This window comes from Aminobacter sp. BE322 (assembly GCF_050433525.1).
Classification (GTDB): Bacteria; Pseudomonadota; Alphaproteobacteria; order Rhizobiales; family Rhizobiaceae; genus Aminobacter.
Genome location: NZ_JBNPXB010000007.1, coordinates 55,034 through 111,430, shown reverse-complemented (window position 1 = coordinate 111,430; position 56,397 = coordinate 55,034). Strand labels below are relative to the sequence as shown.

The window sequence follows — 56,397 nt, the reverse complement described above, 5'->3', positions numbered from 1 at the left end:
CGACGAATAAGTGCCGACCAGGATGCCGAAGATCATCGACAGCGTGAACGACTGGATGACTTCGCCACCGAACAGGTAGAGCGAGATCAGCGCCAGCAGCGTCGTCACGCCGGTCAGCACCGTACGCGACAGCGTCTGGTTCATCGACAAGTCGAGCAGTTGCTCGATCGGCATCTTCTTGTATTTGCGAAGGTTCTCGCGGACGCGGTCGTAGACCACCACCGTGTCGTTGATCGAGTAGCCGACGATGGTCAGGATCGCCGCGATACTGGTCAGGTTGAACTCGATGCCGGTGATGACATAGAGGCCCACCATCATGGTCACGTCGTGCACCGTGGCGATGATCGCGCCGAGGCCGAACTGCCACTCGAACCGGAACCAGATGTAGATCAGCATCGCGAACATGGATGCCAGCACGCCGAGCGTGCCGTACCAGGCGAGTTCGCTCGACACGGTCGGACCGACCGATTCCACGCGGCGGAAATCGTACTCGTTGGCAAGCTCTCCGCGTACCTTCTCGACCACGCTCTGCTCGGCATTGTCGCCGGCCTTCTGGCCCTCGACGCGGATCAGCAGGTTCTGGTCGGAACCGAATTGCTGCACCTGGACGTCGCCGAGGTTGAGCTCGCTGAGCCGTGCGCGGACGTCGCCTGAATCGGCGGTTCCCTGCTTGGCCTGCACCTCGATGCTCGTCCCGCCGCGGAAGTCGATGCCGTAGTTCATCTCGACCGAGAAGAACAGCGTCATGGCGGCAAGCGAAGCCAGCGCCGACAGCGTGAAGGCATAACGCCGCCATGCCATGAACGGGATTTTGGTGTTGTCGGGAACCAGGCGCACCAGCCCCTTCGGCAGTTCCTTGGGCTTCATGCGGCGGAGCCAGATCGCGACCAGCCAGCGGGTGAGCGTGAAGGCGGTGAACACCGTCGTCACGATACCGATCGCGAGCGTCACGGCGAAGCCGCGCACGGGACCGGAGCCCAGATAGAACAGGATGACGGCGGCGATGAAGGTCGTGAAGTTGGCGTCGACGATCGTCGCCAGCGCTCGGGCAAAGCCCGAATCCAGCGATTGCACGAGGGACCGGCCCAATTGTCGCTCTTCGCGCACACGCTCGTAGATGATGACGTTGGAGTCCACCGCCATGCCGACCGTCAGAACGATACCGGCGATGCCTGGCATGGTCAGCGTCGCGCCGAGTATCGACAGGGTCGCGATGATCAGCGCCACGTTCGCGACCAGCGCGATGTTGGCGATGATGCCGAGCGTGCCGTAGGCGACGAGCATGAACGACACCACCAGGATGCCGGCGATGATCGAGGCGAACTTGCCGGCGGCGATCGAGTCGGCACCGAGGCTCGGGCCGACGGTGCGTTCTTCGACGATGGTCAGGTCGGCCGGCAGAGCGCCGGCGCGCAGCAGCACGGCAAGGTCGTTGGCGCTCTGGGCGGTGAAGCTTCCCGAGATCTGGCCGGTGCCGCCGAGGATGGGTTCGCGGATCTGCGGCGCCGAAATCACCTGGTTGTCAAGGATGATGGCAAACAGGCGGCCGACGCCCTGCTGGGTGGCCTGGCCGAAGCGCGCGGCACCCTTGGCGTCGAAGCGGAAGGAGACGACGGCCTCGCTCGTGCGCTGGTCGAAGGTGGCCTGGGCATCGACGAGGTTTTCGCCCGAAACGATCACCCGGTTCTCGATGAGATAGGGAACGGGCGGATCGTCCTGCGAATACATGACGGTCGAACCGGCCGGCGGGCGGCCCTGCAGGGCCTGCTCCACCGACATCGTCTGGTCGACCATCTGGAAGGTCAGCTTGGCGGTCTTGCCGAGGATGTCCTTGAGGCGCTGCGGATCCTGCAGGCCGGGCACCTGGACGAGGATGCGGTCGGCGCCGGCGCGCTGGATGATCGGCTCGTTGGTGCCGAGCTCGTTGACGCGGCGGCCGACGACCTCGATCGACTGGGTGACGGCGTTGCTGACGCGATAGTCGATGCCTTCCTCGGTGAGCGTGAAGCGCAGCACGCCGGGCTCCGGCTCCTCGAGCGACAGTTCCGCAAGCGTGCCGCCGCCGAAGATGCCGGCCGAAACGGGCTGCGTCAGCGCCGCGAGCGCCTTCTTTGCAGCCTCGAGCTCGTTCGCGTCGCTGATGCGGACCTGGACCGTCTTGCCGGTGCCCGTGAGCCCGGTATAGCCGATCTTGGCGTCGCGCAGCAGCGTGCGGATGTCGTCACGCGTCGCCTGCAGGCGTTCGTCGATCAGGTCCTGCCGGTCGATCGCAAGCAGGATGTGGGAGCCGCCCTGAAGGTCGAGGCCAAGCGTCATGGGGCGCTTGGGAAGCCAGCCGGGAAGTGAATCGAGCTGCGACTGGCTCAGCATGTTCGGGATGGAGAAGAGCACCCCGAGGAGCACGACGGCCCAGATCGCGATTGTCTTCCAGCGCGAGAAATAAAGCATTTGGCCTCGTCCGTTAAGGCGTGAAAGCGGTGCGTTCCGCCTTGAATACGGTTATTTCTTGGCGTTCTGGTTGGCGATCGGCTCGCCCTTGACCCGAACGTCGGAAATGGTGGCCCGCAGCGCGGTCACCTTGACGCCGTTGCCCAGATCGACCTCGAGTTCGTTGTCGTCGATCACCTTCGTCACCTTGCCGACGAAGCCGCCGCCGGTCACGACGGTGTCGCCGCGACGGATGGCCGAGAGCATCTCGCCGCGCTTCTTCAACTGGGTACGCTGCGGGCGGATGATGAGAAAATACATGATCACGAAGATCAGCACAAACGGCAGAATGCTGACGAATACGTCGGGCGTGACCCCCGTGGCCTGTGCGTATGCCGGCGTGACGAACATGAATGTCTCCTGAGAAGTGACGGGAAACCGCAGATCCGGCCCCCGGGAAATGTGCGCGGAATATAGTCGCTAAAGCCACCAATGCAACTGCACATGGTCCAGGCAACGCCGCTTTTCCCTGCAATCCGAGCATGGTAAAGCGGCACCGCAATCGAATGCCGCAAGGGAAGTGTGCAATGGACAAGACGATCGAAGCGCTCAACGACAAACTCGACCGTCTCGTCGCCGCGGTGGCGCGACTTGCCCCGCCGGCAGCGCCCGAAACGGACCTGGACTCTGCCGATTGCTTCGTTTGGGCTGCCGATCCCGGCTATCTCGAGCCCGTGCACCGGGTAAACCGCGTCGACATCGGCCTGATCAGGGGCGTCGACCGCGTCCGCGACATCCTCGTCGACAACACCGAACGCTTCGCCGCCGGCCTGCCGGCCAACAACGTCCTGTTGTGGGGCGCGCGCGGCATGGGCAAATCGTCGCTGGTCAAGGCGGCGCATGCCACCATCAACGCCGGAGGCAAAACCGCCTCGCCGCTCAAGCTCGTCGAGATCCATCGCGAGGACATCGACACGCTTCCCAAGCTGATGAACCTGCTCAAGGCGGCACGACATCGCTTCATCCTGTTTTGCGACGATCTTTCGTTCGACCATGACGACACCTCCTACAAGTCGCTCAAGGCGGCGCTCGAAGGCGGCGTCGAGGGCCGGCCGGCCAACGTCATCTTCTATGCCACCTCCAACCGGCGCCACCTCCTGCCCCGCGACATGATCGAGAACGAGCGGTCGACCGCCATCAATCCCTCCGAGGCCGTGGAGGAAAAGGTGTCGCTGTCCGACCGCTTCGGCCTGTGGCTCGGCTTCCACAAATGCTCGCAGGACGAGTATCTCGAAATGATCGGCGGCTACGCGCAATATCACGGCCTGGACATCGACGCCGACGCCCTGCGTACCGACGCGCTCGAATGGGCAACGACGCGCGGCAGCCGTTCGGGCCGCGTCGCCTGGCAGTTCATCCAGGATCTGGCCGGCCGCCTGGGCAAGCCGCTGAAGGATTGAATGCGAACGCCCGCCCCTTGCGGGACGGGCGTCAAAGGCGGGAATTTCCGGGAGCCGCCTGAGCCGGACTTCGATACCCGGCCTCGGCTGCGGCGGCGCCTATTCGAGATAGGTCGTCGGATCGACCGGAGCGGAGTTCTTGCGCACCTCGAAGTGCAGCTTCGGGGCGCTCGCGTTGCCGGTCATGCCCGACAGCGCGATCTCTTCGCCGCGCTTGACCTTCTGGCCGCGCTGCACCTTGAGCTCGCTGGCGTTGCCGTAGACGGTGACGAGCCCGTTCTCATGGCGCACCAGCACGGTGTTGCCGAATTCCTTGAGGCCGTCGCCGGCATAGATGACGACGCCGTTCTCGGCCGCCTTGACCGGCGTGCCTTCCGGAACGGAGATGTCGATGCCGTCACCTTCCTTGCCACCGCCCTTGCCGTAGTTGGACACGACGCGGCCGCGAACCGGCCAGCGCATGCGCGAGATGCCGGTGGCGCTGGGCGCCGCATCGGTGGATTCCTCCGCCTGCTGGGCCAGCTTGTCGCTCTTCGGCGGCGTGTAGGCCGCAACCGTCGGCTGCTCGGCGACCGCAGGCTTGGCCGCGGCGACAGCCGGCTTGGCCTGCGCCGGGGTGCTGGTCACCACCGGGTCGACCGCCGCAGGCGCAGCCTTGGCGACCTGGGCCGTGCCGTTCGCGGCGGGCACCTTCAGCGTCTGGCCGATGCGGATGCGCCCGTCGGTCAGGCCGTTGGCCTCCTTGAGAGCAGCCGTGGTCACGCCCAGCTTCATGGCGATCCGGTTGAGCGAATCGCCTTCGACCACCGTGTAGCCGCCGCCACCCGCTGAACCGGAGCTCTTGCCGGTCGAGGCGTCGAGCTTGGCAACGGTGTTGCCTTCCTTGGTCTTGGGCTGCTGCGGCAGCACCGCCACCTTGTCGGTCGACAGCGGCTGCTGGTTGTTCGGCAGCGGCTTCTTGGTCGCCTGCCCCGGGACCTTGAGAACGTTCTGTTCGGCCTGGGCGAGCTTGGGCTGAGCCGGCTGGCTGAGGGAGGCCGTCGCAGTGCGGTCCACGGCGGGAGCGAGCGCCGGGGCCTGGGCCGTTCTCGTCGCGGGGGCCAGTGCCGGGGCCGGAGCTGCGGCCACCGGTGCCGGCAGCGGCTGCGAGGACACCGGCTGCAGGCTGCTACGGCCGACCGACCCGCTGTTGCTGGCTACGAGCGGAGCCGCCTGGGTGTCGCCAGGATAGGGCTGCGGCTGCTGCTGGTTGATGATCTCGCGCTGGTTCGAGGTCGAGGCGGTGAACAAGTCATCGACGCCACTGCCACCAAATCGCGCCACACTGGAACTGCAACCGGCTGCGACGCCAGCCAAAAGCAGAACGGCGCCATTGCGCGCCAGAGAGCGTCCATTCGCCTTCAAGATATTGAAACGCATCGCTACGACCCGCGCTTTACCCGATACCAACTAGGCATGATTAAAGCGCGTTAATGTTACCGGTCGGTTAAGCGAAACAAATAAACGCCCTGCATTTTTTACGCTTCGGCTGGGCCGGCGCTGGCGCGTCGGGCCAAAGGTCGGAGCCGCATTTCTTGGAAGACGCGAGGCGCGGATTCAGCAGTTTGGAACGGCCTATGCGCGTCCGCTGGGATGCACGGCGCCATACGCCCGAAGGCCGGCGCCGCAGACTGCTCCCGCATGCGATCAGATGACGGCGGCCACGCCCTTTGCCAGCGGCTGCAGGCGCACGACGCCGAGATCCTCGCGCTCGAAGCGGCTGCCGATCTTGGTGAGCTTGCAGACCACCTGCTCGCCCTCCTCGGGACCGATCGGCGCGATCATGATGCCGCCGCTGGAGAGCTGGTCGACGAACATGCGCGGATAGCTGTCGAAGGCTGCCCACACGACGATGCGGTCGAACGGCCCCTCGCCCGGCAAGCCGGCGGACCCGTCAGCCTGCCGCACCATGGCATTGGTAACGCCGAGCGCCTCGAAACGCTGGCGCGCCTGCTCGGCCAGGGTCTTGAAGCGGTCGACTGTGATGACGCGCGCAGCCAGGCGCGCCATCACCGCGGCGGTGTAGCCGGAGCCCGTACCCACCTCCAGCACCCGGTCGCCGGCCTCGATGTTCAGGGCAGAAATGATCGCGGCCTGGATGTCGGCGCCTTCGATGGCCTCGCCGCACTCGATCGGCAGCATGCGGTCCGACCACGCGAGGTGGTGGAACTGGCCGCCGACGAATTCGCGCCGCGGCGTCGCCTCGAAGGCGGCGATCAGGTTCTTCGGAACGACGCCGCGCCCGCGCAGGCGGAGGAGAAAGGCGGCAAAGCCTTCACGGTCGTCCGACATGATGTTCATGCGATTGCCTTGGCCAGTTGGTCGCGCAGTTCGTGGGCGGTCATGTCGAGCTTCAGCGGCGTGACCGAAATCTGCTTGTTGCGGACGGCATGCAGGTCCGTTCCCGGCTTCACTTCCGGCTCGTCGCGGCCGAAGCGCAGCCAGTAGTATGGCAGGCTGCGGCCGTCGCGGCGCTCCTCGACCCAGATGCCGTAGGCGAGCTTGCCCTGGCTGGCGACGACGGGACCCGTCACCTCGTCCGGCGGGCAGTTGGGGAAGTTGACGTTGAGCAGGACGCCTATCGGCAACTCGGTCGCGATCAGCTTCCTGAGGAGCGCCGGCGCCAGCGCCTCGGCCGTCTCGTAGGGCACGATCCGCTCCTCGTTCTCGTAGACATAGGCCTGGCTCAGCGCGATCGAGCGGATGCCGATCAGCGCGCCTTCCATGGCGCCCGCCACGGTGCCCGAATAGGTGACGTCGTCGGCGACGTTGAGGCCCGAATTGATCCCCGACAGGATCAGGTCCGGGGGCTCGGGAAGGATCCTGCGCGCGCCCATGATGACGCAGTCGGTCGGCGTGCCGTTCACCGCGTAGTGCTTGTCGCTGATCTTGCGCAGCCTGAGCGGCTCCGAGATCGACAGTGAATGCGCGTAGCCGGACTGGTCGGTCTCGGGTGCCACCACCCACACGTCGTCCGACAATTGCCGGGCGATGCGCTCGAGGACGGCGAGGCCCTCGGCGTGAATGCCGTCGTCGTTGGTCAGCAGAATGCGCATGTCAGTTCTTTTCGATCTTGGCCAGGCCACCCATGTAGGGCCGCAGCACTTCAGGAATCGTTACGCTGCCGTCCTCGTTCTGGTAGTTCTCCAGCACGGCGATCAGCGCGCGGCCGACAGCCACGCCCGAGCCGTTGAGGGTGTGGACGAAGCGCGTGCCTTTTTCTTCCTTGGGCCGGTAGCGTGCATCCATGCGGCGGGCCTGGAAGTCGCCGCAGACCGAGCAGGACGAAATCTCGCGATAGGTGTTCTGCCCCGGCAGCCAGACCTCGATGTCGTGCGTCTTGCGCGCGCCGAAGCCCATGTCGCCGGTGCACAGCACCACGGTGCGGAACGGCAGGCCGAGACGCTTCAGCACCTCTTCGGCGCAGGCCGTCATGCGCTCGTGCTCGGCCAGCGAGCTCTCCGCATCGGTGATCGACACCAGCTCGACCTTGTAGAACTGGTGCTGGCGCAGCATGCCGCGCGTGTCGCGGCCGGCCGAGCCTGCCTCCGAACGGAAGCAGGGCGTCAGCGCGGTCAGCCGCAGCGGCAGCCTGTCGTTGTCCAGGATCTCCTCGCGCACCAGGTTGGTCAGCGGCACCTCCGCGGTGGGGATAAGCCCCAGGCGGGCGTCGCCATGCGGGGTGAAGAACAGATCCTCCTCGAACTTCGGCAGCTGGTTGGTGCCGAACAGCACCTCGTCGCGCACCAAAAGCGGCGGCTGCACCTCGGTGTAGCCGTGCTCGGAGGTGTGCAGGTCGAGCATGAATTGGCCGAGTGCGCGTTCGAGGCGCGCGAGTTGGCCCTTCAGCACGGTGAAGCGCGAGCCGGAGAGCTTGGCGGCGCGCTCGAAATCCATCAGGCCAAGCGCCTCGCCGATCTCGAAATGCTCCTTCACCCAGTTCGGACGCGGCAGAACCTTGCCGACCTTGCGCAACTCGACATTGTCGTTCTCGTCCCTGCCGACGGGAACCTCCGCGAGCGGCATGTTGGGAATGACCGCCAGCGCAGCGTCGAGTGCCTTGTCGAGGTCGCGCTCGCGGCCTTCGCCGTCCTGGATGAAGCCCTTGATCTCGGCCACTTCGGCCTTGAGCGTCTCGGCCAGCGCGGAATCACCATTGCGCATCGCATTGCCGATTTCCTTCGACGCGGCGTTGCGGCGCTCCTGCGCCTCCTGCAGGCTGGACACGTGGGCGCGGCGCGCCTCGTCCTTCGCGATCAGGTCGTCGACCGTCGACCGTGCCGCCCCCGCCGATTGCCCGCGCTTGGCCAGCGCCTCGACAAGAGCTTCAGGGTTCTCGCGAATCCATTTGATATCAAGCATTTAATAGGTTTCCGGTCGCGGTGGTAATCGAAACGACCGCGACGGCGGATCGGGCTGTCAGCCGGCCTTGTCGGCGCTGCCTGTGCCTTCGAGGGAAGTCGATGCTGCATGCGTCTGCTCGGCGGGGGTGTCGTCCTCGCTCTGCGTTTCGCCTGCCAGGCGCTCCTGCTCGCGCTTCCTTTCGATCATCCGGGCGGTCCAGATGGAAATCTCGTAAAGAAGGATCGTGGGAAGGGCAAGGCCGATCTGGCTGACGGGATCGGGCGGGGTGAGCACGGCCGCCACCACGAAGGCGATCACGATCGCCCATTTGCGCTTCTCTGCCAGCCCCCGCGAGCTCACCAGGCCGACACGCGCCATCAGCGTGGTCACCACCGGCAGCTGGAACACCAGGCCGAAGGAAAAGATCAGCGTCATGATGAGGCTGAGGTACTCCGACACCTTGGGCAGCAGCGAGATCTGGACCTCGCCGTCTCCTCCCGCCTGCTGCATGGCGAGGAAGAACCACATCACCATGGGCGTGAAGAAGAAATAGACCAGCGCCCCGCCCATCAGGAACAGGATCGGCGATGCGACGAGGAACGGCAGGAAGGCGGAGCGCTCGTTCTTGTACAGCCCCGGCGCCACGAACTTGTAGACCTGCGAGGCGATCAGCGGGAAAGCGATCACCAGACCGCCGAACATGGCGAGCTTGATCTGGGTGAAGAAGAATTCCTGCGGCGCCGTGTAGATCAGCTCGACCTTCTGCGGATCGAGCCCGGCCCACTGCGTCGCCCACTTGAAGGGGATGACGAGCAGGTTGAACAACTGCTTGGCGAAGAAAAAGCAGACGAGGAAGGCCACGAAGAAGCCGCCGATGGACCAGATCAGCCGCGTCCTGAGCTCGATCAGGTGCTCGATCAGCGGCGCCGATGACTTGTCGATCTCGTCGTCTTCGGCGCTCACGTGGATTTTCCTGCCTTGGTCGTCTTTTTGGGCGCGGACTTGGCCGGCTTGGCCTTCGGCTCGCCAGCGGCCTTTGCCGCACTGGCCTTCGGCGCGGCCGTCTTGGCGGCGGCAGCGCCTGTCGTCTTGGCCTTGGAAGCGGGCCTTGCCTCGGCCTTCGCCTTGGCAGCCGCCTTCGGCTTGGCCGTTTCGGCCGCAGCCGGCGTAGCTGTCGCTGGCGCCGGGGTCGACCGGGCCTCCGCTGCCGGGAACACCGGCGGCGACGTCGGCATCGCCTCCGGACCGGCGACGCCCGGCATCGCGGTTGCACCCGCCTTGAGCGGCTCGGCCGGCTGGGCAGCCGCATCCGCCGCCGCAGCTTCAGCGATCTCCGCCGGTGTCGGCTTCATCGCCGAATCGAAGCCGCTGCGGATGTCGGCCGCGGCCTTTTCGAACGGATTGAGCTGCTTGCGGATTTCGTTCGCCGGATTGAGGCCCCGGATCGCGTCGACCGACTTCTTGACGTCGTCGAGTTCCGCCTCTTTCAGGGCCTCGTTGAACTGCCGCTGGAAGTCGCCCGCCATGGAGCGCGCCTTGGCCGTCATGCGCCCGAAGGTTCGGAGCATGCGCGGCAAATCCTTCGGCCCGACGACCACGATCATGACGATCGCGATCACCAGCATTTCGGTCCAGCCGATTTCAAACATGGCGATGCGGTCCGGCTAACGGCGGAATGGGCTCAGCTCTTGCTGGCCTTTTCCTTGCCCGGGTTCACGGTCTCGTCGGCGCGGTGTTCGACCGTCTTGGTGTCGTCGGAATCGTCTTCCGACATGCCCTTCTTGAAGCTCTTGATGCCCTTCGCCATGTCGCCCATCAGTTCGGGAATCTTGCCGCGGCCGAACAGCAGCAGCACGACGACCAGCACGATCAGCCAGTGCCAGATTGAAAAGGAACCCATTGAACTCTCTCTCGAACTGTTTCCTGGGATTGATCTAGGCTTTTTCGCCGCCGGTTTCAAACACTAGAACGTCGGCTTTCCGCAACGAAAGCCAAATATCTCGCGCCTTGGCGGACAAAGCGCCGCAGCGGATGCGGGCACGCACCGGAGTCTCGGCCCCCGACACCGCCAGTTCCAGCAATTCCACCACGCCGAGATAGCGCCGGGTGATGATCCGGGCCTGGGTCTCGCCGGTCGTTTCGCTGACATCGATGCCGTTTAGCCGCACGGCAACCTGTACGTCTGTACCGTCGGCGATGCTGGTCTCGACCTCGCCGATGGGCGTCTCCGCATAACCGTCGACCACGCGCGCCGGAAATACGTTGAGTTCCGAGAAGAAACCGGCGACGAACAGGTTCTCCGGGCGAAGATAGAGGTCTTCCGCCCTGCCCGTCTGCACCAGGCGTCCGTCCTTGAGCAGCGCGATGCGGTCGCCCATGCGCATCGCCTCTTCGGCGTCGTGGGTGACGACGATGGCCGTGGCGCGGCTTTCGCGCAGGATGGCGAGCGTTTCGGCCCGCACCGAATCCTTGAGACGTGAATCGAGGCCGGAGAACGGTTCGTCCATGAGCAGGACTGCCGGTCTCGGGGCGAGCGCACGTGCGAGCGCCACGCGCTGCTGCTCTCCACCCGACAGCGCATGTGGATAGTTGTCGGCGTAGTGCTCCAGCCCGACGCGCGACAGCGCAATCAGCGCCTCGCGCCTGCCCTCCTCGCGCGACAGCGCCGTCAGCCCGAAGCGGACATTGTCGACGATGGTCAGATGCGGGAACAGCGCGAAATCCTGGAACACCAGGCCGATCGAACGTTGTTCCGGCGGCAGGAACACGGACGGACCGGCGATCTCCTTGCCATTGAGCAGCACCCTGCCCGAGCTCTGCGCCTCTATGCCGGCGGCGATCCTGAGCAGTGTCGTCTTGCCCGAGCCGGAGGGGCCGAGCAGGCAAAGCACCTCGCCGGGTTCGGCGGCAAGGCTCAGGTCGCGCAGCGTCTCGGCCCCGTTGGCGAAGGAATGGCGGATGTTCTCGAACGCCAGACGCGCTGCAAAGGTCACACCCGCCGTCACGCGGGCCGCTGTCGTCTGGGCTTTGTTGGTCGTCACAGGATGAACCTCCGAGGCCGGTTCCTCACCGGCGCCGGTCAATCATCTGTGGCACGAGGTGTCAACAGGCCAAGCTCCTCGAGATCGATGTCCGTCAGCGGATCCTCGTCCTCGGCAAGCTGGTCCGGGTCGGCCGGCGGCAGCGGCACGGAGAAGCCCGGCGGCATGCGCGTCGACAGCAGTCCCGCCCCCTTCAGTTCCTCGATGCCCGGCAGGTCGCGTATCTCCTCGAGGCCGAAATGGTCGAGGAATTTTTCCGTCGTGCCGTAGGTCACGGGCCTGCCCGGCGTCTTGCGGCGGCCACGCATGCGCACCCATTCCGTCTCCATCAGCGTGTCGAGCGTACCCTTGGAGGTCTCGACGCCGCGAATGTCCTCGATCTCGGCGCGCGTCACCGGCTGGTGGTAGGCGATCACCGACAGCACCTCGAGTGCTGCACGCGACAGCTTCTTCTGCTGCACGGTGTCGCGGCTCATCAGGAAGGCGAGATCGCCGGCGGTGCGGAACGCCCAGGCGTCGGCGACGCGGATCAGGTTGACGCCGCGCCGCTCGTAGATGCGCTGCAGTTCCGCCATGGCGGCGGGCACGTCCACCCCTTCGGGCAGGCGCTGCACGAGCTGGCGCTCGCTCACCGGCTCGGCGCTGGCAAAGACGATGGCTTCGGCCATGCGGACGGCTTCCGCCAGATGCAGCCGGGCCGCGGGGTTGATCTCGACGGTCTTGCCGTCCTCGTCCTCGACAGAGAACGGAACGACATTCGATCCTTCGGTCATGACGCACCTTCGGTCTTGCGGGCGTGCTGGCGGTCGCGCAGGTAGATCGGCGAGAAAGGTTCGTGCTGCCTGATCTCGATATGTCCCTCGCGCACCATTTCGAGGCTCGCGGCAAAGGAACTGGCGATCGCCGTCGGCCGCTGCTCGGGGTTGGTCGTGTAGCGGATCAGGAAATGATCGAGCGAGGTCCAGTCGCTGAACTGACCGATCAGCCGGGTCAGTATCTCGCGCGCCTGCTTGAGCGACCACACCCCGCGCCTGGCGATCTGCACGTTGGTGATCGCCTGGCGCTGCCGTTGTCCGGCATAGGCGCTCAGGAGGTCATAGAGCGAGGCCGAATACTCGTTGCGCTTGTCGATGATGACCATCTCGGGTGCGCCGCGCGCAAAGACGTCGCGGCCGAGCCGATTGCGGTTGACGAGCCGGGCGGCCGCATCGCGCATCGCCTCGAGACGCTTCAGCCGGAACTGCAGCACCGCCGCGAGTTCCTCGCCGCTTTCGCCCTCTTCGCCCGGCTGCTTGGGGATCAGGAGCTTCGACTTGAGGAAGGCGAGCCAGGCGGCCATGACCAGGTAGTCGGCGGCGAGTTCGAGCCGCAGCGCCCGCGCCTGGGAGACGAAGTTGAGATACTGCTCCACGAGAGCCAGGATCGAGATGCGCGAGAGGTCGACCCTCTGGCTGCGGGCGAGATGCAGGAGCAGGTCGAGCGGCCCTTCGAAGCCGGCGACGTCGACGACCAGCGAAGGGTCGTCCGTCGTCCGGTCCTCGTCGGCGTTTTCCGCCCACAGGCGGTCCATCGGTGCTGGCTTTGCAGCCTTGCTTTCCAATGCTTCCGCCAAGATCCGCGCCTTCTGGTTGAGAGGCTATGCAACTGCCTCGAAATAGTGACCGAATTCTGCCCTGATCGACGCTTCGTCGTGGCCGTCGCCCGCCGTGATCGCCTTGAGCGCCGCTTCGGCGCGTTGCAGCGACTTGCCAACCAGCGGAAGGGCGCGCGAAGCGATGCCTTCCATCTCTTCCATCACCCCGTTGCAGTGAAGGACGAGATCGACGCCTGCCGCAAGGATCGCCGCCGACTTTGACGGGAAATCCCCAGAAAGTGCCTTCATCGAGGTATCGTCGCTGACCAGAAGCCCGTCGAAGGCGATCTCGCCGCGCACGATCTCCTCGATCACCTTGCGCGAAGTCGTGGCCGGCGCGTCGGGATCGACGGCACTATAGATGACGTGCGCGGTCATGGCGATCGGCAGGTGGTTGAGCGCCTTGAACGGCGCGAAGTCGTGGGCGCGCAGTTCGTCGAGCGGCGTAAGCACCGTGGGCAGCTCGAAATGCGTGTCCGCAGTCGCCCGGCCATGGCCTGGGATGTGCTTCATGACTGGCAGCACTCCGCCGGCAAGCAGGCCCTCGGCGGCGGCAAGGCCGAGAGCCGCCACGACGGCCGGGTCGCGGTCATAGGCGCGCGCGCCGATGACGTCGCTCGCCCCTTCCACGGGGACGTCGAGCACCGGAAGGCAATCTGCGGTGATGCCGTAGCGGCTCAGATCGAAGGCGTGCAGCCGCGCGTGCAGCCAGGCCGCCCTCAGTCCCGCCTCGCGGTCGCTCCGGTAGAGCGCGCCGAGCGCCCCGCCAGCCGGATAGTTGGGCGCCAGCGGCGGGCGCAGGCGCTGCACCCGGCCGCCCTCCTGGTCGATGAACACCGGGGCTTCCGGGCATCCCACGCTGTCGCGCATCGACGCGACCAGGTCGCGGATCTGCTCCGGCTCCTTGACGTTGCGGGCAAACAGGATGAACCCCCAGGGCCGTTCGCGCCGGTAGAACGCGACTTCTTCGGGAGTAAGCGAAAGGCCTGCACAGCCCAGGATCATCGATTTTGATTCGGTCATGTCGGGAAGCTTAGCGCCTTTTGCCAAGGGATAGAATCGCGCCGGATCGCGGCACGCAAATGAAAACGGCGCAGCAGAGCCGCGCCGTTCCCCATCGATGCCTCAGTCTGCCGGGCGTCACTTCGAGACGAAGCAGTTGCCACCGGCCGACTTGTAGCTTTCGCACAGCGCCACCGCATCGTTGCGGGTGCCGGCCGGCACGCGAACGCGCCAGAAGGTGCCCTTGCCGGCGATCTCGGCCTTGACGATGCTGACCTCGCGGCCGTTGAGCACGCCGTTGTAGCGGCGCAGCAGGTCCTGGTAGGTCGACTTGGCCGCCTCTTCGCTCGGCTGCGAGGCGATCTGCATGGCCCAGGCGCCAGCCGCGGCAGTCGTGGACGCCGCAGGCGTAAGCGCCGCCACCTGGTCAGGCTTGACCTCGCCAACCACGTTGACCGGCTGCTCGGACGGGCGCTGCGGCGCGATCGGGGCGCTGGCAGGCGTTTCGGCGGACTGCGCAGGCCTTGCCGGGGCCACCGGCGCGAGAGCCGGCTTGGCGGCGGCGGGAACGGTACCGGTCGCCCCGGCGCCAGGCTCGGCAACGCGCTGCGGTGCCGGATCGGCCGGTTCGGTCGCCGCCACCTGCGGTGCCGGAGCCGGGTCTTCGCGGGGGACCAGTGAGCCGTCGGGCCTCACCACCATGGTGCGCACCTTGCGCGGTGCAACAGCCGCGGTCTCGTCATCGGACACAGGCTGATCGGCCTCGATCGCCTGCTGAACGCGGTCCTCGGATTTCGGAGCGGCTGCCTGCTCTTGGCCTGCCGCGGCATTGTCGTTGGCACGCGCCTCGGCTTCCTGGGCCACGACGTCGATCGGCTCTTCAGTGTTGGTCACGAGCTTCTCTTGCGTCGGCGTGGCGGTCGCGCTCCCGCCCGCGACGCGGTCATAAACCTTGTTGTCCTGGTTGGGGACAATCGCACCGCCCGGGTTTTCGGGCCTGACCTTCATCGGGCCGTCATCGGCCTTGAGCACGACCGGGGTGTCGGCACCGTCGCTGCCGCCGAACGACAGGGCAAGCGCGCCGATACCGCCAACGACGGCGACCGCGCCGACGATGGCCGCGATCATCAGGCCGCGACGGGCAGGACGGGCCGGAACCGGCGAACCGGGCAGGTCGGAGGCTGCCATGGCCTCGTCGAAATCCGGATCGAAGGCGAACTCGTCATGCGATTCCCCGGGCTGCGGCGCTTCGCGTCCCTGCGGTGCGGTGCGCGCGCCGTGGCCGGCAAAGTGGTCGCCGCCCCTTGCGAAGGACCGGTCGCTGCCGGCATAGGCTGCGGCGGCCGAGGCAATGGCGCCGGTCGCTGCCGCGGCAGGAAATTCGGCCGGCCGCACAGGTGTCGCCTCGCGCAGCGCCTGGCGATCGAAGCCGGCTGCGTAAGGGTTCGACGCATAGCTTGACGATGCCGGGGCCGGCGCCGGCTCGGCTGCCTGCATCTCGTTCATCAGGCTGGAGAACTCGCCCTCAAGATCGTCGTAGGCGGAAGCCGGCGGCGTCTCGTCCTCGAACGTCAGCTCGGGAATGTCGAGGTCGTCGGCGAGCGCGATCGCCTTCTCGGGAACGTCGACCGTCTCGATGTCGGGCGCTTCGTCGACCGCCGAAACGGCCGCGAAGAGTTCCGCTTCGAGGTCGTCCTGCATGTCGTCGGTCGCCTCGATCTCCGGCTCGTAGGCGGGAACCTCGGTACGCGGCGCCTGGTAGCTGGCCACGACCGGAGCGGCGACCGCCGCGGCGACGGGCTGCGGCACTGCCAGCTGGGGCCTGTAGCCAGAGTAGTCCGGCATCGGCGACGAACGCGGCGCCACCGGCGTGCCGAGCCCCCAGCTGCGGGCATGCTCGTAACGCGAAGCCGCGAGCGGACGGTCCGGCGCGGGCTGGACCGGCGCCGCCACCGGCTCGACCGGTGCGGTTGCCTCGGCTTCGCTGCTGCGTTCGAACGCCAGGTCGAAGGCCTCGTCGTCGAAGCTTACTTCATCATCGGCCTGCCGATCGTAGGTCGGCTCGGCGTACGCCGGTTCCGCGTATGTCGGCTCGGCGTAGACGGGCTCGTCTGCCGCCGAAGCCACGGCATAGTCGGTCTCGACCGGCCGCGGCTCGATTTCGGCCGGCTGTGCCGGTGCCCAGAGCGACTTGGAATGGGCTGGCGCGTCCGCCGGCATGGCCGGTTCGGCCACCGGGCGAAGCGGCACGACGACCGGATTGGACAGAGCCCTGGCCTGGCTGCTCATGGTGCCCAGCAAGGCGTTGAGTTCGTCCTCGAGGCTGTCTTCCGAGCGCGCCGGCTGTGCTGCCGGTTCGGCCTGCTGCATAGCGACCGGTTCGTAGGCCGAAGCGGCGACAACCGGTGCCTCGTAGGCCGGCTCGTCGGTCAGGGCATCCTGCAGCCGGCGCTCGAACTCGTCATAGTCCTGCGCCTGTGCGACCGGAGCCGCCGCAGGCGTTTCCACGGCCATGTCTTCGTCCGAATAGGCAGTCGTCTCGACCGGCTCGTAACCGCCGAGGGTCATTTCCGTTTCATCCGCGGGCGCATGGCCGGCATCATCGGTGGAGGCGTAGACTGCCTCATCCTTCTCCGCCGATGCATAGGCGACGTCGCCGTGGACCGCAAAATCCATGTCGACATCGGCCAGGGCGGCGTCGAAAGCGACGTCGAGATCGGGCTCGGCCGGGGCCTCGTACACGGGCTGCGCCTCGACCACCGGCGCGGCAGCCTCCTCGGCCGGCAGCAACTCGTCCTCGAGCGTGAAATGCTGTTCGAATGATTCATCCAGTGCGTCGTCGAACGCCTGGCCGGCTTCCACTGTCGACGCGACATGCTGTTCACGGTCGACCTGCGGCGCAGTCTGGTATTCGAGCGCCCCGACCAGCCCGTCCTCGAGCGCGAGGCCCTCGTCGAACGAGGCGGCGACCGCGTCGTCGAACGCGCCATCGGCCTCGAATTCGGGCTCCGGGGCTCGCCCGTAGGCCGGCTCCTGGGCAGCATAGGCCTGGGCGGTATAGGGCTCGTATTCGGACTCTGAGGCAAACTGCGGCGCCGCCGGCTCCTCGTAGGCCGCGGCCGCCTCGCGTTCGGGCGCAGCCGCCAGGTCCTCGCCGGCCAATTCGCCAAGCAGTTCCTTTTCCAGGTCGATGCCGAAATCGTCGTCCATCGCCGGCTCCGCACGTCCCGTGGGCGCGCCGGAATCCTGGCGCACCACCGGCTGGCGTGGGTCGAAGCCCATGATCCGCGTCAGTTCAGCGAACGGATCCTCGTCGGCGAAATCATTCTTGTTGTCGGCGATCTTCAGCTGGGTTCTGTCTGCCATTAGTTTTCCCGAACTCGCACTTTTCGGACATCCGAAGACATCGCGTAAGGTTGGCCCTTACCAGCGCAATGTGGGCAAAAGGTGACAGGAAATCCCAGGAAACCTAGCGCATTTCGGTGGGGGCTTCCGCTCCGATCAACGCCAGGCCCGACGTCAAGACGTCCGAAACAGCCTGCACCAGCCCGAGTCTGGCATAGGTCAATTCTGGATCGTTAACCTTAACAAAGCGTAAGTCGGGATTGTCCGTTCCACGGTTCCAGTGTCCGTGGAAGGTGCTGGCGAGGTCGTAGAGGTAGAATGCCAGCCTGTGCGGCTCCATCGACTGTGCCGCGGCCTCGATCAGCCGCGGATATTCCGCGAGCTTCTTCACCAGCGCGATCTCGCCTTCGTCGGTCAGCCGGTCGACATGGGCCATGAGATTGACGCGGCCGAGATCGACGTCGCCGAGTTGCTCCCTGGCTTGCCGGAACACCGAATGGGTGCGCGCGGACGCGTACTGGACGTAGAAGACCGGATTGTCCTTGGACTGCTCGGTCACCTTGGCGAAGTCGAAGTCCAGCGGCGCGTCGCTCTTGCGGTAGAGCATCATGAAGCGGATCGCATCGCGACCAACCTCCTCGACCACCTCGCGCAGGGTAATGAACTCCCCCGCCCGCTTGGACATGCGCACCGGCTCGCCGTCGCGGAACAGCTTGACCAGCTGGCACAGCAGCACGTCGAGCTTCACCGTCCCGCCAGTCACCGCTCGCGCCAGCGCCTCCATGCGCTTGACGTAGCCGCCATGGTCGGCGCCGAGCACGAACACCAGCTCCTCGAAGCCGCGATCGACCTTGTCCTTGAGGTAGGCCACGTCGGCGGCGAAATAGGTGAACGAGCCATCCGACTTGATCAGCGGCCGGTCCATGTCGTCGCCGACCTCGGTCGAGCGGAACAGCGTCTGCTCGCGGTCTTCCCACTCGTCCGGCTTCTCGCCCTTGGGAGGCGGCAGCTTGCCCTTGTAGATGTGGCCCTTGAGCGTCAGGTCGCTGATCGCCGAGCGGATCGCCTTGGCGTTGTCGGCATGCAGCGTGCGCTCGGAGAAGAACACCTCGTGGCGCACGTTGAGGAGCGCCAGATCCTCGCGGATCATCTCCATCATGGCGTCGATGGTGCGCTCCTTGACGATGGCCAGCGCCTCGTCCTCGGGCATCTCCAGCAGTTTCGGACCGAATTCCTTGGCCAGCGCCTGGCCGACCGGCACGAGATAGTCGCCCGGATAGAGCCCGGCAGGGATGTCGCCGATCGCCTCGCCCAGCGCCTCGCGATAGCGCAGCATCACCGAACGGCCGAGCACGTCGATCTGCACGCCGGCGTCGTTGATGTAATATTCCTTGGTCACGTCGTAACCGGCGAAGTCGAGGATGTTGGCGAGCGCATCGCCCACCACCGCGCCGCGGCAATGGCCGACATGCATCGGGCCGGTCGGGTTGGCCGAGACATATTCGACGTTGACGCGCTTCTTGTTGCCGATGGTCGAGCGGCCGTAGTCGGCGCCGCTCACGAGCAGGCCGGCGAGGTGCTTCTGCCAGAAACCGTCCTTGAGCCTGAGGTTGACGAAGCCGGGTCCGGCGACCTCGGCCGTGGCGACGTCGGCATCCTTGGCGAGTTCCGCAACCAGCCGTTCGGCCAGCGCCCGCGGGTTCTGCCCGGTCGGCTTTGCCAGCACCATGGCCGCGTTGGTCGCAAGATCGCCGTGGCTGGCGTCGCGCGGCGGCTCCACGGCAATGCGCGTCAGGTCGAGCGCACCGCCATCTTTCGGAGTCAATTCAAGCGCTTCGACGGCTTTGGTGATCCGCTCGTTGAAATCGGCGAAAATGTTCATCTGCTCGGCTCTGCATGGCATTGCGTGTCGACCGGCAAGAATGCCGGAAAAAGTGCGCCCGGCCTAAACCAAATCGGGCGTATGGTCAAACAAACGTCGGTGCTCCTTGACCGCATAGGTGTCGGTCATGCCGGCCAGGAAATCGGCCACCGCCCTCGCCTTGACCCGTTCCTCGCAGCGGTCGAGCCCTTCGCGCCAGCCCTCGGGCATGGCGCGCGGATCGGTGAAATAGGCATCGAACAGCTCGCGCACGATGGTGTCGGCGTTGGCGCGCACGCGCATCACCTCGGGGTGGCGATACATGTTGCGGTAGAGGAAGGCCTTGAGCTCCTTCTCCAGCACCGTCATCTCGTCGGAGAACGTCACCAGCGCCTCGCCGGCCGCCCTCACCTCGTCGGCGCTTTGCGGCTTCAGGCGCTCGATCCTGGCCGCCGCCGTCGAAATCACGTCCTCGACGAAGATGGTGATCTGCCGGCGCATCAACTCGTGGCCGGTGCGCACGGCATCCAGCGCCGGATAGCGCTCGCGCACCCCGCGCAGGATCTTCGCCGGCAGCGCCACTTCGCCCAGCATGTCCAGCGTCAGCAGCCCGGCCCTCAGCCCATCGTCGATGTCATGGGTGTTGTAGGCGATGTCGTCGGCGATCGCCGCGCACTGGGCCTCGAGGCTGGCAAAGCGATCGAGTTCGAGGTCGTGAAGCTCGCAATAGTCGAGGATCGCCTGCGGCACAGGGCCCTTCAGCCCCTTGCCCGTGGCGTCGGTCAGCGGGCCATTGTGCTTGACCAGCCCTTCCAGCGTCTCCCAGGTGAGGTTGAGGCCGTCGAACTCGGCATAACGCCGCTCGAGCTTGGTCACCACGCGCAGCGACTGGGCGTTGTGGTCGAAGCCACCCCAGGCGGCCATCCTGGCGTTCAGCGCGTCCTCGCCGGTGTGGCCGAAGGGCGTGTGGCCGAAGTCATGCACCAGTGCGATCGCCTCGGCCAGGTCCTCGTCGCAGCGCAGCGCGCGGGCCAGCGCGCGCGCGATCTGCGCCACCTCGATGGTGTGGGTCAGCCGGGTGCGGAAATGGTCGCCCTCATGCGCGACGAACACCTGGGTCTTGTGCTTGAGGCGGCGGAAGGCCGTCGAATGGATGATGCGGTCGCGGTCGCGCTGGAAGGGCGTGCGCGTCGGGCTCTCGACCTCGTCGACGAAGCGCCCGCGCGAGCGCGCCGGATCGCAGGCATAGGCCGCCCGCGGGCGATAGCCGAAGCCGATGTCGCCAAGTTGCCGCTCGCCGTCCATGCTCCCCACCAGTTGACTTGCCCCAGGTCGCTTCATACCTATCATGGGAAACCGAACGCAAGGTGACGCCAATGGGCGCAGATGCCAAGACCGCAATGAAAGTCGAGATGACCGACGCCGCAGCCAGGCGCATCGCCAAGATCGTCGCCGGCGAGCCGGGCAAGACGGCGCTGCGCATCTCGGTCGAGGGCGGCGGCTGCTCCGGCTTCTCCTACAAGTTCGATCTCGTCGAAAGCGCGAACGCCGACGACATCGCCATCGAGAAGGATGGCGCGACGCTGCTGATCGACGACCTGTCGCTCGTCTACATGGGCGGTTCGGTGGTCGATTTCGTCGACGACCTGATGGGCCAGTCGTTCCAGATCAAGAACCCCAACGCGGTCGCTGGCTGCGGCTGCGGCACCAGCTTCTCAGTCTAGCATGAGCCCGCCTCGAGCGCTCCGCCAGGTTGCGCTCTCGGCCGGCCGGGACATCGACGCCACGCTCGGCTTCTGGCTCGACGTGCTCGGCCTGCCCGTGCACGCCCGCTACGATCCGCCCGGCATCGCCTTCATCGTCGTCGGCTACGTGCGCCTGTTCTTCACCGGCGGCGTGCCGCAAGGCACCGTCTATCTCGACATCGACGATCTCGCGGCCTTCCACCGGAAGGCAGCCGACGATGGAATCGCCTTCACCGCAGCACCCGCGCTGATGCACCGCGATACAGCGGGCGTCTTCGGCCCGGCCGGCGAAAGCGAATGGATGGCCTTCCTCAAGGATCCCGCCGGCAACACGATCGGCCTTGTGGAGCGCAAGCCGGACTGACGCCGGCAGCGCCCGAAATGAAAAAGGCCGCCCTGTGGCGGCCTTTTCCGGTTTCATTTGTGCACGATCACGCTTCCGAAGCCATCGCCGCTTCGCGGATCTCGGCTTCGTCGAGCTTGGTGCCGTTGAAGAAGGCGTTGAGCACGACGGCCGATACCGACGCCAGGAGGATGCCCGACTCGATCAGCGGGTGGATGCCGCGCGGCAGCCACATCTTGAAGTCGGGCGCGATGAGCGGGATCATGCCGAAGCCGACCGACACCGCCACGACGAACAGGTTGTTGCGGTTGGTCTTGAAGTCGACATTCGCCAAGATGCGGATGCCGGTCGCCGCGACCATGCCGAACATCACCAGTCCCGCACCGCCGAGCACGAAGGTCGGCAGGGCCTCGACGAGCGCGCCCATCTTCGGCACGAGGCCGAGGAAGATCAGGATCACGCCGCCGGCGACGCAGACGAAGCGGCTCTTCACGCCGGTGACGCCCACCAGGCCGACATTCTGCGAGAAGCTCGTATACGGGAAGGTGTTGAACAGGCCGCCGATGAGCGTGCCGAGGCCGTCGGTGCGCAGGCCCGCGGAGAGCATGGGCTGCGTCACCTTCTTGCCCGTCATGTCGCCGAGTGCCAGGAACATGCCGGTGGATTCGATCATGACGACGATCATCACCAGCACCATGGTGACGATGAGGATCGGGTCGAAGATCGGCATGCCGAAGCGCAGCGGCGTGACGAGTTCGAACCAACCGGCCGATGCAACCTTGTCGAAGCTCATCATGCCCAGCGCCGCGGTGATGACGCCGCCGATGACGATGCCGAGCAGGACCGCGATGTTGGCGACGAAGCCCTTGCCGAACTTGGCGATGGCCAGGATCGACACCAGCACGATGGCCGAGATCAGGATGTTGGTGGGCGGCGCATAGGCGACGTTCGACACGGTCGCTGCGAGCGCCAGCTTGTCGGGTATCGGCGGGATCGTCGAGCCGGTCGCGGCGGCCATCTCGGTCACCGACTTCAGCCAGGCGGCATGTTCGGGCGCCACGATGCGTGGCGCGGTCGGACCGACCGGATTGCCGAAGATCCAGTTGATGCCGATGCGCATCAGCGATGCGCCGATCACGACGATGATCGTTCCCGTGACCACCGGCGGGAAGAAGCGCAGCATGCGGCTGACCAGCGGCGCGATCAGCAGCGAGACGATGCCGGCGCCGATGATGGCGCCGAAGATCATGCGGGCGCCGTCCGGTCCCTGGTTGGCGTTGGCCATGGCCACCATCGGGCCAACGGCGGCGAAGGTCACGCCCATCATGACCGGCAGCTTGATGCCAAACCACTGGGTCGCGCCGAGCGACTGGATGATGGTGACGACGCCGCAGACGAACAGGTCGGCGGAGATCAGGAAGGCGACCTGTTCAGGGTCGAGCTTGAGTGCGCGCCCGATGATGAGCGGCACGGCGATTGCGCCGGCATACATGACCAGCACATGCTGGATTCCGAGCGCAGCAAGACGAGGCGCGGGCAGCACCTCGTCCACAGGATGTGGACTGATTGACATGGCATTGTTCCCCTTTTGCCAACCGGTCCCAATATGCCAAAGGAAACCGGTTCCCTTCCTCCGAAGGATGATGCAGGATCGTCTGGAACGGCCTCAGCGGCTATCAAGAATTATTTGAAATAATCGCGTGATTTTCATGAAGATCGTGACCTGGAATATCAACGGCGTAAGAGCCCGCATCGACAACTTGCTGCATTGGCTCAAGGAGAGCGATCCGGACATCGTCTGCCTGCAAGAAATCAAGTCGGTGGACGAACAGTTCCCGCGACTGGAAGCTGAAGCGCTCGGCTACAATGTCGAAACACACGGCCAAAAAGGCTTCAATGGCGTGGCAATACTGTCGAAGCTCCGCTTCGACGAAGTCAATCGCGGCCTGCCCGGAGATGATTCGGACGAACAGTCGCGCTTTATCGAAGGCGTCTTCTCGACCGACAAGGGCGCGCTGCGCGTCGTCTCACTGTACCTGCCCAACGGCAATCCGGTCGGCTCGGATAAGTTCCCCTACAAGCTGTCGTGGATGGCGCGACTGGAAAAGTGGGCGGCCGAGCGGCTGGCGCTGGAGGAAGCACTCGTGCTCGCCGGCGACTACAACGTCATCCCGGAAGCCGTCGACGCCCGTTTTCCGGAGCAATGGCTGGGCGACGCCCTGTTCCAGCCGGAAACGCGCCAGGCCTTCCGCCGGCTGCAGAACCTCGGCTTCACCGAAGCGATCCGTGCCGTGACCGACAGGCCGGACGTCTACACCTTCTGGGACTATCAGGCCGGCGCCTGGCAGAAGAACAACGGCATCCGCATCGATCATCTGCTGCTGTCGCCCGAGGCTGCGAACCGGTTCGGCTCGGCATCGGTCGAAAAGCACGTGCGCGCATGGGAAAAGCCCTCCGACCACGTGCCCGTGGCCGTCCACCTCGACCTGGCGGCGGCTTAGCGATTTTCCGTCAGGAACCGCATCAAGACAAAGAGATAGAGCGTTTTTCGCGATTCGAAGAAAAACGGAAACGCCCTGAGATGACGCTGCAGGAATGGCTCGCCTGCGGGCAAGCCATGTTGAGCCGGACCGATTGTCTGGAAGTCGGGCCGGCACGCAGGGCCTTATGCCCAGGCCGCCCAGAGCCGCGCCTCGACGAGCCTACTGGTTGCCCTTCTTGAGGATGTCCTCTGCGAGCGAGATCGCCGTGCGGCGGTCGGACTCGTCGGCGAGCGCGAAGGCCTCCTCCTGCATGCCCCTGATCCAGGGCTGGTCGACAGGGGTCGCTCGCTCCAGCGCGGCCGTCATCATGGCGAGGCCGCGCACTACCTTGCCGCTCTGGAACAGCAGGTTGCCAAGCGTCGCCTGGGCGCCGGCATGGCCCTTTTCGGCGGCCAGCTGCAGCCACCGCCCGGCCTGCCGGACGGATGCCTTGACGCCGCCATCCCCGTTCAGGAACATCTTGCCCATCTCGAACTGGGCGTTCGGATTGCGGTAGTTGGCAGCGGCGCGCATGTAATATTCCTGCGCCGCGACCGGGTCTGCCGCCACCGGGCTACCGGGAATGCCCTGCTTCATGTAGCCGCCGAGCGCCACCAGCGCGTCCGAGACATAGCTCTCCTCGGGCGAGCCGGGTTCGACATCCTGCTCGGCGATCTCGTTGAAGAACTTGAAGGCCTCGTAGTCGTCCTGGGCGACGCCGTCGCCCTCGGCATACATGCGCGCGAGCTTCCAGGTGGCGCCGATCTGGCCGTTTTCGGCCGCGTAGCGATATGCCTCGACGGCCTGGTCCTTGTGGCCGTTCTTGTAGGCGGAGTAGCCGAACTGGAAGACGGCCCACGGGTTGGACTGCGGCTTCACCCCGGTCTTGTCGTCGAAGACCTTGTCGTCGAAGGCCAGCGCATTGCCGGCCGCGCCGAGAAGGGCGGCGGCGACGAGCGCAGAATACGCAGATATCCTAACCAACTCAGAGACCCGCATGGCCATGCATTTCTTTCACCCCACCGAGGTGGGCCACCGCACCGTCGCGGTTCGCCGCGACGGATTGGGCATAATTCCATGTCGTTCCCTCCGGCCCGCGGCCGGCAGAAAACGGCTTCCAGTCACTCGCCCTCTCCGCTGGCTCGGCCCCGGATCGCATTGCTGCGCCGAGGCGCGCACGGTCCGAGACGTCACCCGAACGAAGATGCCCTGAATTTTCGGCCAAAGTACGGCCATGCGGGCGAAGCCGGCGCAAAGGCAACCGCACCACCGCGAGGTGGCCGACCGACTGCTTGGCCGTAAAGATCGCCTTGGCGTCCATTTTCGTCCCTGCCGCACCATTGCGGCTCATGTCGAGTCTCCGCCACGGTCCTGTCGCGGTCCGAAGACCTCTTCGGGGTGCGCCGGGTTTATGGCGGGAAATGGGCAATTGCCCTCTCCAGCCGCATAGCCGAAAGCATGGAGAAAAAGTGTTGCGGAATCGTCACATTCCGTGGCGCGCGAGCCACACATGGTTTCCGAAGCGCAAACGACCGGCGGGCAACAAAAAAGCCGGGCGCGAGGCCCGGCTTCGTGTGGAAGCGGCGGTGGTTACCACTTGACCTTGTAGGAGGCAGTGACGGCGGTCGCCCAGCCGCTGTCGACAGCCGAGTTGTCGGCTGGATTGTACGGGCTCGGATACTTGGTTTCCTCGGCGGACGTCAGGTACGACAGGCCGACGCCAGCCCGCAATTCGCCGCCCCACTGGTCCTTGAACGACCCGCCGACGCCGAGCGTGTAAGTATCGCTGGAATGGTCGTAGCCCGTTCCGACGCCACGGTCCCAGGTCAGGCTGACAGTACCGGCGATGCGGTCGGTGAACGAATGCGCCACGCCGCCGGTGACGGTCCAGCCGTCCTTCCAGTAATATTCGTTGCGGCTGATAATGGCGCCGTTCGTGCGAACCACATCCAGAGTCTTGTTGACGCTCCAGTCAGTCCACTTCACCGAACCATAGGCCAGCCAGCCGGGGGCAACACCGGACTGAAGCTTCATTTCAACGCTTTGCGGGACTTCGCCGATACCTAGTGCAGGGATAGAACCGAGCGGCGTCGTCAAGGTACCTTCCGCGCCGTAGGAGGTGCCGGAGCGATACATGACTTGCGCACGCAGCGCGATCTCCGTGATGTCGTAGGCAAGTCCAACGCGATAGCCGACGTCTGTGCCATTCAAAGTTAGTGTAACCGGGCGATAAACACCCGGCGCCACTTGCATCACATTCGCCCGGTCATAGTCGAAGTTCTCGGCAAACACGCCGCCCAGGACCCAAAGGCGGCCCTTGCCCATGTCGAAATTGACGCCGCAGGTCGCGCCGAATTCATTGAGGACGAACTCCTCCTTGACCTTGCCCGTCAACGTGCCGGGAAACTCCCAGGCGCCGGAACCGCCGAACGGCTGGGTGTAGGTGCCCGCGCAATTGAGGTTGTCGAATATCTTGAACTTCACCGCAGCCGACGGGATGACGTAGGTTTCGAACGGATCCGTCCCCACGAGATGGGGCGCCGATGGATTCGACGTGTACTTGCGGCTCGGGCTGACGATCGTCACGCCCGTCCGCAGGTTGAAGTTCCCTTCCTCGAAGAGAATGTCCGTATCGGCCGCGCCTCGCGAAAACCCGCCGGCCTGTGCTGCGCCCGCGGCAAGCATCGTCAGCGCCGTTGCCCCCAGCAGCGTCTTGAGACGAAGGTTGGTCATGGTGTCCTCTCCCGAAAAGCTCGTGAGCCGAATTGAACGGCTTCATTGTCGTCGGGCAACATTGATTTTTTGCCAACGCCGACAGGCCGGACCTGCGCGCCCGCCGACGCGCCAAGCTTTCCTCTTACGGAAACGTCAATTTCGACGATTCCGCATTTGGTCGGGCAAGAAATTCCAGGAATTTCCGCCCGCGTTCTTCCGGAAATCGCGATTTTTGGGGTATTTCGGCCGGCTGTTACATTTTGGCAACAATCGGGCGGAAAATGGTTACAGCGACCACAATTCCGCTGCGGCATGCCGCTTTTGCTGGCAGCCGCCGGCCTGCTGCAGCCTGAGGCTGCAGCAGGCCACCACGTCGAATCGTCAGCTGGCTTCGCGCACCCGGGCAAGCGCCGTGTCGAGCTTCTGCTGGGTCAGCCGGTAGTCTTCCAGCTTCTCGCGCTCGGCGGCAACGATCTCCTCGGGAGCGCCGGCCACGAACTTTTCGTTCGACAGCTTCTTGTGCAGCCGGGCGATCTCCTCGGTCGTCTTGGCGAGCTCCTTCTGCAGGCGCGCCGCCTCGGCCGTCAGGTCGATGAGCGTGCCCAGCGGCAGGCAGGCCGTGGCCTCGCCGGCGACGATCTGCGCCGATCCCTTGGGTGCGGCGTCCGCCTGGGTGATCTCGCCGACGCGCGCCAGCCGGGCGATCGCCGACTGGTGCCGCTTCAGGCGCCCCAGCGTCTCGGCCTTGGCCCCGACGAAGACCAGCGGGGCGATCGCCGCCACCGGCACGTTCATCTCCGAGCGCACCGAGCGGATGCCGGAAACGAGGTCGACCAGCCAGTTGATCTCGGCCGCTGCCTCGGCGTCCTCGAAGTCGGGCGACGGCCAGGCGGCATGGCACAGCAGCGACGGCCGCTCCTTGCCCTCGCCCGCCGTATGCGCCCAGAGCTCTTCCGTCATGAACGGCATCATCGGGTGCAGCAGCTTGTAGACCTCGTCGAGCACGAAGGCTGCAACCGCCTGGGTCTCGGCCTTGGCGGCCTCGTCCTCGCCCATGAAGATCGGCTTCAGCAGTTCCAGATACCAGTCGCAGAAGGTGTTCCAGACGAAGCGGTAGGCAGCGCCCGCCGCCTCGTTGAAGCGGTAGGTGGCGATCGCATCGGTGACCTCGCGCGAGGCGCGGGTGAGTTCGGTCAGGATCCAGCGGTTGACGGTCAGCTTGGCGTCGTTGAGCCAGAAGTCGTCGTTGCGCTTGACCCCGTTCATCTCGGCGAAGCGGGTGGCGTTCCAGAGCTTCGTGCCGAAATTGCGATAGCCGGCGATGCGCGCCGGGTCGAGCTTCACGTCGCGGCCCTGCGCGGCCATGATGGCGAGCGTGAAACGCAGCGCGTCGGCACCATATTCGTCGATCAGTTCGAGCGGGTCGATGACGTTACCCTTCGACTTCGACATCTTCTGGCCGTTCTTGTCGCGGACCAGCGCGTGCACGTAGACCGTGTGGAACGGCTCCTCCTCCATGAAGTGCAGGCCCATCATCATCATGCGGGCGACCCAGAAGAAGATGATGTCGAAGCCGGTCACCAGCACGTCGGTCTGGTAATAGGTGTCGAGCTCGGGCGTCTTGTCGGGCCAGCCGAGCGTCGAGAACGGCCACAGCGCCGACGAGAACCAGGTGTCGAGCACGTCCTCGTCGCGGGTCAGGATCTTGCCCGGCTCGAAATTCTCGAGCTGCTCCTCGACCCAGGCCTTCCACGGGCCCTCGAGCGCGAGATAGTGCTGGACGGCGACGTCCAGCGCCTCCTCCTCGGTGCGCTCGACGAAGACCTGTCCGTCGGGACCATACCAGGCCGGGATCTGATGCCCCCACCACAGCTGGCGCGACACGCACCAGGGCTGGATGTTCTCCATCCAGTCGAAATAGGTCTTCTCCCAGTTCTTGGGCACGAAGTTGGTGCGGCCCTCGCGCACGCTCTTGATCGCCGGCTTGGCCATCTCGGCGGCGTTGACGTACCATTGGTCGGTGAGGAAGGGCTCGATCGGCACGCCGCCGCGGTCGCCATGCGGCACCATGTGCTTGTGCGGCTCGATCTTGTCGAGGAACCCGCCCTCTTCCATGAGGCTGACGACCAGCTTGCGCGCCTCGAAGCGGTCCAGGCCCTGCAGTTGCGCCCAGACGCCCTCGCGCATTTCGGTACGGTCCGCGCCGGCGAGGAAATCCTCGTTGTCGACGATGTTGATCCTGGCCTCGACCGTCAGCACGTTGATCTGCGCCAGGTCGTGGCGCTTGCCGACTTCGAAGTCGTTGAAGTCGTGCGCCGGCGTGATCTTCACCGCGCCCGTGCCCTTCTCGGGATCGGAATACTCATCGGCGACGACCGGGATCTTGCGCCCGACGATCGGCAGGATGACGTTCCTGCCGACCAGCGCCTTGTAGCGCTCGTCCTCGGGATGCACGGCAACCCCACTGTCGCCCAGCATCGTCTCGGGACGGGTGGTCGCAACCGTGATGTAGGTCCTGGGGTTCTCCGGATCGTAGACCTCGCCCTCGACCGGATAGCGGAAGTGCCAGAGGTTGCCGTTGACCTCGTGCTGCTCGACCTCGAGGTCGGAGATCGCGGTCAGAAGCTTGGGGTCCCAGTTCACAAGGCGCTTGTCCTTGTAGATCAGGCCCTGCTTGTGCAGCGTGACGAAGACCTCGATGACCGCCTTGGACAGGCCCTCGTCCATGGTGAAGCGCTCGCGCGACCAGTCGCAGGAGGCGCCCAGCCGCTTGAGCTGGTTGAAGATCATGCCGCCGGACTCGGCCTTCCACTCCCACACCTTGTCGACGAACTGCTCGCGGGTCAGGTCGCGGCGATGGATCTGCCTTTCCATCAGCTTGCGCTCGACCACCATCTGCGTGGCGATGCCGGCATGGTCCATGCCCGGCTGCCAGAGCACGTTCTTGCCGCGCATGCGCTCGAAGCGGACGAGGATGTCCTGCAACGTGTTGTTGAGCGCATGCCCCATGTGCAGCGAACCGGTCACGTTCGGCGGCGGGATCACGATGGTGAAGGGCTCGGCGCCTTCGGCGGCGCCGGCGCCCGCGCGGAAGGCGTCCGCCTCTTCCCACGTCTTGGCAATCTTGGGCTCGACGGTCTTGGCGTCGTAGGTCTTCTCAAGCATCGGAATTGGTTCCGTTCGGTCCGGATTTTCTGTCCGGTGTAAATCGGATGGGTGCGGTCAAGTCAACAGCGCCACCGGCATGCTGCCGAAACGAAAACGCCGCCCGAAGGCGGCGCTTTCATGGTCGGTGCCTCAAAAATCACTGTGCGCCGCGCGCGATGCGCTCGATCTCCTCGCGCACCAGCTTCTCCACCAGCGTGGGCAGGTTGTTGTCGAGCCAGTCCTGCAGCATCGGCCGCATCATCTCGGCCGCGATCTCGTCGAACGACATGCGGCTGCGCGCGGCGTAGGCGCCGTTCAGCTCGCCGAACGCGGCCGAAACCTGGCGCCCCGCGACATCCGAGATCAGTGCCGGCTTCGTCGCCATCGGCTCCGGAGCGGCCGGTTGCTCGACGAGATTGCCGGCCGGAGCCGGTGCGACAGCGGCGACGGGCGCCGGGCCGGCCAGCTGCTCCATCTGCTCGACGGCCCGGGTCGGCGAAGGCGACCAGCTCGCGGCGACCGGCCGCGCTGGAACGGTCGCCTCGATCCTCGGCGCGCTGGTCTCGGTCGCGGCCGGCTTCACCGGCTCGGCGGACGGCCAACCAACGCGGGAGTCCTGCACCGCGGGCTTGGCGGGCGGAGCAACCTCCGCCTTCACCTCCGGCGTTGGCCTGGCAGCCTGGAGTTCGGCCCTGAAGGCCTCGACCTCGATGACGTTGCGCTCGCCGCGCACATCCTCCGGCTCCGGCTTCGCCTGCTCGAAGTCGATCGTCGGGCGCTTTCCGCCGTCGTTGTCTTCGATGATCCTGCGGATGGAGGCGAGAATCTCCTCCATCGAGGGCTCGCGTTGAACAGTGCTGGGCTGGGCCATCGTCACATCCGCCGCCTTTGTGACCGGTTACATTCCCGCCCGCCGAAACGGGCTTCGAATCAGGCTTTCAGCGTAACCCACCGATTCCCCTTCGAGAATCCCCTTTCGGCCGGCCACGGCGATTTCAACAGATTAACGATCCGTTGCCTCAGGCCGGAAACGACGACGGGCGCCCGCTCCGTCAGAGCGCGCGCCCGTTCGAGATTTCTTGCTGTGCGGCCGTATCAGCGGCCGTCGGGCGTCCTCAGGCCGATCCACTTGTCCTTGACGGCGTTGTAGTGCTCCTTCGGATCGTACTTGGTCACCTGCAGGCCGAGCCTTTCGACCGACAGGCGCCCCGTGGCCGACAGGATGGCGTAGCTCGCCACCACCACGTCGCGCTCCGACGTCGCCAGGTTGATCTGCGCGCTGATGACGTCGGCCTGGGCGTTGAGCACGTCGAGCGTCGTGCGCTGGCCGACATTGCGCTCCTCGATGACGCCGTTGAGCGCCAGCTGCGCCGCCGACACCAGCTCGCGGTTTGCCGACACGCTCTCGCGCGCCGCAGTGTACTGCGTCCAGGCGGAGGTGACGGCCGCGCGCACCTGGTCGCGGCTGACATCGACCTCGATGCGGGCCTGGCCGAGCGATTCCTTGGACTGGCGCACCTGCGCCGAAGCACGGCCGCCCTGGTAGATCGGCACCGTCAGCGTCGCGCCGATGCTGGCAGAGGTCGACCAGCCGTCCGGTGAAGATCCGCTGTTCGGTGCGCTGTCACGATAGATCTGCGACACGCCCGCCGAAGCCGACACCTGCGGCAGCAGGGCTCCCTCCGCCGACTTCACGGAGAAGCCCGCCGCGTCGACCAGGTATTCGGTGGCGAGGATCGCCGGGTGCGCTTCAGCCGCCAGCGCACCGGCGGAATCGAGGCTCTTTGGCAGGAGCCTGCCGAGCGGAGAGGCCGCCTTCAGGTTCTTCGGCTCGTCGCCGACGATCTGGCGGTAGATGGCGGCGCTCGACAGCGCCTGCGCCCGCGCCGCGCTCAGCTGCGCCAGCGCGGCCGAACGCGAGGCGTCGGCCTGGGCCACGTCGGTGCGGGTCCCCTCGCCCACGTCGAAGCGCGAGCGCGCGGCGCGCGCCTGCTCGGTCAGGAACTGCAGGTTGCGCTCGGTCAGCGCGGCCACCTGGCGGTCGCGGATCACGTCCATGTAGGCGCTTGCCGCGTTGAACAGGATGTTCTGCTCGGTGTTGCGCAGGCTCTCGTTCGAGGCCCGCACGCGCGCCTCGGCCGCCGCGACGTTGTTCTTGGTCTGGAAGCCGTCGAACAGCGACTGGCGGATCTCGACGCCGAACGACCCCGTCGTCAGGTTCGTCGTGGCATTGCGCCTGGTGGTCTGATAGTCGATGCCGGCCGAGCCGTTCACCGTCGGGCGCCAGCCCGACTTGGCGATGGCGACGTTCTCGTCGGTGACGCGCACGCCGGCACGCGCCGAATTGAGCTGCGAATTGTTCTGATAGGCCTTGGACAAGGCGCCGAGGATCGTTTCGGCCGAAGCCGACAACGGCGACAGTGCCGTGGCTGAAACCAAGGCCATGGCCAAAAAGCTCTTGCGGAATAACGACACTACGCGTCCCTCATTCGTTCTGCGGCGATCTGCCGGAAGGCTGGCTGAAGCCTTCACGGAAAACCGGCTCAACGTGCCTAATCCCAACCAAAGAGGTCAAGAATCAGGCACACTCGTCCGGTTCTTAGATCATCACGGCGCGCTGTGCACCGCAAGAAAAAGCCGGTCAGAACTCAAATTCGCGTGTACGATTGAAGCCCGGCAGTGGCTTAACTGCCGCATTGAAGGCCCGGCGGGCCGTCACGGTGCCGGCCGCCTTGACGAAGAGACGCGCCACGCCGGCATTGCCATGTCCCTCGACTACGACCAGGCGGCCGCCCTCCTTGAGCTGGGACAGGAGCGCATCGGGCACCTGCTCGGCGCTGCCGCCGACGAAGATGACGTCGTAGGGAGCCTCCGACGGATAGCCGTCCTGGAGCGGGCCGGAAACGACGACGACATTGTCGTAGCCGAGCGAGGCAAGCGTCGAAGTGGCCTTGGCGGCGAGCGCCGGATCGACCTCGAGCGCCACGACCGAGCTGGCCAGACGCGACAGCACCGCCGACGAGTAGCCGGTAGCGCAGCCGACATCGAGCACGAAGTCGCCCGCCTGCACCTCGGCGAGCTGGGCGAGCTTGGCGAAGGGAGACGGCTCCATCAGGTAGCGCGGTTCGCCGCTGTCGCCGGTCGAGGCGTAGCGCAGGTCCTCGTCGATATAGGCGAGCTGGCGCAGGCCGTTGTCGACGAACGCCTCGCGCGGCACCGCCAGCATGGCCGACAGGATGCGGGCATCGGTGACGTCAGTGGTGCGGACCTGGCCGTCCACCATCTTCACGCGAAGTTCGGAAAAATCAGCGTTCATGTCTTAACCGGCCCGCCTTCGGCGCGAGATGCGCAATGCCAATGCGCCCGAAATGGGAACCCCGGCGGCGGTGCCGAGGAAGCTGGAGGCCTCGCCCAGGCGCCGTCAACCAAATTCGGGCAACAACTTAGCGCGCGGTGTGGCAAAAAACGCCACCACAGTCAATCAAGGACTTAGGCGGCCCGCTGCCACACCCTGCTCGCTGCCGATACTGGCGTTGGATGCGGCCGAACTTCGGCTGGCCCACCGCCCGGCAGCGGCTAGGGCCGAATGGCACTTGATGCCGCGGCGCATCGTCGAGCGGTCGCTCCCAGTCAAACAGCCAACACCTCGACGGTCGACATAGGCGACCCGGCGCTGAGGGCAGCCTAAGAAGTGCTTTGAACAAGTCGTCCTTCGGCAGCGCCGTAGCGAAGGTAGTGGATTAGCGGGTTCAGCTTGGCGTCTTTGACGTCAGAGTAACGCCACAAATACCAGCAGCCGTCGAAATGCGGCCCCGGACAACGCCCCTCGATCCCGCCATGATGCAGATAGTGGTCAATCAAGTCGCCCTTCCACCCAACTAGGTCCGGATTACGAGCTCTATACCAGTCCTCATCATATAATCCGCATATCTCAATCAGGCGGCGATCGTTGATACGCGGGCTGCGTTTCGGCGCGACAATCGACAGTGATTTCCCCGCCACACCCTTGGAAACAAGGCGCTTGAGGCCGAAAAAGGCCACTTGTTCCGCGTCCAACCGCCTTAGCGCCTTCGACGCCAGGTCCTGCATCATCGCGTTGTAAGGGCCGAAATCAGATGAGCCAGCCCCATCGCCTTGACCAAGCGCGTGCGAGAGCGAGCGGATGACGCTGATTGCATCGGCGACGGGGAGCCCCAAAGACCTAGCCAGCCGGAGTTCCCCTGGCAAACGATCATAGGTCTTCAACATGGAGTTCGGGCGAAGGCGGTAAAGAAACATCGGGAGCGGGATCACCGCCACTTTCATGCCAGCCGCCGTCATTCGCAGAAATAGTTGCCAGTCCTCCCAGAGGCCCTTGGAGGTTCCATCCCAGCCGCCGAGCGAGCGCAGTGCCTCGACCCGATAGACCGCCAGGGCGTCGCCAAAAACGTTCTCTCGAAGGCCGAGCCCCATATCCTGTCCGACCGGATTATAGTGATAATCCCACTGCGCTCGACGAATTTTCCACTCGCTACCATCAACGAAAGCGTGGTGGTAGGCCGTGACCGCAGCAACATCAGGATTCTCATCCAGTATGCGGCAAGCCAGACCAAGGTAGGCATTTAAGATGATATTGTCGTTGTCGTGAGCGCAAACATATGGCGTCTGCACTTGGGCAATACCAATGTTGCGCGTCGCAGCCAGTCCTTTGTTTTCAGCGTTGAAGATCGTCGTGTACGGAACAGGTGCAACCTTGGCCGCCCCCTCCTCGAGGCGCGTTTTGCCCAGTTCATCAGATCCGTCATCAACGAAATATACGTGCTCTGGCCGATGGAAGGAGTTGCGCACGCCAAGGGCAAGGTCGTCGAAGAAATGCTGTTCGCCATTTAAGTTTGGGACAACCAGACTAACCGAACCCCGCGGCCGTCTTTCCGGCGCCCGGCCGCGAGCCTTCAATTGTGCGATGGTCTCAACGAAATCATTTGTCTGTTGCACGCATTGATGCTGAAAGAGTTCGAACGTCCGGTCGAGAAGACGGCAACGATCCCAAAACGGCGTACGCACCGCCTTGGCCATGGCCGAAGCAAGTGAGCGGACATTTGGCTTACAGAGCAAGGCCTCATGCAACTCAGTGGGTACGACTTCCGGGATCCCCCCTGTTGCATATGCAAGTAATTGGCAATCAGAATCGACCACCTCGTAGATGGACAGGGGATGATTGTCTGCCTTGTATGGGAGCACCACCAACGCCCCCGCCGCACAGTCACGCAATTTCGCGACGGCCGACTGGCGATCGAAGGATCCATGCGTAACAGCGACCCCGGAAAGACCCGTTAGTCGAGAGTCAGGAGAGGTCACCCCCATCAAAACGACTCGCGTGATGTGACGCGCAGCGTCAGCGAACTCGGGGCGCTCAAATAGTTCAACTACGGCATCACAGAACTCAGGATATCCCTTTTGAGGCGTCTGCTTGCCATAGAAGACAAGGGTATCGATAGGTCCTCTTTGCAAATCCGATCGTTGATGATCTCGTAAGCGGATCGGGTACGCTTGACGCACAATATCTCGCAGAACGAGGCCCTGCTTCGACACGTACAGATCCTCTGCGAACCTGGATGCAAAGATGACGGCGTCGGCCTGTTCGAGAGACACCCTCTCATGTGCGTGGACCTGCAGGCTGCCCGCTTGGTCGAGTTTCCCCAATGCGTTCTCGAGATAGAAATGGCTGCCATGCGCATCTGCAACCACGGTTACCAGCGGCGAGATTAGCCCAGCTCGCTTTGCCTGCGCCACCCTCGACCCCAAGCCCTGAAAGTCTTGAAATTCGACCAGCCGAATCGTGTCGTAGATAAATAGCGCATGCAGGGTTGCCCGCAGCACTTCATCGGGATCGAGGCTTTGTACAGCGGCCTTGTCTTGGCCAAAATCAGCGACATGCAGCCAGCCTTTGGAGCGGACGAAAGAAGACCACTCGGCCGGAAGCCCATGCGCGCCAGCGAAAAGATACAGCGGCCTCTGCCCGGCCACCGTGGTTACAAACCGGTGATATGTCCCGATTCCACCAGTTGCCAAACAGTCGGCGTGCTCGCTCGTAATTACGAGATGATCGCTGGCTTGTGGCAGCCCGCAAGATTGCAGATAGGCAGCGTAAGCCTCATCGTCGCATCGCACCTCGGCAAGCACTGTCCTGTCTAGACTATCGAAGTTGTTCTGCGGAACGTGGCCGATGCGGCAGACCTGAAACCCTGCCGCTTGGAGCGCGAGCCCAAACTCGTTCAACGTCCATTGCCTGACATGTCCCAGATTGTCGGGGGCGCGCGACGAATGCAACCCGTCGATGCGCTCTCGGTCAGGGGTGGATATTACCAGCCGATTGCGCGAGTCTTGCCTTAGCAACCGTCGCAATAACGAGAGAATCGGCCTGGGATCGGACAGATGCTCGATGACGTCGGAGAGCAGAAAAACTGTTGGGCAATCATCATCACCCAGATCGTTGGCGATCCTTTCTAGGTCCGCCGGAGCCTCGAAATCAGCCTCGATGAAGCGGCCTTTCTCAGCCGCATCCTCGTCAAGAACAGCCTCTCTACGATCGTCCCAATCGATCTGGACCCGCTTGAGACGCCTCCCTTTGAAGGCGTCAATAAACTTGTGCCCAGCGCCGGCACCGAAGTCGACAACCCTGAGCGCCTCTTGCTCCTCGCAGGCCTCACGAGCAAACTCATAGACATCACGCTGCCAGACAACAGACTGATCGGAATACTGTCGATCGGTCTCGACCAGCGTCCTCGCCCCGCCACCGGCTCCAAAGTTCTTTTCCGGTACGAAATCGAATGGAGAGAACGCCCCGACGATTGAAGCGTTTTTCATTGCCACTTCACCCATCCATGCTCAACGTTACTGTATGCCTTACTCTAGGAAGCAGGGCGCTGGAGCGTCACGTCGCAATACATCAGTGGATGGAGCGCGAAATACTTGAACTCAAACCCAAAATTCTGGCTCAACTCACAGACCGCTTGCGGCACCCCATATTCTGCGCACTCCACGGGGCTCCACATGACGAAGTCGTTAAATACCAAATAGCCCCCGGGCTTCACTTTGGTACGAGCAATTTCGATGTCTCGCACAACGCCCGCATAGCTGTGGTCGCCATCAATGTAGATCCAATCAAAATGATCGTCGGGCAATCTGGACAACATTGTTGAAGAGTCGCCTTCGTGCAAAATGGCTGATTTTAACAGATGTGCGTCCTCCCGCCGATGGAGCGGCGCAAAGTCGATGTCGAACAGATGGATTTCCGAAGGCTGATTGATCTGAACGATCAGGTCGGCAAATCGCCCCTCCTGCGTCCCAACTTCAGCAACTCGCCCCCCTTTAGGCAGCAGCGATAGCACGTCCTGCCTGCTTGCAAGTACCCGGCAATCTGCAAAACGCTGTGATGGCAAGATCGGAAGAGGCTGGAAGAGTGCGCTTGGCCCGTAACCATCGAATGGCTTCATGACTTCGAACCATTCGGCGCGCATTCGCGCAAACCACGCGCTCTGCTCCGCGGTGAGTTTCATGACCATCAATCTGCCTCCGACATCCGTTGCAAGCGACGCTATTAGGTGATGGCCCTTGTCAAGGCAAGCGATGCAGCCTCACAGGCTAGCGCAGCAAAAAGACAAACCCGGTAAAAAGAATATTCGTTCCATATATATATGTTGAAAACGCATTCGTTCGTTCAGGGTTGACGAAGCGCCCCAAAGTCATTCTTTGAAAACCATCTGCATGAATCGGAACAAGAATCAGACTGGGACATTGAGAATTAGGCATGCGACATGCAACCTAAGGTCTGCATCTTCGGCGGAACCGGCTTCATCGGGCGACACCTTTGTGAGCATCTGTATAGCAGCGGGATACAAACGGTTGTGGCCTCGGTGTCGCCGGACCGCACTTTCTTGGCCAAGTTCGCGCCATCTGTGCAGGCGTTCACCCTATCTGACGAGCACCTGTGGGAGCATGTGGCAACGGCGACCTCTGTCATCCACCTCGGCGCACGCAGCAAGCCCGGCACGAGTTGGAACAGCCCGACCTACGAGATAGCGCACGATGTGGTCCCGGTGACAAGGACAATTGGGCAAGTGATCGAGGTCAACCCTCGATGCAGCATCATCTTTGCATCAAGCGGTGGCCAGATTTATGGGGGCGGTCATACCAGGCCGATTCCGGAGAGCGCTCCAGCTAGTCCGCCCACGGCCTACGCCCTTGGAAAACATCTGATCGAGCAAGCGCTCGAGTTCTATGGTCGAACGCATGGGACAGCTATTTCGATTCTTCGTATCGCCAATCCGGTCGGTCGATGGCAAGTCGGCCGCCGACACGGGTTCGTTAGCGCTGCCGTCCAGGCCGCATTGCAAGACACAGAGTTGAAGATTTTCGGGGAAGGCAAAAACGCCAGAGATTACTTTGATGTCGACGACCTAGCAGCGCTTCTGCTGCGGTTGGCCACGACGGGTCAAGGAACACGGGGCGTATTCAATATCGGCACCGGGCGAGCCACTACGGAGCTCGACGTGATCAACGCGGTCGAGCGGTTGTTGGGTCGAAGGATCAACTACATCATGGCCGCAGCGCGACCTTTTGATTTGCCTTATGCGGTGCTGGATCCGTCGCATTCACGAGAACGGCTCGGGTGGAATCCCAATCCATCGGTTGAAGCCCTGATAGCGAAAATCGCCCCGACAATTAAGGCAATCGAAGACAATCCGGCAGATGCGTTGCCGCACGAAGGACTCCAAGGGCATTGATCGTACTGCCAAGGCACCGCGCCGTTTTCGTCCACATATACAAGACCGGCGGCTCATCGCTCACCCGACTCTTGGCCCCTTACACCAACCCACGATTTCGATCGGGCCACAACACCTGCGCAGGCGACGGTTGGCAAGACGCCTGGCACTTCGAAGGTCTGCAACATGCCTGGTACACTCCTGAATCAAGGTTGAGGCTCATAGAGCGTGGCCTCGACCCAAATCATACGATCTTCGCATTTGTCCGCGATCCTTACACGTGGACGCTGTCGATCTGGAATAACTTCTACCGCCATGCTAACACTTCTCTCGGCCAAGAGTTTGCCGAAAAATTTCCGCAAGCGGATTTCAAATCATACCTTCGCTTCTTGTTGAGCTGCGGTGAGGATTATTGGGGGCGCGCACCACAAACTGCATTCTTTGGTGGATCTACACTTGAAAACGTTCAGATTGGATACTTCGAGGATCTGGGCAAAAGCATCGCCAAACTGTTCTTGCACCTCAACATTGACACGCCCCGCTCCATTCCACACGACGTCGAAATGTCTCCCAAGGAGCGCGAAGATTTCCAATCGTTCTACGATACCGAATGCGTTGACATCGCCAATCACCTCTACGCGCCAGATTTCGACGCCTTTGGATACCAGCGTATTTCTAGTCTTGGCGCAGACTCGATGGCAGGCAATTCCGCAGCGGCAAGCCTCGGACGGAAACTCTCGCTAGCCAATACGAGGGTCCCCGACGCCTAAAGGGGCGCGTCGATGCCCGCTTGATCCGCTGACGTCCTACCTGCGCGCCGAATAGCGAGGTGCTGACCATGCGGCGCAATCCATCGGCGCTGACAGGTGCCGGTTTCAAAATCGAACAGCTTGCCAGCGGCGGCCTGTTCGAACGACTCGCGGGCGCCTCCACCAACCACATTCCTTAGCCTCCCGCGTCGCGGTCAAGCCCTGACAGCCCAACAGTGCCTCGAGGTGGCGAAAAGTCTCCGGCCCGGCGACGCCATCGGCCTTGATGCGGCTTGCCTCCCGAGATGCTTTCCAGCGCCCCCTGCCTGTCGATGCGCATCACCTTGGCAAGCAGTGCCCGGCGGCAGGGCTGATCCTCCGGGCTCTTGACCTTGCCGGACAGCGGGCTTGCAAGCCCCTGCCGGCAAGCAGGCGTGCCAGGGAGGCTTCAGATGACCAAGATCGAGAAGGGCGACATCGTGTTTCGTCATCAATGAGTTCTTCGCAATCTTTGGGAGCGTTGGAGACGGCGGACTGCTGCCGGGCTGGGCACTCCCGTCAAAAACCATCTCCAACCAGCTGCGAGCAAAAGCGGGTGGAGCCAACGGCCCATGCGCGTCCAAGTAGTCGTTGAGCCAAATCTCATCACGCCTCAACGCTCGAGTTTCGAAGCGGCGTTTCGAAAAACTTCGACGATTCGCTGCGGTCCGCCGTTGCGAACTGAAGGACCATCCCTATGGTCGTCGCTTCCTCTAGGCCAGCGTCAATGCCACGCGATGAGCCGTAACGGCCGCCCCGGCTGAGGTGACGAGCTTCACCGAGAATCGCGAACCGACCGCGACGCGTCTTCGTGGTTGATATCGATGGCATCGGTCGGGGCAATGTCGGGAAAATTCTGCCAACTTCGACGGCTGAGTAGAGATTTCGGACCAGTCGGCCAAAAAATCCGCCAATGAAACCAGCGACGTATCTGCCACAGTGTGGCAGAATGGAGGCCTCGCCCGGAATCGAACCGGGGTGCAAGGATTTGCAGTCCTCTGCGTAACCACTCCGCCACGAGGCCTCGCCGCTTCGGGCGTCTACACGGCTCCAATAGGTTGCCAGGATTCTTGCGTCAAGCGGGGGGAAGACTCTTTCTCCAGCCTTTTGCAGTCCTCCGCCTCCACGGCGCCCGCGGGGCGGCAACATGGTCTTCGCTCAGTTGCCCGAGCGCCGGCGGCGCTCCCACCATATGATCAGCCGACGGCGCCCGCGGCGCACGACGTGGAATTCGTGCGACAGGATGAGCAGCCCGAGCGGAATCATCCAGAAGCCGAGCACCGGCAGGAAGCCGAGCAGGCCGAAGATGCACAACGCCACGCCGAGCGCGATGCGCACGCCGCGCGACTGCGGCATGGCGAACTCACGTCCGAGGACCGAGATCTTCCGCTTCTGGTGTTGCCCCTGCTTCATCGCACCTCGTTGCCGGCAAAACGTGCTTCGCCCGCTGGCCGCATTCGGCCGCTCCAGCCGCCGGAACGGGTCACTCCAGCCGCCGGAACGGGTCATATGAGGGTACCTGCCGGCAAATACCAGAAAAGCGGCAGTGAAAAACTTCCAAAAAAACCAGATTACCGCTTTGCAAATCGCAAAACCGTTTGCTATACGCCGCCTCGTTCACACGAGAGCGCTCTTCCCCGGTAGCTCAGTGGTAGAGCAACCGGCTGTTAACCGGTTGGTCGCTGGTTCGAATCCGGCCCGGGGAGCCATCTGCTCAGTCGAGCATTCCCAAACCCTTCTTTCTTGGTTTCGCAGCCTCTGCGCAGCGCGATCACCGTCGTGCAGCTTGGCTCCCGCCAGAATCGCGCGTATCGAGAGCCGAGAAGCTCCGGAGGGCCAATGATCGACGGATGCGCCATCTCAGTTCCGATCGTCATCGAGCGACCCGTGGAGCCGGTGCTTGCCAGGCTCGGACGTACCGAGGACATTCGCTTTTCGCCGAGCAACCGGCGCCTGGCCATCGCCGGCTTCGGCAAGAGCACGTGCCTGCTCCTGGACCTCGAGATCGATCGCACGGCCGCCTCCGCGACCCTTCGGATCAAGGACTATCTGCAGATAGAATCGGCGGCATTGCTTGGATCGCCGTCAGCAACCACAACACCCACACCGTCCTCATTTTCGACAATCGCAAGGCTCTCGGCCGCCGTCGGCACCCTCCATGGCGTCAGCTATCCGCACGGTCTGCGTTTTACGCCCGACGGCAGGCGCCCGTTCGTCGCCGACGCCGGCAGCCCGCATGTGGTTGCCTATGACGCCGCGGACGGCGATTGGAGCGGCGAGCGAAACAAGAGCCTTTCGCTCGTCGTGATGAGCCAGGAGACCTTTCTGAAGGGGCGCAACAACCCGCAGGAGGGCGGCCCCAAGGGGCTGGACATCGACGCCAGCGGCCAGTTGCTGGTGGTCACTTGCGAGGAACAGGCGATCGCCTGCTTCGACATCGCGAGGCTGCCGTCCGAAGATGCACCTGGCCGGCTTCCATCCGGAAGTGGGCCAGAAGTTCTGCGGCCCACCCATGCTGCAGACAACCCGCTAAACACAGCCGCCGCGACGGCGGTTGCCTCTCCGCCGAGCCAATAACAATAGTCTATTATGCATATATGAACGCTTCATCTATCCGATCCCAATGATCTCGCAACAATTGACTTTCCATCACAATGAAGGAAACATGCACGGTGCCCTCATCGGGCCTCATCGGCGTGGTCGCATTGTCCATCCTGGGGGTGGCGTCGCTTGCTCGGTTGTTTGGGACCAACGCCACAACAGCAATCTCAAGCACGAACTAGCTGTAGGCGCAGCCAGCGTTCGAGGTCACCGCAGCCAGCGTTCCAGCCGGTTCATCGCCTCGACCATCTCGTCATCGCTGCCGGCATAGGAGAAGCGCATGGTACGGTGGCCGGCGAGCGTATCGAAGTCGCGCCCTGGCGTCGCCGCGACATGCGCCTCGGCAAGCATGCGGCGCGCAAACTCCATGCTGTCGTTGGTCAGCCGCGAGACATCGCAGAATGCGTAGAAAGCGCCATCCATCGGCGCGGCGAAGCTGAAGCCCAGCGCGGGCAGCCGCACCTCCAGGAGTTCGCGGTTCCAGGCATAGCGCGCCTTCACCGCCTCCAACTCGTCGGTGGCGTTGAACGCCTCGATGGCCGCCACCTGCGACAGCTCCGGCGCGGAGATGTAGAGCGACTGGGCGATGCGCTCGACCGGCCGCACCAGGCGCTCCGGCAGCACCATCCAGCCGATGCGCCAGCCGGTCATGCAATAGTATTTCGAGAAGGAGTTGATGACGGTGACGTCCTGGTCATAGGCGAGCGCGGTCACGTCCGGCGCGCCATAGGCGAGGCGATGGTAGATCTCGTCGGAGATCACCGCGATGCCGAGCTCGCGCGCCGTGTCGACGAGCGCCTTGAGTTCGGCCGGCGGCACCACCGCTCCGGTCGGATTGGCCGGGCTCGCGAAGAGCACGCCCTTCAGCGGCTTGTCGGCGTGCGCCTGCCTGAGGTGATCGGCATGCAGATAGGCCGCGCCGTCCAGCTCGATCTCGACCACGTCGAGGCCGAGCGCGCCCATGATGTTGCGGTAGGCCGGGTATCCGGGCGCGGCGATCGCCACCCTGTCGCCGGCGTCGAACATGGCAAGGAAGGCGAGGTTGAAGGCGGCCGAGGAGCCGGTGGTCACCGCGATGCGCGAATCAGGCACTTCGATCCCGTAGTGATCGGCATAATGGGCGGCGATCGCCCGGCGCAGCCCGGCGAGCCCGAGCGCGTCCGTGTAGCCGATGCGCCCCAGTTTAAGGGCCGCCGCAGCCGCATCGCGCACCCTTTGCGGCGCCGGATCGGAGGGCTGGCCCACCGCCATCGACACCACCGGCGTGCCGAGCGCCTTGAGCCTGTTGGCTTCGGCAAGTATGTCCATCGCATGGAATGGCTCGACTTCGCCGCGCCGTGATATAGCCACAACCATCTTCTTCGTCCGCTTCCCTTGCCGTCACGCTGGCAACGCGCCGCACAATTGCCCGATTGGTATGGGGATCACAAGTTGATGAGATTTCCGAACCCGCCTTTTCATCGCCCGAGGGCTCGTTTACGAGTGATTCCCGCAATGCACAGCCACGGTAGTCTTTCGCGTTTCCTCGCAACAACGGCGCGCGCCTTCACCGGCCTTGCGCTGGCGGCGGGGCTCGCGCTGAGTTCGACGGGCGCTGCGCTGGCGCAGCGCGTGCCGATCGTCCGCGACGCCGAGATCGAGGCCCTCGTGCGCGATTACGCCCGGCCCATACTCAAGGCCGCCGGCCTCGGCAATTCCGGCATCAACATCGTGCTCGTCAACGACCCGGCATTCAATGCCTTCGTCGCCGGCCGGCGCATCTTCATCAACACCGGCGCGCTGATGACCGCCGAGACGCCGAACGAGATCATCGGCGTGCTCGCCCACGAGGCCGGCCACATCGCCGGCGGCCACCAGGAGCGCCTGCGCGACCAGCTGGAACGCGCCCAGACCATGGCGATCGTCGCCGCCCTGCTCGGCGCCGGCGCGATGGTCGCGGGTGCTGCCACCGATACCAGCGGGCTCGGTGCCGCGGGCGCCGGCATCGTCTCCGGCGGATCGGAGATGGCGCGGCGCAGCCTGCTCGGCTACCAGCGCTCCGAGGAAACCACCGCCGACCGCTCGGCCCTCACCTATCTCAACGCCACCGGCCAGTCCGCCCAGGGCATGCTGAAGACCTTCCAGCGCTTCCAGAACGCACTGTCTTTGTCCGGCGCGCGGGTAGACCCCTACCGGGTCAGCCATCCGATGCCGCGCGAGCGCATCGCCAATCTCGAAACACTGGCGCGCGAAAGCCCCTATTTCGACAAGGCCGATCCTGCCGCGCTGCAGCAGCGCCACGACATGATGCGGGTCAAGATCGCCGTCTATACGCAGGGCCAGGCGGCCGCCTCACGGATCCTGCGTGGCAGCACCGACAGCCTCGCCATCAGCTACGGCGACGCCCAGGCGACCTATCTCTTCGGCGACCTGCGCTCGGCGCTGACCAAGGCCGACGCGCTGGTCAAGTCGCAGCCAAAGAACGCCTATTTCCACGAGCTGCGCGGCGACGTCCTGATGAAGTCGAACAAGCCCGCCGCGGCGGCGGAAGCCTATGCGACGGCGGCCCGGCTCGATCCGGCCAAGTCGGGCATCCTGCCCATCCAGCTCGGCCAGGCCTATCTCGCGATCGGCACGCCCGACGCGCTCAAGAAGGCGGTCTCCGAAATCCGCAAGGGCCTCGACCGCGATCGCGAGAACGCCTCGGGCTACCGCTACCTTGCCCAGGCCTACGGCATGCTCGGCGACGTGGCGGACGCGGACCTGGCGACCGCCGACGGGCACTACTACAGCGGCGCCTATCAGGATGCCAAGATCTTCGCCATGCGCGCGCAGCAGAAGCTGCAGCGCGGCTCGCCGGGCTGGGTGCGGGCGCAGGACATCATCAACTACAAACAGCCGGGCAAGAAGAAGTGAACCTTTTGCACGGGGCGGCGACAAAGCCGAAAGGGCTGGAGACTGAGATCATGAAAAAGGCATTCCTTCTAGGCACGACGGGCATCGCCGTCGCATTCGCGATGCTGGCGCTGGGGGCATTGGCCCAGCCGAACGCCGCATACGCCCAGAACGCGCAGCAGCTCGACCGCAAGGAGGTCGAGAAGATCGTGCGCGAATATCTGCTCGACAATCCCGAAATCCTGCTCGACATGCAGAATGCGCTGGAAGTCAAGCAGAAGGAGGCGCAGCGCACCGCCGCCATCGAGACCATCAAGCAGTACAAGGAAGAGATCTTCAATTCGCCGTCCGACGGCGTCGTCGGCAATCCCAACGGCAATATCACGATCGTCGAGTTCTACGACTACAACTGCGCCTACTGCAAACGCGCCCGCGCCGACATGCACGCGCTGATGCAGGAGAACCCCGACCTCCGCTTCGTGCTCAAGGAATTCCCGATCCTCGGGCCGGATTCGCAGAAGGCCCATGTCGTGTCGATGGCCTTCCTCAAGCTGATGCCGGAGAAGTATCTCGAATACCACGACAAGCTCCTGGGCGGCGAAGGCCGCGCCGGCGAGGAACGCGCCATCAAGGTCGCGCTCGAGCTCGGCGCCGACGAGGCGAAGCTGCGCGAGGGCATGAAGGACCCCGCCATCATCGACACCTTCAACAAGACCTACGATCTCGCCAACAAGCTGTCGATCAGCGGCACGCCTTCCTACGTCGTCGGCAACGAGGTGGTCTTCGGCGCCCTCGGCAAGGACGTGCTGACCGAGAAGATCGTGGCCGCCAGGGCCTGCAAGGAAGACGCCACCTGCTGAGCGCCCGCTGCAGCCGCCGCTGTGGACAGCGCAAGAAGTCGCTTGCGCTCTTTTCGCGGCGGCTTATGCCGATTATAGAGGGTCCGCCGCGCCAGAGAGGATCTGGCGGGCGGAAAGGTCTATAAATTGAAAACGGTTTTCGTCCTCAACGGTCCGAACCTCAACATGCTGGGCAAACGCGAGCCCGGCATCTATGGCGGCAAGACGCTGGCCGACATCGAGGCCGACTGCTTGGCAGCCGGTGCGGCGCTCGGGCTTGCGATCGATTTCCGCCAGTCCAACCATGAGGGCGTGCTGGTCGACTGGATCCACGAGGCCGGCGAGAAAGCCGCCGGAATCGTGCTCAACGCAGGCGCCTACACCCACACCTCGATCGCGCTGCAGGACGCCATCCGGGCAGTCGCCCCCCTGCCGGTCGCCGAGGTGCACCTTTCCAACATCCACGCCCGCGAGCCGTTCCGCCACAAGTCGATGGTGGCACCGGTGGCCGTGGGCATGATCTGCGGCTTCGGGCCGCTCGGATACACGCTGGCGCTGCAGGCGCTGGCCGCCCGGCTCTGACCGGAAACAGAAAGAGAAAAAGGCTTGAACATGTCGACGAAGAAGACCGGTGGTGTTGACCAGCAGCTCGTCCGCGACCTTGCAGGAATCCTGAACGACACCAATCTGACCGAGATCGAAGTCGAACTCGGCGACCTCAAGGTGCGCGTCTCGCGCCAGGCCCAGGCCGTTCACGCCGTCGCTGCCGCGGCGCCCGTGCACGTTGCGGCGCCGGGCCCGGTGAACTCCACCCCCGTGGCGGCAATCGCTGCGCCGGCCGCCGACAACTCCAAGAACGCGGTACCTTCGCCGATGGTCGGCACCGCCTATCTGGCGCCGTCGCCCGATGCCAAGCCGTTCATCGAGATCGGCGCCAAGGTCAAGGAAGGCCAGACGCTGCTCATCATCGAAGCCATGAAGACGATGAACCAGATTCCCGCCCCGCGCGCCGGGACCGTCACCGCGATCCTGATCGAAGACGCGCAGCCTGTCGAATACGGCATGCCGCTCGTCATCGTCGAGTAAGCCGGAAGGCTGCGCGCAATGTTCCAGAAAATCCTTATCGCCAATCGCGGCGAAATCGCCCTCAGAGTGCTGCGCGCGGCCAAGGAGCTCGGCATCCAGACGGTTGCCGTGCACTCCACCGCCGACGCCGACGCCATGCATGTGCGGCTTGCCGACGAAAGCGTCTGCATCGGCCCGCCGCCGTCGCGCGACAGCTACCTCAACATCCACCAGATCGTCGCGGCCTGCGAGATCACGGGTGCCGATGCCGTACATCCGGGCTACGGCTTCCTGTCGGAGAACGCCAAGTTCGCCGACATCCTGGCCGCCCACAACATCACCTTCATCGGCCCCTCGGGCGACCACATCCGCATCATGGGCGACAAGATCGAGGCCAAGCGCACCGCAAAGCGCCTCGGTATCCCGGTCGTTCCCGGTTCGGAAGGCGCCGTCAACGACGAGAAGGAAGCCAAGCGCGTCGCCGCCGAGATCGGCTATCCCGTCATCATCAAGGCCTCCGCCGGCGGCGGCGGCCGCGGCATGAAGGTCGCGCACAGCGAGGCCGACCTCGAGATTGCGCTGGCCACTGCCCGTTCGGAAGCCGGTGCCGCCTTCGGCGACGACGCCGTCTACATCGAGAAGTACCTGCAGAAGCCGCGCCACATCGAAGTCCAGATCTTCGGCGACGGCGCCGGCAAGGGCGTCCATCTCGGCGAGCGCGACTGCTCGCTGCAGCGCCGCCACCAAAAGGTCTGGGAAGAAGCCAATTCGCCCGCCCTCAACAGCGAGGAGCGCTCGCGCATCGGCGACATCTGCGCCAATGCGGTGGCCAATCTCGGCTATTCCGGCGCCGGCACCATCGAGTTCCTCTACGAGAACGGCGAATTCTACTTCATCGAGATGAACACCCGTCTGCAGGTGGAGCACACGATCACCGAAGCCATCACCGGCATCGACCTCGTGCACGAGCAGATCCGCGTCGCCTCGGGCGGTGGCCTGTCGGTCAAGCAGAGCGACATCCGCTTCCATGGCCATGCCATCGAATGCCGCATCAATGCCGAGGATCCGCGCACGTTTGCGCCGTCGCCCGGCACGATCACGCATTTCCACACCCCCGGCGGCCTGGGCATCCGCGTCGATTCGGGCGTCTATTCCGGCTACAGGATCCCGCCCTATTACGACAGCCTCATCGGCAAGCTGATCGTGCACGGCCGCAACCGCGTCGAGTGCATGATGCGGCTGCGGCGCGCGCTCGACGAATTCGTGGTAGACGGTATCAATACGACGTTGCCGCTGTTCCGCGATCTCGTCGGCAACCCCGACATCGCCAACGGCGATTACGACATCCACTGGCTGGAGAAATACCTCGCCAAAAGCGAGTAGAATGGGGGTCTCATGACCCGACCCTATGCGCCCGGCTACAGCATTCCAACGGACCTTCTGTTGAAGGCCTATGCGTCGGGCGTCTTTCCCATGGCCGAGAGCGCCTCTGACCCGGAAGTCTTCTGGGTCAGGCCGGAGACGCGCGGCGTCATTCCGCTCGACGCCTTCCACGTGCCGCACAGCCTGGCGAAGACCATCCGCCAGGGCCGTTTCGAGATACGCGTCAACAGCGACTTCGAGGCCACGATCGACGCCTGCGCCGAAAAGCGCAGCGGACGCCTGTCCACCTGGATCAACGGCCCCATCCGCGAAGCCTATACCCGCCTTCACAAGATCGGCCACGCCCACTCGGTCGAGGCGTGGCACGAGGACCGGCTCGTCGGCGGGCTCTACGGCGTGTCGCTGGGCCGCGCCTTCTTCGGCGAAAGCATGTTCTCGCGCGAGACGGATGCCTCGAAGGTCTGCCTCGTGCATCTCGTCGAGCGGCTGCGCGAGCGTGACTTCGCGCTGCTCGACACCCAGTTCACCACCGATCACCTGAAGCGGTTCGGGGCGGTCGACGTGCCTCGGGCCCGCTACGAGAAGCTGCTCGCCGGCGCGATCGCCGGCCACGCCGCCTTCGCCCCGTAGGGAATTCTCAGCCCTTGCCCTTGCCGCGCTCGGTGCCGAGCGGGGTCTGGGCGTGGAACATCATCTTCCAGCCCTGCAGGCGCCTCACATAGCCGGTGCTCACCAGCGCCCGGTAGGGCTCGCCATTGTCGCGCTCGGCGCTGGCCTCGTAAGTCAGGACGGCGATGTCGCTGCCCGGTTCGACGATGCCCTTGAGCTTCATTTCGAGATGCTTCCAGCGGTTCGGCTTGCTTGCCGTCGCCGAGAGGTCGGCGTTGCTCATCACGCCGGCCATGTCCGGAAAGGCCACGAGGCACTCCCGGTCGGCATGCTCGGCGAAGAATTTGGCATCGCCGGTCCAGAACTTGCGCTCCAGCTCCAGCAACTGGTCTCGGTCCATGGTCACGGCTCGATCCTCCGTCTGCGTCGTCCCTGGCGGTCAACGCAGATGGTCGATGGCCGTTCCCGCAGGAGGCTCAGTTGGTCTTGGGGGCTTCCGGCGGAGGAATGTCCGACTTCTGCTTGCAGCCCTTGAGCCACACGTCGTAGACGGCGTGCTCGACCGCGTTGAGGCCGGGGCTTTCGGCGAACATCCAGCCGGTGAAGATGCGGCGGATCTTGCGGTCGAGGGTGATCTCGTCGACCTCGACGAAGGAATCCGTCTTGGGTTCCTCGTTCTCTGGCCGCGAATAGCAGACGCGCGGCGTCACCTGCAGCGCGCCGAACTGCACGGTCTCGTCGACATAGACGTCGAAGGTGATGATGCGCCCGGTGATCTTGTCGATGCCGGCGAATTCGGCGACCGGGTTCTTGATGCGCTGCGGCTGCGCGGGCTTGGGCGCCGGCTGGCCCTGCTGCGCCTCTTCGGCCTGCGACGGGGTCTGCTGCGGCGCCTCGCCCGGTGCCGGCTGGGTATCGTCGAGCGCCGGCAGATCGTCGCCCTCGAAGGGGACCTCCTCCTCGCTCGGGAAGACCTGCGGATCGAGCGGCAGCCTCTCGATGCTGTCCTGGGCTATCGCCTGCCCGAGGCTGGCGCACAGGGCAGCCGCCGCCAGCATGGCCTTCGCCGTCGATCGTACGTTCGAAGCAGCCCGCCCAGTTCTTGTCATGCAGTCGTTACCGCCGTTGCGCCGGAGTGACATCCACTCGGTGATTCCCTTGGCCAAGGCTAGTGGCCTCAACCCTATGGGCAAGCCGTTAGCTGCCAATTGTGGCGACAAATGTCCGGGCCACGGAGGAGGGCGTTATGCGCCGGGCGTCCAGGCGTCGTAGTCGCCGGTCACCTGCGGCCGGTGCGAGGTGCCGAGCACCGAGCCCTTCGGACGATAGGCAGCGGCCGAGCCCGTGAGGTTCGGCTGGTGCGGCTTCTGCCAGTCGCGCGGGATATAGTTGTCCTGGCTCGGCGCCACGTCGACGCGATGGTGCATCCAGCCGTGCCAGCCGGGCGGGATCATCGAGGCTTCCGAATAGCCCTTGTAGATCACCCAGCGGCGGGTGCGCCCTTCGGAGTCCTTGCCGCCCTCGTAGTAGGTGTTGCCGAACTCGTCCTGGCCGACCTTGGTGCCTTTGCGCCAGGTATGGAAGCGCGTGCCAAGGGTCTGGCCGTTCCACCAGGTGAAAAACTGGACAAGGAATTTCTTCATCGGGTTCCTCGCGGCGGGCGCGTCGAATGTTTCCCGCTTATGGCGTCCCCCTCGCCCGAACGCAAGGGTCTAGCACCGGCTGCGACGATTGGCAGACAGGCAATCACAACCTACCGTCCAGCATTTGCCGCCGCGGGAACAGCCGAGAAGCGGCCGGCCGCTCGTCCTGACGGACGATGTTTTTGCACCTGCTCACGGTTTCATCTCGCACTTGCAAAAGCATTAGCCGGTCCGTAAACAACTCTGGCCCCATCGGGGCTCTCGCGCTGGCCTAGGCCAGCAGCGTCGAGGGAGGAACCTATGGCATCTGACGCGCCAGCCGCAGGCGGCCGCATCACGCCCGCAGATCTGTTGCGCCGCAAGGGCGGCGTGCCGATCGTATGCCTCACCGCCTACACCTACCCCATTGCCCGGCTGCTCGACCCGCATGTCGATCTTTTGCTCGTCGGCGACAGCGTCGCGATGGTGCTGCACGGGCACGAGACGACGCTCGGCGCCACCATGGACATGATGGTCGCCCACGGACAGGCGGTGATGCGCGGCGCGAGCAACGCCTGCGTGGTCGTCGACATGCCCGCCGGCTCCTACGAGGATTCGGTCGAGACTGCGGTCGCCTCCGCCCGGCGCATCGTGAACGAGACCGGCTGCGATGCCGTCAAGCTCGAGGGCGGCGTGGCGATGGCCCCGCAGATCGCGGCCATCGCCGCCGCCGGCATCCCGGTCATGGGCCATATCGGGCTGTTGCCGCAGTCGGTCGAGAAAGAAGGCGGCTACAAGATCAAGGGCCGGTCCGACGAGAACATCGTGCAGCTCCATGCGGATGCCCGCGCGGTCGAGGCGGCGGGCGCCTTCTCGATGGTGATCGAGGGCACGATGGAGCCGGTCGCGGCCGCCATATCCGCCATGCTGGCGATCCCGACGATCGGCATCGGCGCCAGCCCGAAATGCGACGGCCAGATCCTCGTGATCGACGACGCGATCGGGCTGACCGTCGACCGCGTGCCGAAATTCGTCAAGGAATACGCCCATCTGCGCGACATCGTCGCGGATGCGGCTGCAGCCTATGCCTATGACGTCCGCAGCGGCGCATTCCCCGCGCCAGAGCATCTGTTCACCCCCGACAAGGACAAGGCATGACCGAGGTCGTCGAAACCGTCTCCACCCTGCGCGCGCAGGTCAACGCATGGCGCGCCGCCGGGCTCAAGGTCGCGCTGGTGCCGACGATGGGCGCCCTGCACGAGGGGCACGTCTCCCTGATGCGCGCGGCGCTCGAACGCGCCGACCGCTGCGTCGTCTCGATCTTCGTCAATCCGCGCCAGTTCGCGCCGACCGAGGACCTCGACAAATATCCGCGCCAGCTGGCTCTCGACCTCGACAAGCTGGACCGCGCCGGCGTCCACCTCGCTTTCACGCCGAGCGTCGACGAGGTCTATCCCGAGGGATTCGCCACGACGATTTCGGTCGGCGGCCCGTCGGCCGGGCTCGAAACCGATTTCCGTCCCGCCTTCTTCGACGGCGTGGCGACCGTGGTCGCCAAGCTGTTCATCCAGACGGCGCCCGACCTCGCCGTCTTCGGCGAGAAGGACTATCAGCAGCTCTGCGTGGTCAAGAAGCTCTGCCTCGACCTGAACCTGCCCGTCGAGGTCGTCGGCTCGCCGACGATCCGCGACGCCGAGGGCCTCGCCATGTCGTCGCGCAATGCCTATCTGAGCCCGGCCGAACTGGAGATCGCCCGCAAGCTCAACAAGGCGCTGCGCAAGGCGGCGGCAGCGCTCGAGGACGGAGCCGACGAAACGGCGACGATGGCAACGGCGCGGCAGGAGATCCTCGATGCCGGCTTCGACGTCGTCGATTATGTCGAGGCGCGCGAGAGCCTGACGCTTGGGCCCTGGCGGCGCGGGGCCGAAGGCCGCGTACTGGTGGCGGCACGGCTCGGCAAGACGCGCCTCATCGACAATGTCGAGGTACGGAAGACCTGAGCCTGGCGCGCCGACTGGGGCAGATTGACGGCGGTCTATCGGTCTCGCGCCAGAGATCAAGCGGGCGTCAAACGAACGTCATGACGACGATGGCGCCGACCACGACGAGGATGAGCCCGCCAACCAGCATCGGGACCAGGGTGCTTTCTTGATTGGTGTCGGACACGCGCGTTTCTCCGTTTCGTCCGCGCGCCAGGATACCTCAACCGTTGAGGCGCCGTTTGCGCCAGCGCAAACAGGAAACACGCCGCTCGCAAGCCGGGATTGCCTCCAAGGCTTCAGCCCAGCCGCTTCTCGAAAATAAGCGCCGGAATGCCGGACTGCTCCGCGCCGCCATCGGCCGTCTCCCCGACCTGCGCGAAGCCGTTGGCCCGGTAGAAGGCGACCGCCCCGGCGTTCGACTTCTCGACCTCGAGGCGCAGCGTGCGCGCTTCCGGGAAGCACTGCTCGACCTCGTCGAGCAGCAGGCGGCCGACGCCGGCCCGCTGGTTGCCGGGCCGCACGTCGAGTTGATGGAGCACGACGGTCTTGCCGTCGCTGGTCGCGGCGGCGAAGGCCGTACCGGCGATCCGCTTGCCGTCGTCGGCGACCAGGAATTCCGAGTTCGGCCGCGTCAGCCGCGCCTTGAGCGCGGCGAGCGAATGCCACTCGGCCGTGATCTCGTTCACCCGCTCGGCGCCGTAGATGGCATCGTAGGCCGCGTGCCAGGTGTCGGCGAGCAGCACCTTGATCGTCTCAAGGTCGCGTTCGCTCGCCGTGCGGACGAACATCCGCCCTACTCCTCGATACCGAGCTTGGCCTTGACCAGGTCGTTGACCGCCTGCGGGTTGGCCTTGCCGCCGGTGGCCTTCATCACCTGGCCGACGAACCAGCCGGCCATGGTCGGCTTGGCGCGCGCCTGCTCGGCCTTGTCGGGGTTGGCGGCGATGACGTCGTCGACGGCCTTCTCGATGGCGCCGGTGTCGGTCACCTGCTTCATGCCGCGGCTCTCGACCAGTTCCTTCGGGTCGCCGCCCTCGTTCCAGACGATCTCGAACAGGTCCTTGGCGATCTTGCCGGAGATCGTGCCTTCCCTGATGAGATCGATGATGGCGCCGAGCTGGTCGGGCGAGACGGGCGCGTCGTCGATGTCCTTGCCGGCCTTGTTGAGCGCGCCGAGCAGGTCGTTGATGACCCAGTTGGCGGCAGCCTTGCCGTCGCGTCCGGAAGCCACCTTCTCGAAATAGTCGGCGATCGACTTCTCCGACACCAGGATCGAGGCGTCGTAGACCGACAGGCCGAGCGCCTTGACCAGGCGCTCCTTCTTGTCGTCGGGCAGTTCGACGAGGTCCTTGGCGAGCGCGTCGACATAGGCCTGGTCGAACTCGAGCGGCAGGAGGTCCGGATCGGGGAAGTAGCGGTAGTCGTGCGCCTCTTCCTTGGAGCGCATCGAGCGGGTCTCGCCCTTGTTCGGGTCGAACAGGCGGGTTTCCTGGTCGATCTTGCCGCCGTCCTCGAGGATGGCGATCTGGCGGCGCGCCTCGTATTCGATGGCCTGGCCGACGAAGCGGATCGAGTTGACGTTCTTGATCTCGCAGCGCGTGCCGAACTCGCCGCCCGGGCGGCGCACCGAGACGTTGACGTCGGCGCGCATCGAGCCTTCGTCCATGTTGCCGTCGCAGGTGCCGAGATAGCGCACGATGGTGCGCAGCTTGGTGACGTAGGCCTTGGCCTCGTCGGCCGAGCGCATGTCCGGCTTGGAGACGATCTCCATCAGCGCCACGCCCGAACGGTTGAGGTCGACATAGGACATGGTCGGATGCTGGTCGTGGATCGACTTGCCGGCGTCCTGCTCGAGATGCAGGCGCTCGATGCCGATCTCGATGTCCTCGAACTCGCCCTTGCGGTCGGGGCCGACCGAAATGGTGATCGTGCCCTCGCCGACGATCGGCTGCTTGAACTGCGAGATCTGGTAGCCCTGCGGCAGGTCGGGGTAGAAGTAGTTCTTGCGGTCGAAGACCGACTTCAGGTTGATCTGCGCCTTCAGGCCAAGGCCCGTACGGATCGCCTGGCGCACGCACTCCTCGTTGATGACGGGCAGCATGCCGGGCATCGCCGCGTCGACGAGGCTGACATTGGCGTTGGGTTCGGCGCCGAACGCCGTCGAGGCACCCGAGAACAGCTTCGCCTCCGAAGTCACCTGGGCATGAACCTCGAGGCCGATGATGACTTCCCAGTCGCCGGTGGCGCCGGGGATCAGTCGCTTGGGATCGGGCGTGCGGGTGTCGATGATGGTCATGGTGATCCGGAATCGTTTGTCTGTTGTGTCGGCTCGTGTCGGCCGGCAAACCTTAATGGTTTCGCTAGATCAATCGTTGCCGCGTTGCAACCTTTCCCGTTCGAAATGCGGGGCATCGCCACCCGCTGCTGGCATTCGCAGCACCGCTGGCCTATAAGCGCGCATCCCTATGGAGAGTGGATGTTCAACTCGTCCGAGTCCCGCTGAGGCCCCGACCTTCCGAGGAAGGCGGGGCGTGAAAACCTGAAACCCCGTGCCGCGAAGCCTCGCGGCGGCGGCATTTTTCATTGGCTGTTTCAGCCAGGTTTTCCGGGACTTTCCAAGAATGGACATTTCGCGCACGGAGCAGCGCATCCTCCACATGCTCGCCCAGGGCGGGCGCATCGAAATCGAGAAGAACGAACACAGCAAGGTCGAGGCGGTCATCTGCCTCACCCGCGACGGCTGGCGCTATCCGGGCTTCGACCTCGAACTGTTCAGGAAACTGAAGCGCAAGAAGGCGGTCGCCTCGTCCAATGGCGGCCCCTATCGCATCACCCGGCGCGGGCTCGAACTCGTCCGCTCCGAACTCGACAACAGGTGACCGCGAAACACCGCCGGTCGGGCCTCCCGGCCGGCGGTACCGCGCCAGCCTCAGGCGGTGGCGATGTAGGCCTTGATCTCCTCGGCCTCGCGCTCGACGTCCTCGATGCGGCGCTTGACCACGTCGCCGATGGAGACGATGCCGTAGAGATAGCCGTCGCGCTCGACGGGCAGGTGACGGAAGCGGCCGTTGGTCATGATCTCCATGACCTGGTTCACGGTGTGGCTTTCGTTGCAGATCTTGACCTTGGGGGTCATCACCTCGCGCACGATCCTGCCGAGCGCCGAGGCGCCCTCCTTGCCGACCACGCGCACCACGTCGCGCTCGGAGAGAATGCCGACGATCTTGCGGTCGCCATTGGTGACGACCAGCGCACCGATCCGGTGCTCTGCAAGCATGCGCGCGGCCTCCGACAGCGGAACGTTGGGACCGACGGTGAACACGTCGTGGCCCTTCTTGTCCAGGATTGCCTTCACAGTCATCGGGACCTCCTTCCGTAGCGGTCTGCGCATGCACTTCCGGTGGCCATCGCGGCCGATTGCATGGTGCGCTGCATCAGGCCGCATTTCAAGTGCGCAGCACGGCGCTAGGCGGGCCTGCGGTCGAAGAGACGGACGCCGAGGAAGCCGGCCAGGAAGCCGCCGATATGGGCTTCCCAGGCGATCTGGTTTTCGACGCCGGGTGCAAAGCCGACGAAGCCCGTAACGAGGTTGATGACCATCCAGACGCCGAGGAAGGTCATGGCCATGCGCGACCGGAGCACCTCGCCTATGGGCAGCACGGCGCCGGCGAAGGCAGGCTGCCCATGCGCGCGGTCGATGCGGAAATTGAAGCGGGCCGCGGCCCCCATCATGCCCGAGATCGCGCCCGACGCGCCGACCAGCGGGGCATTGTCGAGCGGATGCAGCACATAGTGCAGCGCCACCGCGGCCAGCGCGGTCACGGCGAAGAACAGCGAGAAGCGCAGCGCCCCCAGCCGGTTGGCCAGCGGCGAGCCGAAGACGGCGAGCCAGACCATGTTGATGATCAGGTGGGTGTAGCCGCCATGCAGGAACGCATAGGTCAGCGGGCTGGTGAAGGCGTAGACGTCGAGCGGAATTTCGCCGGCGTATACCGCCCAGTATCGTAGCGGGATAAACGCGGCCCGCTCCAGAAACTCAACATATTGAGACGGGTCCAACAGATAATCGCCGATCAGTTGGATCGCCACGCAGGCAACAATGATGGCGATCACGATGCCGGGCATGTTGAAGATCGGCTCGCGCCGGCCCTCCGCCGCCGCCGGCGCTTCGTTCTCGATCGGGTTGGCTGGCTCGCTCATTCTGGTCGGATCCGTCTCGGTCATCAGCCCCATCTACGCGACCGCCGGCCAAAGCGCAAAAAAGAA

At 64.6% G+C, this 56,397-nt stretch carries 50 protein-coding genes, 2 tRNA genes and 1 pseudogene (1 of these 53 running past the window's edge); 17 read left to right on the top strand and 36 right to left on the bottom strand.

Annotated features, from left to right (window positions below):
• Together secDF and yajC are read right to left on the bottom strand one after the other, a co-directional pair.
• On the bottom strand, window positions 1-2,448 hold the 5' portion of the coding sequence (gene secDF / locus J2X50_RS12690; RefSeq protein WP_429095369.1) for a protein translocase subunit SecDF. The gene continues 114 nt to the left of window position 1, outside the view; 2,448 of the gene's 2,562 nt are visible here — the first part of the coding sequence; it begins with the start codon at window positions 2,446-2,448; the stop codon falls past the left edge of the window.
• Between the two features lie 51 nt (window positions 2,449-2,499).
• On the bottom strand, window positions 2,500-2,838 hold the full coding sequence (gene yajC / locus J2X50_RS12685; RefSeq protein WP_340037441.1) for a preprotein translocase subunit YajC: 339 nt from the start codon (window positions 2,836-2,838) through the stop codon (window positions 2,500-2,502).
• Window positions 2,839-3,014: 176 nt separating this feature from the next.
• Between yajC and J2X50_RS12680 the strand changes: the two genes are divergently transcribed.
• On the top strand, window positions 3,015-3,887 hold the full coding sequence (locus J2X50_RS12680) for an ATP-binding protein (protein WP_429095366.1): 873 nt from the start codon (window positions 3,015-3,017) through the stop codon (window positions 3,885-3,887).
• A 99-nt stretch (window positions 3,888-3,986) separates the two neighbouring features.
• Here J2X50_RS12680 and J2X50_RS12675 read toward each other — a convergent pair whose 3' ends face one another.
• From J2X50_RS12675 to J2X50_RS12610, 14 genes are all read right to left on the bottom strand, one after another.
• Window positions 3,987-5,306: a peptidoglycan DD-metalloendopeptidase family protein gene (locus J2X50_RS12675; RefSeq protein WP_429095363.1), complete on the bottom strand. Its 1,320-nt coding sequence runs from the start codon at window positions 5,304-5,306 to the stop codon at window positions 3,987-3,989.
• Between the two features lie 267 nt (window positions 5,307-5,573).
• Window positions 5,574-6,227 carry a protein-L-isoaspartate(D-aspartate) O-methyltransferase gene (locus tag J2X50_RS12670; RefSeq protein ID WP_429095360.1) on the bottom strand — a complete coding sequence of 218 codons (654 nt, stop codon included), beginning with the start codon at window positions 6,225-6,227 and terminating at the stop codon, window positions 5,574-5,576.
• Window positions 6,224-6,982, bottom strand: coding sequence for a 5'/3'-nucleotidase SurE (surE, locus tag J2X50_RS12665; RefSeq protein ID WP_429095358.1), 759 nt, complete (start codon window positions 6,980-6,982; stop codon window positions 6,224-6,226). Before surE ends, J2X50_RS12670 begins: the two co-directional genes overlap by 4 nt.
• 1 nt (window position 6,983) lies before the next feature.
• A complete protein-coding gene (gene serS, locus J2X50_RS12660) occupies window positions 6,984-8,288 on the bottom strand; it encodes a serine--tRNA ligase (protein ID WP_429095355.1) in 1,305 nt (434 codons plus the stop codon).
• Between the two features lie 57 nt (window positions 8,289-8,345).
• Window positions 8,346-9,233, bottom strand: coding sequence for a twin-arginine translocase subunit TatC (gene tatC / locus J2X50_RS12655; RefSeq protein WP_429095352.1), 888 nt, complete (start codon window positions 9,231-9,233; stop codon window positions 8,346-8,348).
• Window positions 9,230-9,919 carry a Sec-independent protein translocase protein TatB gene (gene tatB / locus J2X50_RS12650; RefSeq protein WP_429095351.1) on the bottom strand — a complete coding sequence of 230 codons (690 nt, stop codon included), beginning with the start codon at window positions 9,917-9,919 and terminating at the stop codon, window positions 9,230-9,232. Before tatB ends, tatC begins: the two co-directional genes overlap by 4 nt.
• 32 nt (window positions 9,920-9,951) lie before the next feature.
• Entirely contained in the window at window positions 9,952-10,170 is a 219-nt protein-coding gene (locus tag J2X50_RS12645; RefSeq protein ID WP_340037448.1) for a twin-arginine translocase TatA/TatE family subunit, read from the bottom strand.
• Between the two features lie 34 nt (window positions 10,171-10,204).
• Window positions 10,205-11,311 (bottom strand): ABC transporter ATP-binding protein, encoded by a 1,107-nt coding sequence (locus J2X50_RS12640; RefSeq protein ID WP_429095348.1) that lies wholly within the window; start codon window positions 11,309-11,311, stop codon window positions 10,205-10,207.
• A 38-nt stretch (window positions 11,312-11,349) separates the two neighbouring features.
• The gene (scpB, locus tag J2X50_RS12635; RefSeq protein ID WP_429095346.1) at window positions 11,350-12,084 is read right to left on the bottom strand and encodes an SMC-Scp complex subunit ScpB; all 735 of its coding nucleotides are present in this window, start codon (window positions 12,082-12,084) and stop codon (window positions 11,350-11,352) included.
• On the bottom strand, window positions 12,081-12,881 hold the full coding sequence (locus J2X50_RS12630; RefSeq protein WP_429095565.1) for a segregation and condensation protein A: 801 nt from the start codon (window positions 12,879-12,881) through the stop codon (window positions 12,081-12,083). Before J2X50_RS12630 ends, scpB begins: the two co-directional genes overlap by 4 nt.
• Window positions 12,882-12,947: 66 nt before the next feature.
• Complete coding sequence (gene nagZ / locus J2X50_RS12625; RefSeq protein ID WP_429095343.1) at window positions 12,948-13,967, bottom strand: beta-N-acetylhexosaminidase; 1,020 nt, start codon at window positions 13,965-13,967, stop codon at window positions 12,948-12,950.
• 117 nt (window positions 13,968-14,084) lie between these two features.
• Window positions 14,085-17,312: an SPOR domain-containing protein gene (locus tag J2X50_RS12620; protein ID WP_429095340.1), complete on the bottom strand. Its 3,228-nt coding sequence runs from the start codon at window positions 17,310-17,312 to the stop codon at window positions 14,085-14,087.
• A gap of 103 nt (window positions 17,313-17,415) precedes the next feature.
• Complete coding sequence (argS, locus tag J2X50_RS12615; RefSeq protein ID WP_429095337.1) at window positions 17,416-19,173, bottom strand: arginine--tRNA ligase; 1,758 nt, start codon at window positions 19,171-19,173, stop codon at window positions 17,416-17,418.
• A 63-nt stretch (window positions 19,174-19,236) separates the two neighbouring features.
• Entirely contained in the window at window positions 19,237-20,457 is a 1,221-nt protein-coding gene (locus tag J2X50_RS12610; RefSeq protein ID WP_429095335.1) for a deoxyguanosinetriphosphate triphosphohydrolase, read from the bottom strand.
• A 71-nt stretch (window positions 20,458-20,528) separates the two neighbouring features.
• Here J2X50_RS12610 and erpA point away from each other — a divergent pair, with 71 nt between their 5' ends.
• On the top strand, window positions 20,529-20,876 hold the full coding sequence (erpA, locus tag J2X50_RS12605) for an iron-sulfur cluster insertion protein ErpA (protein WP_340037457.1): 348 nt from the start codon (window positions 20,529-20,531) through the stop codon (window positions 20,874-20,876).
• A 1-nt stretch (window position 20,877) separates the two neighbouring features.
• Window positions 20,878-21,261, top strand: coding sequence for a VOC family protein (locus tag J2X50_RS12600; protein ID WP_429095332.1), 384 nt, complete (start codon window positions 20,878-20,880; stop codon window positions 21,259-21,261).
• A 67-nt stretch (window positions 21,262-21,328) separates the two neighbouring features.
• Here the strand turns inward: J2X50_RS12600 and J2X50_RS12595 are convergent, their stop codons facing one another.
• Window positions 21,329-22,813, bottom strand: a complete 1,485-nt coding sequence (locus J2X50_RS12595; protein WP_429095330.1) for a nucleobase:cation symporter-2 family protein — start codon at window positions 22,811-22,813, stop codon at window positions 21,329-21,331.
• Window positions 22,814-22,949: 136 nt separating this feature from the next.
• Between J2X50_RS12595 and xth the strand changes: the two genes are divergently transcribed.
• Window positions 22,950-23,741 (top strand): exodeoxyribonuclease III, encoded by a 792-nt coding sequence (gene xth / locus J2X50_RS12590; protein ID WP_429095327.1) that lies wholly within the window; start codon window positions 22,950-22,952, stop codon window positions 23,739-23,741.
• A 201-nt stretch (window positions 23,742-23,942) separates the two neighbouring features.
• Here xth and J2X50_RS12585 read toward each other — a convergent pair whose 3' ends face one another.
• The 9 genes and pseudogenes from J2X50_RS12585 to J2X50_RS12545 form a co-directional block, all read right to left on the bottom strand.
• Window positions 23,943-24,761: a tetratricopeptide repeat protein gene (locus J2X50_RS12585; protein WP_429095562.1), complete on the bottom strand. Its 819-nt coding sequence runs from the start codon at window positions 24,759-24,761 to the stop codon at window positions 23,943-23,945.
• Window positions 24,748-25,113, bottom strand: a complete 366-nt coding sequence (locus J2X50_RS12580) for a hypothetical protein (RefSeq protein WP_429095325.1) — start codon at window positions 25,111-25,113, stop codon at window positions 24,748-24,750. Before J2X50_RS12580 ends, J2X50_RS12585 begins: the two co-directional genes overlap by 14 nt.
• A gap of 239 nt (window positions 25,114-25,352) precedes the next feature.
• Complete coding sequence (locus J2X50_RS12575; protein WP_429095322.1) at window positions 25,353-26,495, bottom strand: OmpP1/FadL family transporter; 1,143 nt, start codon at window positions 26,493-26,495, stop codon at window positions 25,353-25,355.
• A 363-nt stretch (window positions 26,496-26,858) separates the two neighbouring features.
• Window positions 26,859-29,642 (bottom strand): valine--tRNA ligase, encoded by a 2,784-nt coding sequence (locus J2X50_RS12570; RefSeq protein WP_429095320.1) that lies wholly within the window; start codon window positions 29,640-29,642, stop codon window positions 26,859-26,861.
• Between the two features lie 139 nt (window positions 29,643-29,781).
• Window positions 29,782-30,063 (bottom strand): annotated as a pseudogene (locus tag J2X50_RS12565) (PopZ family protein); the annotation flags it as partial.
• 656 nt (window positions 30,064-30,719) lie between these two features.
• Window positions 30,720-32,069 (bottom strand): TolC family outer membrane protein, encoded by a 1,350-nt coding sequence (locus J2X50_RS12560; RefSeq protein ID WP_429095317.1) that lies wholly within the window; start codon window positions 32,067-32,069, stop codon window positions 30,720-30,722.
• Window positions 32,070-32,265: 196 nt separating this feature from the next.
• Complete coding sequence (locus J2X50_RS12555) at window positions 32,266-32,940, bottom strand: protein-L-isoaspartate O-methyltransferase family protein (RefSeq protein WP_429095315.1); 675 nt, start codon at window positions 32,938-32,940, stop codon at window positions 32,266-32,268.
• Between the two features lie 368 nt (window positions 32,941-33,308).
• Entirely contained in the window at window positions 33,309-36,485 is a 3,177-nt protein-coding gene (locus J2X50_RS12550) for a glycosyltransferase (RefSeq protein ID WP_429095314.1), read from the bottom strand.
• A gap of 29 nt (window positions 36,486-36,514) precedes the next feature.
• Window positions 36,515-37,168, bottom strand: coding sequence for a class I SAM-dependent methyltransferase (locus J2X50_RS12545; protein ID WP_429095312.1), 654 nt, complete (start codon window positions 37,166-37,168; stop codon window positions 36,515-36,517).
• Window positions 37,169-37,420: 252 nt separating this feature from the next.
• Between J2X50_RS12545 and J2X50_RS12540 the strand changes: the two genes are divergently transcribed.
• Both J2X50_RS12540 and J2X50_RS12535 read left to right on the top strand, forming a co-directional pair.
• Entirely contained in the window at window positions 37,421-38,389 is a 969-nt protein-coding gene (locus J2X50_RS12540) for an NAD-dependent epimerase/dehydratase family protein (protein ID WP_429095309.1), read from the top strand.
• Window positions 38,386-39,138 carry a sulfotransferase family 2 domain-containing protein gene (locus J2X50_RS12535; protein ID WP_429095306.1) on the top strand — a complete coding sequence of 251 codons (753 nt, stop codon included), beginning with the start codon at window positions 38,386-38,388 and terminating at the stop codon, window positions 39,136-39,138. Before J2X50_RS12540 ends, J2X50_RS12535 begins: the two co-directional genes overlap by 4 nt.
• Window positions 39,139-40,106: 968 nt before the next feature.
• Here the strand turns inward: J2X50_RS12535 and J2X50_RS12530 are convergent.
• Both J2X50_RS12530 and J2X50_RS12525 read right to left on the bottom strand, forming a co-directional pair.
• Window positions 40,107-40,180, bottom strand: a tRNA-Cys gene (locus J2X50_RS12530).
• 134 nt (window positions 40,181-40,314) lie between these two features.
• Window positions 40,315-40,569, bottom strand: a complete 255-nt coding sequence (locus J2X50_RS12525) for a hypothetical protein (protein WP_429095304.1) — start codon at window positions 40,567-40,569, stop codon at window positions 40,315-40,317.
• A gap of 221 nt (window positions 40,570-40,790) precedes the next feature.
• Here J2X50_RS12525 and J2X50_RS12520 point away from each other — a divergent pair.
• Both J2X50_RS12520 and J2X50_RS12515 read left to right on the top strand, forming a co-directional pair.
• Window positions 40,791-40,865, top strand: a tRNA-Asn gene (locus J2X50_RS12520).
• A gap of 130 nt (window positions 40,866-40,995) precedes the next feature.
• Window positions 40,996-41,733, top strand: a complete 738-nt coding sequence (locus tag J2X50_RS12515) for a hypothetical protein (protein WP_429095301.1) — start codon at window positions 40,996-40,998, stop codon at window positions 41,731-41,733.
• 231 nt (window positions 41,734-41,964) lie between these two features.
• Here J2X50_RS12515 and J2X50_RS12510 read toward each other — a convergent pair whose 3' ends face one another.
• On the bottom strand, window positions 41,965-43,113 hold the full coding sequence (locus J2X50_RS12510) for a pyridoxal phosphate-dependent aminotransferase (RefSeq protein WP_429095298.1): 1,149 nt from the start codon (window positions 43,111-43,113) through the stop codon (window positions 41,965-41,967).
• A gap of 138 nt (window positions 43,114-43,251) precedes the next feature.
• Between J2X50_RS12510 and J2X50_RS12505 the strand changes: the two genes are divergently transcribed.
• The 6 genes from J2X50_RS12505 (at window position 43,252) to aat (ending at window position 48,548) form a co-directional block, all read left to right on the top strand.
• Window positions 43,252-44,652 (top strand): M48 family metalloprotease, encoded by a 1,401-nt coding sequence (locus J2X50_RS12505; protein WP_429095296.1) that lies wholly within the window; start codon window positions 43,252-43,254, stop codon window positions 44,650-44,652.
• A 50-nt stretch (window positions 44,653-44,702) separates the two neighbouring features.
• On the top strand, window positions 44,703-45,491 hold the full coding sequence (locus tag J2X50_RS12500) for a DsbA family protein (RefSeq protein ID WP_429095293.1): 789 nt from the start codon (window positions 44,703-44,705) through the stop codon (window positions 45,489-45,491).
• 126 nt (window positions 45,492-45,617) lie between these two features.
• Window positions 45,618-46,052: a type II 3-dehydroquinate dehydratase gene (gene aroQ / locus J2X50_RS12495; protein ID WP_429095291.1), complete on the top strand. Its 435-nt coding sequence runs from the start codon at window positions 45,618-45,620 to the stop codon at window positions 46,050-46,052.
• Between the two features lie 30 nt (window positions 46,053-46,082).
• Window positions 46,083-46,556 carry an acetyl-CoA carboxylase biotin carboxyl carrier protein gene (gene accB, locus J2X50_RS12490; RefSeq protein WP_429095560.1) on the top strand — a complete coding sequence of 158 codons (474 nt, stop codon included), beginning with the start codon at window positions 46,083-46,085 and terminating at the stop codon, window positions 46,554-46,556.
• An 18-nt stretch (window positions 46,557-46,574) separates the two neighbouring features.
• On the top strand, window positions 46,575-47,918 hold the full coding sequence (gene accC / locus J2X50_RS12485; protein ID WP_429095288.1) for an acetyl-CoA carboxylase biotin carboxylase subunit: 1,344 nt from the start codon (window positions 46,575-46,577) through the stop codon (window positions 47,916-47,918).
• Window positions 47,919-47,930: 12 nt separating this feature from the next.
• Window positions 47,931-48,548: a leucyl/phenylalanyl-tRNA--protein transferase gene (gene aat, locus J2X50_RS12480; protein WP_429095285.1), complete on the top strand. Its 618-nt coding sequence runs from the start codon at window positions 47,931-47,933 to the stop codon at window positions 48,546-48,548.
• Window positions 48,549-48,555: 7 nt separating this feature from the next.
• Here the strand turns inward: aat and J2X50_RS12475 are convergent, their stop codons facing one another.
• The 3 genes from J2X50_RS12475 to J2X50_RS12465 all read right to left on the bottom strand — a co-directional run bounded on the left by J2X50_RS12475 (window position 48,556) and on the right by J2X50_RS12465 (window position 50,170).
• On the bottom strand, window positions 48,556-48,927 hold the full coding sequence (locus tag J2X50_RS12475) for a hypothetical protein (protein ID WP_429095558.1): 372 nt from the start codon (window positions 48,925-48,927) through the stop codon (window positions 48,556-48,558).
• A 76-nt stretch (window positions 48,928-49,003) separates the two neighbouring features.
• Window positions 49,004-49,459: a DUF2155 domain-containing protein gene (locus tag J2X50_RS12470; protein ID WP_429095555.1), complete on the bottom strand. Its 456-nt coding sequence runs from the start codon at window positions 49,457-49,459 to the stop codon at window positions 49,004-49,006.
• Window positions 49,460-49,771: 312 nt separating this feature from the next.
• Window positions 49,772-50,170, bottom strand: a complete 399-nt coding sequence (locus tag J2X50_RS12465) for an NADH:ubiquinone oxidoreductase subunit NDUFA12 (RefSeq protein WP_340037486.1) — start codon at window positions 50,168-50,170, stop codon at window positions 49,772-49,774.
• A 300-nt stretch (window positions 50,171-50,470) separates the two neighbouring features.
• On the opposite strand from J2X50_RS12465, the gene panB reads away from it, so the two are divergent.
• On the top strand, window positions 50,471-51,307 hold the full coding sequence (panB, locus tag J2X50_RS12460; protein ID WP_429095282.1) for a 3-methyl-2-oxobutanoate hydroxymethyltransferase: 837 nt from the start codon (window positions 50,471-50,473) through the stop codon (window positions 51,305-51,307).
• Window positions 51,304-52,149 (top strand): pantoate--beta-alanine ligase, encoded by an 846-nt coding sequence (gene panC / locus J2X50_RS12455; protein ID WP_429095279.1) that lies wholly within the window; start codon window positions 51,304-51,306, stop codon window positions 52,147-52,149. The genes panB and panC overlap by 4 nt, the downstream gene beginning before the upstream one ends.
• A gap of 278 nt (window positions 52,150-52,427) precedes the next feature.
• Here panC and J2X50_RS12450 read toward each other — a convergent pair whose 3' ends face one another.
• Together J2X50_RS12450 and gatB are read right to left on the bottom strand one after the other, a co-directional pair.
• Window positions 52,428-52,919 (bottom strand): N-acetyltransferase family protein, encoded by a 492-nt coding sequence (locus J2X50_RS12450; RefSeq protein WP_429095276.1) that lies wholly within the window; start codon window positions 52,917-52,919, stop codon window positions 52,428-52,430.
• 5 nt (window positions 52,920-52,924) lie between these two features.
• Window positions 52,925-54,427, bottom strand: coding sequence for an Asp-tRNA(Asn)/Glu-tRNA(Gln) amidotransferase subunit GatB (gatB, locus tag J2X50_RS12445; RefSeq protein WP_429095274.1), 1,503 nt, complete (start codon window positions 54,425-54,427; stop codon window positions 52,925-52,927).
• A gap of 325 nt (window positions 54,428-54,752) precedes the next feature.
• Between gatB and J2X50_RS12440 the strand changes: the two genes are divergently transcribed.
• Window positions 54,753-55,010 carry a YjhX family toxin gene (locus tag J2X50_RS12440; RefSeq protein ID WP_429095273.1) on the top strand — a complete coding sequence of 86 codons (258 nt, stop codon included), beginning with the start codon at window positions 54,753-54,755 and terminating at the stop codon, window positions 55,008-55,010.
• Between the two features lie 50 nt (window positions 55,011-55,060).
• Here J2X50_RS12440 and J2X50_RS12435 read toward each other — a convergent pair whose 3' ends face one another.
• Both J2X50_RS12435 and J2X50_RS12430 read right to left on the bottom strand, forming a co-directional pair.
• The gene (locus tag J2X50_RS12435) at window positions 55,061-55,492 is read right to left on the bottom strand and encodes a CBS domain-containing protein (RefSeq protein WP_429095270.1); all 432 of its coding nucleotides are present in this window, start codon (window positions 55,490-55,492) and stop codon (window positions 55,061-55,063) included.
• Between the two features lie 104 nt (window positions 55,493-55,596).
• On the bottom strand, window positions 55,597-56,331 hold the full coding sequence (locus J2X50_RS12430; protein ID WP_429095267.1) for a rhomboid family intramembrane serine protease: 735 nt from the start codon (window positions 56,329-56,331) through the stop codon (window positions 55,597-55,599).
• Between the last annotated feature and the right edge of the window lie 66 nt (window positions 56,332-56,397).

Coding starts and splice junctions, on each gene's coding strand:
- J2X50_RS12505 (WP_429095296.1), top strand. CDS start 43,252: ATGCACAGCCACGGTAGTCTTTCGCGTTTCCTCGCAACAACGGCGCGC.
- J2X50_RS12475 (WP_429095558.1), bottom strand. CDS start 48,927: ATGGACCGAGACCAGTTGCTGGAGCTGGAGCGCAAGTTCTGGACCGGC.
- J2X50_RS12630 (WP_429095565.1), bottom strand. CDS start 12,881: ATGGACCGCCTGTGGGCGGAAAACGCCGACGAGGACCGGACGACGGAC.
- aat (WP_429095285.1), top strand. CDS start 47,931: ATGACCCGACCCTATGCGCCCGGCTACAGCATTCCAACGGACCTTCTG.
- J2X50_RS12595 (WP_429095330.1), bottom strand. CDS start 22,813: ATGTCAATCAGTCCACATCCTGTGGACGAGGTGCTGCCCGCGCCTCGT.
- J2X50_RS12670 (WP_429095360.1), bottom strand. CDS start 6,227: ATGAACATCATGTCGGACGACCGTGAAGGCTTTGCCGCCTTTCTCCTC.
- J2X50_RS12430 (WP_429095267.1), bottom strand. CDS start 56,331: ATGAGCGAGCCAGCCAACCCGATCGAGAACGAAGCGCCGGCGGCGGCG.
- scpB (WP_429095346.1), bottom strand. CDS start 12,084: ATGACCGAAGGATCGAATGTCGTTCCGTTCTCTGTCGAGGACGAGGAC.
- nagZ (WP_429095343.1), bottom strand. CDS start 13,967: ATGACCGAATCAAAATCGATGATCCTGGGCTGTGCAGGCCTTTCGCTT.
- J2X50_RS12450 (WP_429095276.1), bottom strand. CDS start 52,919: ATGTTCGTCCGCACGGCGAGCGAACGCGACCTTGAGACGATCAAGGTG.
- J2X50_RS12440 (WP_429095273.1), top strand. CDS start 54,753: ATGGACATTTCGCGCACGGAGCAGCGCATCCTCCACATGCTCGCCCAG.
- J2X50_RS12620 (WP_429095340.1), bottom strand. CDS start 17,312: ATGGCAGACAGAACCCAGCTGAAGATCGCCGACAACAAGAATGATTTC.
- yajC (WP_340037441.1), bottom strand. CDS start 2,838: ATGTTCGTCACGCCGGCATACGCACAGGCCACGGGGGTCACGCCCGAC.
- J2X50_RS12575 (WP_429095322.1), bottom strand. CDS start 26,495: ATGACCAACCTTCGTCTCAAGACGCTGCTGGGGGCAACGGCGCTGACG.
- tatB (WP_429095351.1), bottom strand. CDS start 9,919: ATGTTTGAAATCGGCTGGACCGAAATGCTGGTGATCGCGATCGTCATG.
- J2X50_RS12550 (WP_429095314.1), bottom strand. CDS start 36,485: ATGGGTGAAGTGGCAATGAAAAACGCTTCAATCGTCGGGGCGTTCTCT.
- J2X50_RS12515 (WP_429095301.1), top strand. CDS start 40,996: ATGATCGACGGATGCGCCATCTCAGTTCCGATCGTCATCGAGCGACCC.
- serS (WP_429095355.1), bottom strand. CDS start 8,288: ATGCTTGATATCAAATGGATTCGCGAGAACCCTGAAGCTCTTGTCGAG.
- J2X50_RS12580 (WP_429095325.1), bottom strand. CDS start 25,113: ATGAGCCGCAATGGTGCGGCAGGGACGAAAATGGACGCCAAGGCGATC.
- J2X50_RS12680 (WP_429095366.1), top strand. CDS start 3,015: ATGGACAAGACGATCGAAGCGCTCAACGACAAACTCGACCGTCTCGTC.
- surE (WP_429095358.1), bottom strand. CDS start 6,982: ATGCGCATTCTGCTGACCAACGACGACGGCATTCACGCCGAGGGCCTC.
- xth (WP_429095327.1), top strand. CDS start 22,950: ATGAAGATCGTGACCTGGAATATCAACGGCGTAAGAGCCCGCATCGAC.
- erpA (WP_340037457.1), top strand. CDS start 20,529: ATGGGCGCAGATGCCAAGACCGCAATGAAAGTCGAGATGACCGACGCC.
- J2X50_RS12540 (WP_429095309.1), top strand. CDS start 37,421: ATGCAACCTAAGGTCTGCATCTTCGGCGGAACCGGCTTCATCGGGCGA.
- accC (WP_429095288.1), top strand. CDS start 46,575: ATGTTCCAGAAAATCCTTATCGCCAATCGCGGCGAAATCGCCCTCAGA.
- accB (WP_429095560.1), top strand. CDS start 46,083: ATGTCGACGAAGAAGACCGGTGGTGTTGACCAGCAGCTCGTCCGCGAC.
- J2X50_RS12610 (WP_429095335.1), bottom strand. CDS start 20,457: ATGGACGGCGAGCGGCAACTTGGCGACATCGGCTTCGGCTATCGCCCG.
- J2X50_RS12570 (WP_429095320.1), bottom strand. CDS start 29,642: ATGCTTGAGAAGACCTACGACGCCAAGACCGTCGAGCCCAAGATTGCC.
- argS (WP_429095337.1), bottom strand. CDS start 19,173: ATGAACATTTTCGCCGATTTCAACGAGCGGATCACCAAAGCCGTCGAA.
- panB (WP_429095282.1), top strand. CDS start 50,471: ATGGCATCTGACGCGCCAGCCGCAGGCGGCCGCATCACGCCCGCAGAT.
- J2X50_RS12645 (WP_340037448.1), bottom strand. CDS start 10,170: ATGGGTTCCTTTTCAATCTGGCACTGGCTGATCGTGCTGGTCGTCGTG.
- J2X50_RS12675 (WP_429095363.1), bottom strand. CDS start 5,306: ATGCGTTTCAATATCTTGAAGGCGAATGGACGCTCTCTGGCGCGCAAT.
- J2X50_RS12510 (WP_429095298.1), bottom strand. CDS start 43,113: ATGGTTGTGGCTATATCACGGCGCGGCGAAGTCGAGCCATTCCATGCG.
- J2X50_RS12545 (WP_429095312.1), bottom strand. CDS start 37,168: ATGGTCATGAAACTCACCGCGGAGCAGAGCGCGTGGTTTGCGCGAATG.
- J2X50_RS12600 (WP_429095332.1), top strand. CDS start 20,878: ATGAGCCCGCCTCGAGCGCTCCGCCAGGTTGCGCTCTCGGCCGGCCGG.
- J2X50_RS12560 (WP_429095317.1), bottom strand. CDS start 32,069: ATGGCCTTGGTTTCAGCCACGGCACTGTCGCCGTTGTCGGCTTCGGCC.
- J2X50_RS12500 (WP_429095293.1), top strand. CDS start 44,703: ATGAAAAAGGCATTCCTTCTAGGCACGACGGGCATCGCCGTCGCATTC.
- J2X50_RS12585 (WP_429095562.1), bottom strand. CDS start 24,761: ATGCGGGTCTCTGAGTTGGTTAGGATATCTGCGTATTCTGCGCTCGTC.
- gatB (WP_429095274.1), bottom strand. CDS start 54,427: ATGACCATCATCGACACCCGCACGCCCGATCCCAAGCGACTGATCCCC.
- J2X50_RS12465 (WP_340037486.1), bottom strand. CDS start 50,170: ATGAAGAAATTCCTTGTCCAGTTTTTCACCTGGTGGAACGGCCAGACC.
- panC (WP_429095279.1), top strand. CDS start 51,304: ATGACCGAGGTCGTCGAAACCGTCTCCACCCTGCGCGCGCAGGTCAAC.
- J2X50_RS12555 (WP_429095315.1), bottom strand. CDS start 32,940: ATGAACGCTGATTTTTCCGAACTTCGCGTGAAGATGGTGGACGGCCAG.
- J2X50_RS12525 (WP_429095304.1), bottom strand. CDS start 40,569: ATGAAGCAGGGGCAACACCAGAAGCGGAAGATCTCGGTCCTCGGACGT.
- J2X50_RS12435 (WP_429095270.1), bottom strand. CDS start 55,492: ATGACTGTGAAGGCAATCCTGGACAAGAAGGGCCACGACGTGTTCACC.